63 protein-coding genes and 2 riboswitches (2 of these 65 cut by a window edge) are annotated in these 57,671 nt (G+C 38.7%); of the genes, 14 read left to right on the top strand and 49 right to left on the bottom strand.

Annotated features, from left to right (window positions below; genetic code table 11):
- Positions 1–225, bottom strand: partial view of a MarR family winged helix-turn-helix transcriptional regulator gene (locus SCI76_RS00900; RefSeq protein ID WP_033579142.1) — the 5' portion only. 183 nt of this gene lie to the left of the window's left edge; 225 of the gene's 408 nt are visible here — the first part of the coding sequence; its start codon is at positions 223–225; the stop codon falls past the left edge of the window.
- A gap of 170 nt (positions 226–395) precedes the next feature.
- Here SCI76_RS00900 and pssA point away from each other — a divergent pair, with 170 nt between their 5' ends.
- Positions 396–887 (top strand): CDP-diacylglycerol--serine O-phosphatidyltransferase, encoded by a 492-nt coding sequence (gene pssA, locus SCI76_RS00895; protein ID WP_196299084.1) that lies wholly within the window; start codon positions 396–398, stop codon positions 885–887.
- Positions 888–919: 32 nt separating this feature from the next.
- On the opposite strand, the gene SCI76_RS00890 is transcribed toward pssA, so the two are convergent.
- Complete coding sequence (locus SCI76_RS00890) at positions 920–1,147, bottom strand: hypothetical protein (protein WP_048019218.1); 228 nt, start codon at positions 1,145–1,147, stop codon at positions 920–922.
- Positions 1,148–1,365: 218 nt separating this feature from the next.
- On the opposite strand from SCI76_RS00890, the gene SCI76_RS00885 reads away from it, so the two are divergent.
- Together SCI76_RS00885 and SCI76_RS00880 are read left to right on the top strand one after the other, a co-directional pair.
- Entirely contained in the window at positions 1,366–2,124 is a 759-nt protein-coding gene (locus tag SCI76_RS00885; RefSeq protein ID WP_048019217.1) for a TrmB family transcriptional regulator, read from the top strand.
- A 104-nt stretch (positions 2,125–2,228) separates the two neighbouring features.
- Complete coding sequence (locus tag SCI76_RS00880; RefSeq protein WP_063247880.1) at positions 2,229–3,398, top strand: MFS transporter; 1,170 nt, start codon at positions 2,229–2,231, stop codon at positions 3,396–3,398.
- A 45-nt stretch (positions 3,399–3,443) separates the two neighbouring features.
- On the opposite strand, the gene SCI76_RS00875 is transcribed toward SCI76_RS00880, so the two are convergent.
- The 7 genes from SCI76_RS00875 to SCI76_RS00845 all read right to left on the bottom strand — a co-directional run bounded on the left by SCI76_RS00875 (position 3,444) and on the right by SCI76_RS00845 (position 7,392).
- Positions 3,444–3,914, bottom strand: coding sequence for a DUF523 domain-containing protein (locus SCI76_RS00875; protein ID WP_048019215.1), 471 nt, complete (start codon positions 3,912–3,914; stop codon positions 3,444–3,446).
- 83 nt (positions 3,915–3,997) lie between these two features.
- Entirely contained in the window at positions 3,998–4,438 is a 441-nt protein-coding gene (locus SCI76_RS00870) for an Asp23/Gls24 family envelope stress response protein (protein WP_048019214.1), read from the bottom strand.
- 27 nt (positions 4,439–4,465) lie between these two features.
- Positions 4,466–4,675 carry a DUF2273 domain-containing protein gene (locus tag SCI76_RS00865; protein WP_048019213.1) on the bottom strand — a complete coding sequence of 70 codons (210 nt, stop codon included), beginning with the start codon at positions 4,673–4,675 and terminating at the stop codon, positions 4,466–4,468.
- A gap of 15 nt (positions 4,676–4,690) precedes the next feature.
- Entirely contained in the window at positions 4,691–5,233 is a 543-nt protein-coding gene (gene amaP / locus SCI76_RS00860) for an alkaline shock response membrane anchor protein AmaP (RefSeq protein ID WP_048019212.1), read from the bottom strand.
- A 146-nt stretch (positions 5,234–5,379) separates the two neighbouring features.
- Complete coding sequence (locus tag SCI76_RS00855; protein ID WP_048019211.1) at positions 5,380–6,210, bottom strand: YihY/virulence factor BrkB family protein; 831 nt, start codon at positions 6,208–6,210, stop codon at positions 5,380–5,382.
- A 281-nt stretch (positions 6,211–6,491) separates the two neighbouring features.
- Positions 6,492–6,854, bottom strand: a complete 363-nt coding sequence (locus SCI76_RS00850) for a YidH family protein (RefSeq protein ID WP_048019210.1) — start codon at positions 6,852–6,854, stop codon at positions 6,492–6,494.
- A 136-nt stretch (positions 6,855–6,990) separates the two neighbouring features.
- Positions 6,991–7,392 carry an alanine:cation symporter family protein gene (locus SCI76_RS00845; protein WP_268990041.1) on the bottom strand — a complete coding sequence of 134 codons (402 nt, stop codon included), beginning with the start codon at positions 7,390–7,392 and terminating at the stop codon, positions 6,991–6,993.
- 323 nt (positions 7,393–7,715) lie between these two features.
- Between SCI76_RS00845 and SCI76_RS00840 the strand changes: the two genes are divergently transcribed.
- Positions 7,716–8,915 carry a multidrug efflux MFS transporter gene (locus SCI76_RS00840; RefSeq protein WP_048019624.1) on the top strand — a complete coding sequence of 400 codons (1,200 nt, stop codon included), beginning with the start codon at positions 7,716–7,718 and terminating at the stop codon, positions 8,913–8,915.
- A gap of 32 nt (positions 8,916–8,947) precedes the next feature.
- Here the strand turns inward: SCI76_RS00840 and SCI76_RS00835 are convergent, their stop codons facing one another.
- From SCI76_RS00835 to SCI76_RS00820, 4 genes are all read right to left on the bottom strand, one after another.
- Positions 8,948–9,247 carry a TIGR04104 family putative zinc finger protein gene (locus SCI76_RS00835; protein WP_016764349.1) on the bottom strand — a complete coding sequence of 100 codons (300 nt, stop codon included), beginning with the start codon at positions 9,245–9,247 and terminating at the stop codon, positions 8,948–8,950.
- Between the two features lie 153 nt (positions 9,248–9,400).
- Positions 9,401–10,573 carry an MFS transporter gene (locus tag SCI76_RS00830; protein WP_048019208.1) on the bottom strand — a complete coding sequence of 391 codons (1,173 nt, stop codon included), beginning with the start codon at positions 10,571–10,573 and terminating at the stop codon, positions 9,401–9,403.
- Positions 10,543–10,989, bottom strand: coding sequence for a MerR family transcriptional regulator (locus SCI76_RS00825; RefSeq protein WP_048019207.1), 447 nt, complete (start codon positions 10,987–10,989; stop codon positions 10,543–10,545). Before SCI76_RS00825 ends, SCI76_RS00830 begins: the two co-directional genes overlap by 31 nt.
- 155 nt (positions 10,990–11,144) lie before the next feature.
- Positions 11,145–11,807 (bottom strand): hypothetical protein, encoded by a 663-nt coding sequence (locus SCI76_RS00820; RefSeq protein ID WP_407544899.1) that lies wholly within the window; start codon positions 11,805–11,807, stop codon positions 11,145–11,147.
- A gap of 248 nt (positions 11,808–12,055) precedes the next feature.
- Here SCI76_RS00820 and SCI76_RS00815 point away from each other — a divergent pair, with 248 nt between their 5' ends.
- Together SCI76_RS00815 and SCI76_RS00810 are read left to right on the top strand one after the other, a co-directional pair.
- A complete protein-coding gene (locus tag SCI76_RS00815; RefSeq protein WP_275211067.1) occupies positions 12,056–12,643 on the top strand; it encodes a carbonic anhydrase in 588 nt (195 codons plus the stop codon).
- Between the two features lie 16 nt (positions 12,644–12,659).
- On the top strand, positions 12,660–14,279 hold the full coding sequence (locus tag SCI76_RS00810) for a SulP family inorganic anion transporter (protein ID WP_047750849.1): 1,620 nt from the start codon (positions 12,660–12,662) through the stop codon (positions 14,277–14,279).
- A gap of 42 nt (positions 14,280–14,321) precedes the next feature.
- Here the strand turns inward: SCI76_RS00810 and SCI76_RS00805 are convergent, their stop codons facing one another.
- Both SCI76_RS00805 and SCI76_RS00800 read right to left on the bottom strand, forming a co-directional pair.
- Positions 14,322–15,005 (bottom strand): response regulator transcription factor, encoded by a 684-nt coding sequence (locus tag SCI76_RS00805; protein ID WP_407544897.1) that lies wholly within the window; start codon positions 15,003–15,005, stop codon positions 14,322–14,324.
- A complete protein-coding gene (locus SCI76_RS00800) occupies positions 14,983–16,473 on the bottom strand; it encodes a cell wall metabolism sensor histidine kinase WalK (RefSeq protein WP_033579158.1) in 1,491 nt (496 codons plus the stop codon). The genes SCI76_RS00805 and SCI76_RS00800 overlap by 23 nt, the downstream gene beginning before the upstream one ends.
- 270 nt (positions 16,474–16,743) lie before the next feature.
- Here SCI76_RS00800 and SCI76_RS00795 point away from each other — a divergent pair, with 270 nt between their 5' ends.
- A complete protein-coding gene (locus SCI76_RS00795) occupies positions 16,744–17,244 on the top strand; it encodes a GNAT family N-acetyltransferase (protein ID WP_033579159.1) in 501 nt (166 codons plus the stop codon).
- 42 nt (positions 17,245–17,286) lie between these two features.
- On the opposite strand, the gene SCI76_RS00790 is transcribed toward SCI76_RS00795, so the two are convergent.
- Complete coding sequence (locus tag SCI76_RS00790; protein WP_048019205.1) at positions 17,287–17,826, bottom strand: SMI1/KNR4 family protein; 540 nt, start codon at positions 17,824–17,826, stop codon at positions 17,287–17,289.
- A 155-nt stretch (positions 17,827–17,981) separates the two neighbouring features.
- Positions 17,982–19,574: an APC family permease gene (locus SCI76_RS00785; protein WP_013057301.1), complete on the bottom strand. Its 1,593-nt coding sequence runs from the start codon at positions 19,572–19,574 to the stop codon at positions 17,982–17,984.
- Between the two features lie 249 nt (positions 19,575–19,823).
- Between SCI76_RS00785 and SCI76_RS00780 the strand changes: the two genes are divergently transcribed.
- The gene (locus tag SCI76_RS00780; RefSeq protein ID WP_407544894.1) at positions 19,824–21,392 is read left to right on the top strand and encodes an RQC-minor-2 family DNA-binding protein; all 1,569 of its coding nucleotides are present in this window, start codon (positions 19,824–19,826) and stop codon (positions 21,390–21,392) included.
- A 160-nt stretch (positions 21,393–21,552) separates the two neighbouring features.
- Positions 21,553–22,722, top strand: a complete 1,170-nt coding sequence (gene spoIIP, locus SCI76_RS00775) for a stage II sporulation protein P (protein ID WP_014459838.1) — start codon at positions 21,553–21,555, stop codon at positions 22,720–22,722.
- A 26-nt stretch (positions 22,723–22,748) separates the two neighbouring features.
- Here the strand turns inward: spoIIP and cobO are convergent, their stop codons facing one another.
- The 18 genes from cobO to SCI76_RS00685 form a co-directional block, all read right to left on the bottom strand.
- Complete coding sequence (cobO, locus tag SCI76_RS00770; protein WP_087944207.1) at positions 22,749–23,318, bottom strand: cob(I)yrinic acid a,c-diamide adenosyltransferase; 570 nt, start codon at positions 23,316–23,318, stop codon at positions 22,749–22,751.
- Position 23,319: 1 nt separating this feature from the next.
- Complete coding sequence (locus SCI76_RS00765) at positions 23,320–23,889, bottom strand: nitroreductase (RefSeq protein ID WP_033579163.1); 570 nt, start codon at positions 23,887–23,889, stop codon at positions 23,320–23,322.
- 20 nt (positions 23,890–23,909) lie between these two features.
- Positions 23,910–24,680 (bottom strand): uroporphyrinogen-III C-methyltransferase, encoded by a 771-nt coding sequence (cobA, locus tag SCI76_RS00760; RefSeq protein ID WP_013057306.1) that lies wholly within the window; start codon positions 24,678–24,680, stop codon positions 23,910–23,912.
- Positions 24,677–26,059 (bottom strand): cobyrinate a,c-diamide synthase, encoded by a 1,383-nt coding sequence (locus SCI76_RS00755; RefSeq protein ID WP_407544891.1) that lies wholly within the window; start codon positions 26,057–26,059, stop codon positions 24,677–24,679. Before SCI76_RS00755 ends, cobA begins: the two co-directional genes overlap by 4 nt.
- Before the next feature lie 13 nt (positions 26,060–26,072).
- Complete coding sequence (locus SCI76_RS00750; protein WP_407544889.1) at positions 26,073–27,197, bottom strand: cobalt-precorrin 5A hydrolase; 1,125 nt, start codon at positions 27,195–27,197, stop codon at positions 26,073–26,075.
- A complete protein-coding gene (gene cobM, locus SCI76_RS00745; protein WP_155010128.1) occupies positions 27,194–27,970 on the bottom strand; it encodes a precorrin-4 C(11)-methyltransferase in 777 nt (258 codons plus the stop codon). Before cobM ends, SCI76_RS00750 begins: the two co-directional genes overlap by 4 nt.
- Complete coding sequence (cobI, locus tag SCI76_RS00740; protein ID WP_048019199.1) at positions 27,967–28,668, bottom strand: precorrin-2 C(20)-methyltransferase; 702 nt, start codon at positions 28,666–28,668, stop codon at positions 27,967–27,969. Before cobI ends, cobM begins: the two co-directional genes overlap by 4 nt.
- Before the next feature lie 2 nt (positions 28,669–28,670).
- Positions 28,671–29,867 (bottom strand): bifunctional cobalt-precorrin-7 (C(5))-methyltransferase/cobalt-precorrin-6B (C(15))-methyltransferase, encoded by a 1,197-nt coding sequence (locus SCI76_RS00735; protein ID WP_033579169.1) that lies wholly within the window; start codon positions 29,865–29,867, stop codon positions 28,671–28,673.
- Entirely contained in the window at positions 29,857–30,960 is a 1,104-nt protein-coding gene (locus SCI76_RS00730) for a cobalt-precorrin-5B (C(1))-methyltransferase (RefSeq protein WP_028408304.1), read from the bottom strand. Before SCI76_RS00730 ends, SCI76_RS00735 begins: the two co-directional genes overlap by 11 nt.
- Positions 30,961–30,963: 3 nt before the next feature.
- Positions 30,964–31,611, bottom strand: coding sequence for a precorrin-8X methylmutase (locus SCI76_RS00725; RefSeq protein ID WP_013083415.1), 648 nt, complete (start codon positions 31,609–31,611; stop codon positions 30,964–30,966).
- A gap of 5 nt (positions 31,612–31,616) precedes the next feature.
- Positions 31,617–32,384 (bottom strand): precorrin-6A reductase, encoded by a 768-nt coding sequence (gene cobK / locus SCI76_RS00720; RefSeq protein WP_063247868.1) that lies wholly within the window; start codon positions 32,382–32,384, stop codon positions 31,617–31,619.
- Complete coding sequence (locus SCI76_RS00715) at positions 32,381–33,292, bottom strand: sirohydrochlorin chelatase (protein WP_033579551.1); 912 nt, start codon at positions 33,290–33,292, stop codon at positions 32,381–32,383. Before SCI76_RS00715 ends, cobK begins: the two co-directional genes overlap by 4 nt.
- 17 nt (positions 33,293–33,309) lie before the next feature.
- Positions 33,310–34,932, bottom strand: coding sequence for a precorrin-3B C(17)-methyltransferase (gene cobJ, locus SCI76_RS00710; RefSeq protein WP_034269175.1), 1,623 nt, complete (start codon positions 34,930–34,932; stop codon positions 33,310–33,312).
- Between the two features lie 13 nt (positions 34,933–34,945).
- On the bottom strand, positions 34,946–35,326 hold the full coding sequence (locus SCI76_RS00705) for a ferredoxin (protein WP_063247866.1): 381 nt from the start codon (positions 35,324–35,326) through the stop codon (positions 34,946–34,948).
- Between the two features lie 99 nt (positions 35,327–35,425).
- Positions 35,426–35,606, bottom strand: a riboswitch (cobalamin riboswitch).
- 117 nt (positions 35,607–35,723) lie between these two features.
- A riboswitch (cobalamin riboswitch) is annotated at positions 35,724–35,903 on the bottom strand.
- 146 nt (positions 35,904–36,049) lie between these two features.
- A complete protein-coding gene (locus SCI76_RS00700) occupies positions 36,050–36,208 on the bottom strand; it encodes a hypothetical protein (protein WP_014459832.1) in 159 nt (52 codons plus the stop codon).
- A 167-nt stretch (positions 36,209–36,375) separates the two neighbouring features.
- Entirely contained in the window at positions 36,376–36,531 is a 156-nt protein-coding gene (locus tag SCI76_RS00695) for a hypothetical protein (protein ID WP_168760861.1), read from the bottom strand.
- A gap of 28 nt (positions 36,532–36,559) precedes the next feature.
- A complete protein-coding gene (locus SCI76_RS00690) occupies positions 36,560–37,597 on the bottom strand; it encodes a M42 family metallopeptidase (RefSeq protein WP_063247865.1) in 1,038 nt (345 codons plus the stop codon).
- Between the two features lie 107 nt (positions 37,598–37,704).
- Positions 37,705–38,976, bottom strand: coding sequence for a cation:dicarboxylate symporter family transporter (locus SCI76_RS00685; protein WP_048019195.1), 1,272 nt, complete (start codon positions 38,974–38,976; stop codon positions 37,705–37,707).
- Positions 38,977–39,363: 387 nt separating this feature from the next.
- Between SCI76_RS00685 and brnQ the strand changes: the two genes are divergently transcribed.
- On the top strand, positions 39,364–40,719 hold the full coding sequence (gene brnQ / locus SCI76_RS00680) for a branched-chain amino acid transport system II carrier protein (RefSeq protein WP_013057321.1): 1,356 nt from the start codon (positions 39,364–39,366) through the stop codon (positions 40,717–40,719).
- Between the two features lie 39 nt (positions 40,720–40,758).
- Here the strand turns inward: brnQ and SCI76_RS00675 are convergent, their stop codons facing one another.
- The 5 genes from SCI76_RS00675 to SCI76_RS00655 all read right to left on the bottom strand — a co-directional run bounded on the left by SCI76_RS00675 (position 40,759) and on the right by SCI76_RS00655 (position 43,462).
- Positions 40,759–41,136, bottom strand: coding sequence for a hypothetical protein (locus SCI76_RS00675; RefSeq protein WP_063247863.1), 378 nt, complete (start codon positions 41,134–41,136; stop codon positions 40,759–40,761).
- Between the two features lie 13 nt (positions 41,137–41,149).
- Complete coding sequence (locus tag SCI76_RS00670; RefSeq protein ID WP_047750840.1) at positions 41,150–41,362, bottom strand: hypothetical protein; 213 nt, start codon at positions 41,360–41,362, stop codon at positions 41,150–41,152.
- A 70-nt stretch (positions 41,363–41,432) separates the two neighbouring features.
- Positions 41,433–41,630 (bottom strand): IDEAL domain-containing protein, encoded by a 198-nt coding sequence (locus tag SCI76_RS00665; protein ID WP_013057324.1) that lies wholly within the window; start codon positions 41,628–41,630, stop codon positions 41,433–41,435.
- A 135-nt stretch (positions 41,631–41,765) separates the two neighbouring features.
- Positions 41,766–43,049 (bottom strand): ammonium transporter, encoded by a 1,284-nt coding sequence (locus SCI76_RS00660; RefSeq protein WP_048019192.1) that lies wholly within the window; start codon positions 43,047–43,049, stop codon positions 41,766–41,768.
- Positions 43,046–43,462: a hypothetical protein gene (locus SCI76_RS00655; RefSeq protein WP_028413111.1), complete on the bottom strand. Its 417-nt coding sequence runs from the start codon at positions 43,460–43,462 to the stop codon at positions 43,046–43,048. Before SCI76_RS00655 ends, SCI76_RS00660 begins: the two co-directional genes overlap by 4 nt.
- A gap of 429 nt (positions 43,463–43,891) precedes the next feature.
- Here SCI76_RS00655 and SCI76_RS00650 point away from each other — a divergent pair, with 429 nt between their 5' ends.
- Together SCI76_RS00650 and SCI76_RS00645 are read left to right on the top strand one after the other, a co-directional pair.
- Positions 43,892–44,344, top strand: coding sequence for a DUF1641 domain-containing protein (locus SCI76_RS00650; protein ID WP_013057327.1), 453 nt, complete (start codon positions 43,892–43,894; stop codon positions 44,342–44,344).
- Between the two features lie 33 nt (positions 44,345–44,377).
- The gene (locus SCI76_RS00645; protein WP_013057328.1) at positions 44,378–45,556 is read left to right on the top strand and encodes an NAD(P)/FAD-dependent oxidoreductase; all 1,179 of its coding nucleotides are present in this window, start codon (positions 44,378–44,380) and stop codon (positions 45,554–45,556) included.
- Between the two features lie 45 nt (positions 45,557–45,601).
- Here the strand turns inward: SCI76_RS00645 and SCI76_RS00640 are convergent, their stop codons facing one another.
- The 4 genes from SCI76_RS00640 to SCI76_RS00625 form a co-directional block, all read right to left on the bottom strand.
- Positions 45,602–46,558, bottom strand: coding sequence for an AEC family transporter (locus SCI76_RS00640; protein WP_028408294.1), 957 nt, complete (start codon positions 46,556–46,558; stop codon positions 45,602–45,604).
- A 12-nt stretch (positions 46,559–46,570) separates the two neighbouring features.
- Complete coding sequence (locus SCI76_RS00635) at positions 46,571–48,274, bottom strand: NAD-dependent malic enzyme (RefSeq protein ID WP_255901208.1); 1,704 nt, start codon at positions 48,272–48,274, stop codon at positions 46,571–46,573.
- Between the two features lie 224 nt (positions 48,275–48,498).
- The gene (locus SCI76_RS00630) at positions 48,499–49,950 is read right to left on the bottom strand and encodes a M20 family metallopeptidase (RefSeq protein WP_407544880.1); all 1,452 of its coding nucleotides are present in this window, start codon (positions 49,948–49,950) and stop codon (positions 48,499–48,501) included.
- 23 nt (positions 49,951–49,973) lie between these two features.
- Entirely contained in the window at positions 49,974–51,197 is a 1,224-nt protein-coding gene (locus SCI76_RS00625; RefSeq protein WP_033579181.1) for an MFS transporter, read from the bottom strand.
- A 169-nt stretch (positions 51,198–51,366) separates the two neighbouring features.
- On the opposite strand from SCI76_RS00625, the gene SCI76_RS00620 reads away from it, so the two are divergent.
- A complete protein-coding gene (locus tag SCI76_RS00620; RefSeq protein ID WP_063247859.1) occupies positions 51,367–53,445 on the top strand; it encodes a helix-turn-helix domain-containing protein in 2,079 nt (692 codons plus the stop codon).
- 17 nt (positions 53,446–53,462) lie between these two features.
- Here the strand turns inward: SCI76_RS00620 and SCI76_RS00615 are convergent, their stop codons facing one another.
- Genes SCI76_RS00615 through SCI76_RS00600 form a run of 4 tightly spaced genes read right to left on the bottom strand, consistent with a single transcriptional unit; the run spans position 53,463 to position 56,201 of the window.
- Complete coding sequence (locus tag SCI76_RS00615) at positions 53,463–53,933, bottom strand: hypothetical protein (RefSeq protein ID WP_048019187.1); 471 nt, start codon at positions 53,931–53,933, stop codon at positions 53,463–53,465.
- Positions 53,934–53,954: 21 nt separating this feature from the next.
- Positions 53,955–54,179, bottom strand: a complete 225-nt coding sequence (locus SCI76_RS00610; RefSeq protein WP_028413104.1) for a non-oxidative hydroxyarylic acid decarboxylases subunit D — start codon at positions 54,177–54,179, stop codon at positions 53,955–53,957.
- A gap of 16 nt (positions 54,180–54,195) precedes the next feature.
- Positions 54,196–55,617: a non-oxidative hydroxyarylic acid decarboxylases subunit C gene (locus SCI76_RS00605; RefSeq protein ID WP_028413103.1), complete on the bottom strand. Its 1,422-nt coding sequence runs from the start codon at positions 55,615–55,617 to the stop codon at positions 54,196–54,198.
- 2 nt (positions 55,618–55,619) lie between these two features.
- Positions 55,620–56,201 (bottom strand): non-oxidative hydroxyarylic acid decarboxylases subunit B, encoded by a 582-nt coding sequence (locus SCI76_RS00600; protein ID WP_028413102.1) that lies wholly within the window; start codon positions 56,199–56,201, stop codon positions 55,620–55,622.
- 113 nt (positions 56,202–56,314) lie between these two features.
- Here SCI76_RS00600 and SCI76_RS00595 point away from each other — a divergent pair, with 113 nt between their 5' ends.
- Positions 56,315–57,184: a LysR family transcriptional regulator gene (locus tag SCI76_RS00595; protein ID WP_047750832.1), complete on the top strand. Its 870-nt coding sequence runs from the start codon at positions 56,315–56,317 to the stop codon at positions 57,182–57,184.
- A gap of 68 nt (positions 57,185–57,252) precedes the next feature.
- Here the strand turns inward: SCI76_RS00595 and SCI76_RS00590 are convergent, their stop codons facing one another.
- Positions 57,253–57,671: the 3' portion of an AEC family transporter gene (locus SCI76_RS00590; protein WP_028408284.1), read on the bottom strand. 538 nt of this gene lie beyond the right edge of the window; 419 of the gene's 957 nt are visible here — the last part of the coding sequence; its start codon lies beyond the right edge, outside the window; the stop codon is at positions 57,253–57,255.

The following is a 57,671-nucleotide window of genomic DNA, read 5'->3' as shown; positions in this document are numbered from 1 at the left end:
TCTATTTTTATACACATATCCTTTCTTGATGCTTCTCTTTACATGTTCAGATGCCGTATTATGTGAAATAGTTAAATAATCTGCGATTTCTCTTATTCCAACCGAAGATGATTTGTCGATATGCTGCAAAAGACGTATGGTTTGGTGCGTAATTTTCTCTTGATGCGTATAGTGCAAATGATAATAAATAGACGTCCAATAGCTGTTTAACTCCTCTACTTTCATGATCCTGCTCCTTTATATCGTATTTTTAGTTATTATCGTATTATACGATATATATTACAGAAACGACAGCCAGTTTTCAATACTCCTTTCTTTTTATCTTGCATCTCACATAATAATACGATTTAACAGTTACACTAATTGTACACACTGTGAAAGGCGGTTGTATGACATTGATTCTTCGACTGTTAAAATGGGTTCCGAATCTCTTTACGATTGGAAATTTGCTAAGCGGCGTATTTTCCATAGCCTTTAATATGAACAGCTACGAACGCTTAGCTGCTCTTTTTATTTTTCTAGCCGCTTTTTTCGATTTATTTGACGGCAAAATTGCGAGAAAGCTAAAAGTTAACAGTGAGTTTGGTGTAGAGCTAGATTCTTTGGCTGATATTATAAGCTTTGGCGTAGCGCCTGCAATGCTATTTCATACTCTTTCTCCCCACTCTTGGCTAACCGTACTCGCTTTTATGATTTATCCAAGCATGGGTGCATTAAGGTTAGCTAAATTTAGCGCAAATCCAACCGTAGGTTATTTTATAGGACTGCCTATTCCTTTTCCAGCTCTAATTATCGCACTGCTCGGCATGTTTTATTATGTGAATCCTTATCTTATGATTATTTTAGCCATTTTGATGGTGAGTCCTATCCGGATCATGAAAATTTAGATGCCATAAAAGACAGACAAAATGCCTGTCTTTTATAGCGCTGTCCATTCCTCACACAGCATTTTATGCTTAAATCTCAGCTCATGTTCTCTTTTTTCAAGCTGAGCTTGTAAAGAAAGCCACTCCTTATTATCAGGTGCTGAGCATAATTTTTCTTCAAGAGACAGTAAGGAATCCAGTACGTCTTCAAGCTGAGCAGCAACTTCTCTTTGCTGTTTCATGTTCATTTTTTTCAACAGCAGTTTTTCATTTTTCTTCATTTTTTTCACCTCTTTCTTTTCTTTACCCGATGATGAGTGTTTTAGTATGAAAAGCACGTGATTAAAAATAGTTTTATCGTAGTAAAGACCCTTTAATAGCCTATTTTTTATCTTTGTTGATTATTTAGAACATAGTTTAATAAGATATAGTTACAATTAGTAATACTTTTACAAACCGTGATATACTAAAAAAAAGAAAGGATGATGAATAGAGAATTATGCTGCAAAAATTTGGTTTTTCTCAGTATGAAAGTCAAGTATATGAAGCGCTGCTTGCGAATGAAGGTCCGCTGGATGCTAGTTCGATTGTTACGTATTCGCATGTTCCAAAAGCAAAGATTTATGAAGTACTTAATCGTTTAATTGATAAAGGCATTGTAGTAAATACATTGTCCGGGAAAAAGAAACTTTATTCAGCGGTAGCCCTTCAAACCGTCATTCAAAAACTTACTGCTGATTTTGAAAATGACATTAATGAATTAAAAACATATAAAATTAAAAGAACGTTTACAGATGATCATGTTTGGAGTTTAAAAGATAAATCCTCTATTTCTGCTCACATTGAACAATTGATTCACGAAGCGGAATCTTCTATTATTTTATCGGCTTGGAATGATGAGTTGGAACATTACCGCTCATTGCTAGAAGAAAAAGAGAAACAAGGCGTAAACGTCGAGGTCTTAACCATAGGAAACTTGCAGACTGCCCTCAAACATTTACATACATTAAATCCAATAGATGATCATAAAAACCTTGAGCCGTCGCAGTTGATTATTGTTGACGATGCCTACCTTTTATTTGCCGGCATTGAACATGAGACATGGAAAGCAATAAAAACCATGTCGCAGCCGCTTGTAAAAGTTTTTGCTGATTTCTTTTATCATGATGTCGCACTTACCCATATTACAAAGAAATATCAAGAGCAGCTTCTTCAGGATTCTGAGATCATGGAGCTGCTTACTCGACTGCGATATTAAAAAGGTTACTAATTCATTAGTAACCTTTTTAATATTACCTATTGAAATCCACTCTAAAAAAGGTTACTATTCTAGTTGTAACTTTTTAAAGAGGGGGTTTTTTGATGAATAAAAAAGTTTACATACTTGCGATTGCTTCTTTTGTTGTTGGAACGGTCGAATTAATTCTAGGAGGCATCTTGGACTTAATTGCCGATGCATTTCATGTATCACTAGCAAAAGCAGGTTATTTAATCTCTATTTATTCGTTTGTTTATGCTTTGTCTGCGCCGATTTTACTAAATGTGACGGCTAAGATAGAGCGGAAAAAAGTTTATATGTGGACATTATTTATTTTCTTATTGAGCAATGTATTTTCAGCCTACAGTTCAGGTTATTATATGCTATTAATCGGGCGTATCCTCGCTGCTGCGAGCGGCTCTTTTATTATTGTCCTATCTACCACAATGGCCTCTAGAATGGTAAAGCCTGAATATCAAGGCAGAGCAATTGGCGTTGTGTTTATGGGAATCAGCGGCTCACTTGTTTTGGGTATTCCTCTTGGTATTTTGATTGGAAATGCGCTTGGCTGGCGTCAAGTATTTGTTATGATTGCAATCTTAACTGCTATTATTATGATTACCGTTTGGTTTACAATGGAACGTCTAGCTCCCGCTCCAATTGTACCTTTAAAGACCCAGATAAAAGCTTTACGCAATAAAAAAATGCTTGCTATTCACCTAGCAACATTGTTTGTACTGGCGGGCCATTTAACGCTTTATGCGTACTTCACGCCATTTTTACAAGAAACGCTAGGATTAAATACAACGATGGTGACCATTATTTATGGTATTTTCGGTCTTGCTGCAGTGGCAGGAGGAGGACTTGGAGGAGCTGTTTCTGATAGATGGAACCCTTCTTCGTCTGTTATCACCATGATTGCTCTCTTTTTTGTTAGCATGATTGCTATGCCGTTTGGCGTTCATTTGCCATTCGTTGTGTTCTTGCTTCTTATGATTATTTGGAGTGCGCTCAGCTGGGCGGTCTCACCGGCTCAAAGCAATTTAATTATTCATAGTGCACGCGACACGTCGGACATTTTAATCAGCACCAATGCAGCGATTTCACACGTAGGAATTGCGATCGGCTCCTATGTCGGAGGAATTGTCGTTAATCAATACTCTGTTATTTATAACGGCTGGGTCGGGTCTATTTTTGTATTGCTTGGTCTTTGCTTCTCTCTTTATGCGGTAACACGAACAGAAAGCAAAGCAGATACGCTTCACAGTAAATAAGCTTTTAGAAAAAAAGCGTACACACATAGTGTACGCTTTTTTTGATTATGATTGGTCTCCATGCATTTCAGCTGCAAATTGAGATTCGGATATAACGATAAAACCATGCTTTCTTAACAACGCAGTCGTTACCCCTTCACCGGCTATTTTAACACCTAGAAATGCTCCGTTATATATATGTTCACTTCCGCATGAAGGGCTGTTTTCTTTTAGTACAATAACAGTAGCTTTTATTTCTTTTGCGATGCTCAGTGCCTTATAGGCCCCGTCTATGTATATATCTGTCACGTCTTTTCCCGATTGTTCAATAACTCGCGCATGTCCGTTTATTACGTCTATTCCCGTTCCTTTTATAATTTCTGCCGGTTCTCTGGGCGTGTGAAATCCACCTAATAGCTCTGGACACATCATCACCGCTTCTTTATTTTCAACGAGCGCTTCCATTTCCTTAACTAAGGCACTGCTTCCATTATATCTGCAAGCTTGACCTGCTAAGCAGGAACTAACTAAAATCACAGAATTCTCCCTCCCATAAAAAAACACTTCTCATTCATCATACAGAGAATATATGACGAATGGAAGTGTTTACCTTTTATATTCTATTCGAGATCGCGCTTTGCCTCCTGCTCTTTGTCTCGATCCGTTTTCGCTTCAAATTCAGAGCGAGTCATTACGTCCTCTACGTGCATATTTACTTCTACTACTTCTAAGCCCGTCATATCGTGAACTGATTTTTTCACGTTATGAACAGTTTCAGAGAAAATGGCTGGAACGTTTTTTCCGTATTCAACAATTACTTTTAGATCAAGGGCAACTTGCTTTTCTCCAACTTCAGCGTTAATCCCTTTTGTGATATCTTCCGTGCTGCGGAAGCGATCTGTTAACCCGCTCATAAATCCGCCGCTCATAGATAAAATCCCTTTAATTTCATTAGCTGCCATTCCAGCAATCTTTTTAATAACTTGATCTTCAAATGTTAATGTATTTTGATTTGTATTTTCCTGAGATTTTACTGCTGTATTTGTTTCATTAACTGCCATAACTAACATCTCCCTTAAAGTGATTTTCTATCTTCCTTTAGTAAAAAATCCTACCCAATTATTTAGGTCTAAATGACCATCTCGCCACTTCCCAATTACATAACCAATTCCCATAAAAGCTACAATTAGCAGCGTGGGGCCAAAACCAATTGTTAATAGTAAAATTGCCAACACTAAACCTGCCAAAATACCAAGTACTCGGCCACGGTATGGAATCAATTTATCTGGAGTACCCATTATGTCCCTCCTTCATCACACAACACGCTCTTTCTTTCGCGTTTGTGTGTCTGTTAAATCGATGCGGACGGAGTGAACGGGAAGCTCAAGTAAAGCCTCTACGGCACGTTTTGTTTCAAGCTGCATCTCTTTTCCTAGTGTTGGTAGTCCATCTCGTCCAAACAGCGAACAGTTAATATATAGACTAACTCTTTCTTTACGAGAATGAATAGATGCTTGGACTTCAGGAGAGCGTATTCCCTGAAAGCTTCTAATTGCTCGCAAAGCTGTAGATTCAATCGTGGCTTTAGAAATGGTTATTTTGCCTTCGCCTGTCACAATTGCTAAATTCTTTTTAGGCGGCCTGCTAAATATGCCTGTTAAAAGAAAAATAATAAAAATAACAGCTAAAAATGCGCTTATTGACAATATTGTGTAGTAAAACCACTCCTGATGCTGCCACTTTTCTACCCAGTTTGAAAGGTGAGGAACCCTATAAACCATCAGTGCTAACATACCGGAACAAATCAGTCCTGCAATTCCAATAACTGCGATTAAAAACCGATTAAAATTATTCAATTTTCCACCTCATCTCAACGTGAACTCCTGCTGTTTTTTAGTTATGTGTATAGAAAAAGCAACGAGATATTCAATAGTTACCCGCGATATTTTTTTAATAAACCTTTTAACTGTAAAACTGAATATAAAAAAACGACTAGGTTTCCCTAGTCGTTTTCCACGTCTCTATACGTTGTCTCGTGAGCTTTGATGAACTTATTACCGTTTATTAAACCGCCAATTAATAAAATAGCGGCCGTTAAATAAAACCAGACCATTAAAATAATAATACTTCCAAGCTGACCATAGATTTGCGAGTAGCTTCCAAACTGGACATAGTATCCAAATCCGGTAGATACGACTTGCCATCCTAGCGTGGAGAAAACAGCTCCTGGAAGTACATCTTTCCACGTTACTCTTGCGCTTGGCATCAGTTTGTAAAAAAGAATAAAAAAACCTAATAAAAATAATGTCCCAATTCCCCATCTAATTGTCGTCCAGCTTTGAAACCATATGTCAGGAACATGGACTTTTGTTAGGACCAAATGTCGAATGACCTCTTCAATAATTGGTACAAATAATGAAATAGCTACTACAACCATAAAACCAAAAGTTAAAATTAAATCATTGATTAAACCGCGCAAAAACGTTTGTTTTCTTTGAATATGATACGCGTCATTTAACGAACGAACCAAAGATTGTATAGCCATAGATGCGAGCCAAAAAGTCGCCAATAAACTAAAAGATAAAACTTTTTTCCCGCTATTGTTAACTGTTTCAATTGACCGTTCAATTACGTCGTAGGCGCTTTTAGGTGTAAATGGTTCAATAAATATCAGCAGATTGTTTGTATCAATTGGAAAAAAACTCAGCAGAGAAAAAAGAAAGATAATAAACGGTACAAAAGATAACAAAAAATAGTAGGCTGTTTGAGCAGCCTGATCAAAGAAACGCTCCGTAAAAAAACGAGCGGCAACGGTCTTAGATGTTTGAATCATACAGCGTTCTCCTTTACTTTCGCTTCAATCTACAGTGAAATTCATATTCAATTTTTTATGTTCAACATGGATTGGATAAGTTTCGGCTTATAAAGCTTTCCTTTTCCATTATCCGCGGTTAACAAAGAATTTAACCTGTAAAATTATACAGCCGGTTCATAAAGAAGATATTATTATAATTACATCTGCCATTACCACCATATCAATAGATCTTCTTTTTCTTTCATAAAACCGTAAATTCTTTGGGGGTGTATTCCCTTTTTTCTTACACCTTAAACTTTTTACGCTATGTTAAAAAAGTAAAACATAAGAGCCCCGATCAGCATCAGCATAATCATTGAAACGAAAATAACTAAAACGTGAGAAGATTGATACGTTTGGCTGTTAATTTTTTTACGTGTTGAAAAATAATGATAGGTTGAGAAAAGAAGCAAACCTGCACTTGCAGCTAAAGAAAAGATGATAACAGCAATAATAAGAGTATCGGCTGCTTCATTTAATTTTTTTCCGGAATTAAAATGCAGGCCGCCTGCAACAAAACCAATGCCAAGTGTAGCAATAGACGTTCGAATCCACGCTAAATACGTTCGTTCATTTGCTAAATGCTGCTGAATATAAATAGATTCATTTTCTTTTTTAGTCATGCACATACCACCGTCCTTTTATATGTCTTCTATTATAAATAAATGCTCAAACGAAAATAAATTGAGGACGCTTCATGCCACATTATACCCGAAAAAAACGAATCATTACCATTTTCAAGCGGTCGAAAGAGCTTCTTCACAAACTAAAAAAAGCCAACCCCAGTTGGCTTTTTTTAGTTTGTGAAACATTTTCTTTATCTTGATCATGCTGATATTCCTCGTCCCAATAATCAGCGTTTTGAATTCCTAATTTCCCAGGAGAAAAGACAGGATCTATGCCTTGTTTTCTCTGCTCGCGATAATCTTTTAAGGTTATTGAAGCAGGCTTAGCTAAAATCAAAATTGCAATTAAATTGAACCAACCCATTATTCCAACTCCGATGTCTGCTAATGCCCATGCAGTTTCAACTGTTCGGATAGACCCGTACAAAGTAGTAGCTAAAAGAGCTGCCTTAAGGATCATGGATACTATTTTATTTTGTTTGCCTTTCATTACGTAAGCTAAGTTCGTTTCCGCAATATAATACTGTGTGGATATAACGTATATTTTAGACAGATTATCTGACGCTTTTTTCAGTGAAGCATAAGTTCTTTACATATCCGCTACTGTTACAGCATAAGGTAATGAGTGAACTAAGGGTCACTTTATGTTCTAAGCGGAGTGTAACCGCAGCACATCTTTCTGTTTTTATTTCATGTTAATAGTTCACTAAGTGAATCATTTTATTTTTAAATATTTCTGATATGTGGTATAATTTAAGCTGATAAAAAGATGCTGCATGTATGCTAAAAGAGCAGGCCATATGGTTTCGCTCTTTTGTTGTTTTTACGCTATGCGGCACAATGAAAGAAGGAAATAGAATGGAATTATGGAAACGAAACTTGTACATTTGCTGGTTCGGTTCTTTTTGCACCACAGCCGGGATGAGTTTAGTTATTCCGTTTTTACCGCTTTATATTGAAAAGCTGGGGGTTCACGATACAAGCTCCATCAGCAGATGGGCTGGTATTGCATTTGGAGCTACCTTTTTAATGGCTGCTATTGTTTCTCCTTTATGGGGAAGTTTGGCCGACAAATACGGCCGAAAGCTGATGCTCCTTCGCGCAAGCTTGGGTATGGCAATTGTTATGACTTCTATTGGTTTTGTACAAAATGTCTATCAGCTTGTCGGACTGCGCTTTTTAATGGGGGCCGTTTCCGGCTTCATCTCTGCAGCCATTACGTTAGTAGCGACTCAAACGCCTAAAGAGCACAGCGGTAAAGCATTAGGGACGTTGTCTACAGGGGCTGTATCAGGATCTTTATTAGGACCGCTAGTAGGCGGCTACTTAGGAGATACAATTGGATTGCGTCACGTCTTTTTCGTGACAGGTGCATTTATGTTTTTGTCTTTTTTAATTGTAAATTTAATTCAAGAAGACAAAAAAGAGACGACGAAAACCACGAAAGAATCTAACATTGGGTTACTTTCTCTTAAGAATTCAAAGGCCGTGATTGGTGTATTTGTTACAACTTTTTTACTGCAGCTTGCGGTTATGGCTATTCAGCCAATCGTTACACTGTATGTAAAACAACTGTCTACTCATACCGATCACCTTGCCCTTATTTCAGGTTTTGTCGTGGCGGCAACAGGAATATCAAATATTTTAGCTGCATCCAGACTTGGCAAAGTCAGCGATCGGGTGGGTCCTCAAAATGTGCTTCAAATATGCCTGCTCATCGTAGCGGTTATTTGCGGCTTGCAGGCCTTTGTGCATAGTACTTGGCAGCTATTTTTACTACGTTTTTTACTCGGTTTTGCAATGGGAGGATTGTTACCTTCTATTAATTCTTATTTGAAGAAAATTGTGCCGGACTCGATTACAGGTAAAATGTTTGGTTATAATCAAACAGCACAATACTTCGGGAATTTAGCTGGCCCAGTTATTGGCGGACAAATTGCCGGAGCTAAAGGAATTCCTTACGTATTTTTAACAACGAGTGTTCTTCTACTGTTGAATGCTGGGTGGGTGTATTATCAGCGCCATCACAGACAACAGCTAGACGGTAAAGCCGCATAAAAAACCTTCCGTGTTAACGGAAGGTTTTTTTATTACCACAAGGGTTCTTCTTCGCTGCTTACTTCATAAGAAAGTGGCATCATAACAACCGCTGCTATGAAGAAAATAAGCTCCGCGACAACAATGGATGGAAAGGAAAAGTCAAATAGTGAGAGAATAAGCCAAATAATAAGGGGTGCAAATGAGTAGATTGATAATCGCTTTTGGGATTTTGCAGAGATATACTGTTGTTTGTCACAGTGTGGGCATTCTAAAACGTTTCTAAATGTTAACAGTTGTTTAAAGGTTGTCCTCCAGTTCCATTTATGATTACAATTTTGACAGGTGGCCATGGGCATCACGCTCCTAAAAAGAATTTATGTACATATAAAGTATACGTACAAGTTGGTAAAGAGTTTCATTTTTATGATTAAAAACGTTTTTACTATTATAACATAAAACAAAATAAAAGGCTTTTTACAGGAAAAAGCCTTTTATGTCAACGTTTATTTAGAAACAGCTTCATTCGTTTGAGAAGTTGTTTTTACTTTTATAACCATAGTAACAAAAGCGAGCAATCCAAGAATCGCTGCTACAAGAAAAGGAGCTTGAGGCGCTACGGCATTGCCGATAACTCCTGATAATAAAGGAGCAAACGCTGCGCCTAACCATCTTAAGAAATTATATCCTCCAGATGTAATTCCTCGTTCATAAGGAGATACTTCCATTACATGACTCGTAAATAAGGCATTATTAAGTCCTGATACAAGACCTGCTGCCATAATTAAAACAATGCGCAACCATGTTGCATCAAAGGCAAATAAACAAATTAAAATAAGTGAAAAAACAATTAAGCTAACATGTAACACTTGTTTTGGCTGATATCTTTTTTCTAACTGATGTGCTAAAACCGCTGAGCCATAAGCTAAACATAATCCCCACCCAAAGAAAACAAAGCCAATTTGAAGAGCTCCGATCGATAGAATAAGCGGCGTATAAGCTAACACTGTAAAAAATCCGTAGTAATAAAGCATGCCTGATACAGCGCCTTGAGTAAATGGTTTTAATTTATAAAGTTTAACCATGTCTTTAAAACCTGCTGCTTTACGAGGTTTAGTGCTTGTAGGCTGTTTAACAATCGTTAATACTAAAATAAAGGCGATAAAAATTAAAGCACTTGTACCGAAAAACGGCAATCTCCAAGAAGCATTTCCTAACACGCCTCCTACAAGCGGCCCTCCGGCCATTCCCAAACCAATTGCAGCTTCATATAATCCTACTGCTTTTTTCACTTCACCTGATAATGCAATAAGCAGCGTCATAGCTGTTGCAAAGAAAAACGAATTACCAAGTCCCCAACCTGCTCGGAAAATGGAAAGCTGAGGAATGTTGTTAGAAAACCCGCATAGGGCTGCAAAAATCGTCACAATGATAAGTCCTGTTACCATTAAGCGCTTGTCTCCTACACGTGACGCTAGGATGCCTGCTGGAATCATCATAATAGCCATCATTAACAAATAGGAAGTAAATAACATTTCTACTTGCCAATGAGAAGCTCCAATTTGCTTAGCAATTTCCGGTAAAATCGGATCTACTACTCCAATTCCCATAAATGCTAAAAAAGTAGCTACTACCGTAATAATTTGACCTAATCGGTTAGTTGAATGCTGTCCTTCCACTCTTTCATCTCTCCTTTTGTTTTTGTTTTTTCATGTATTTCCATAGCAGATTCTCGCATTTCTTTTAATTCTGTTTTAAATGCCTGCATTTTTACGACTTTAAAATCAATCATCTTGATTTGATTTTCTAGCAAATCTTCTATTTGCGTGATCTCTTTCACTGACAACCCTTGCCGCTCACTTCTTTCTTCAATCATTCTTTTAAGCGACATAAACTGCTGCAGCTCCTGTAGAGAAAAACCGAGAACTTCTTTTGCTTCCGCTACTTTTCTTAGTTCTTTTACCTCTTCTTCGGAATAAATTCGTGCATTTCCTTTTGTGCGCTGCGGGGGTAAAATGAGTCCAATCTCTTCATAATACCGAAGAGCTCGCTTGGTCAAACCGGTCATTTTCGTCACGTCATCGATTAAATACATATGTTTCACCTCACCTCTCATTAACATTAACGTTAACGTTAATCATTCATATACTCATTATAGATTAACGTTAACGTTAATGTCAACAATATTAAGGTATTTTATGTAAATCTTAAAAATATGTGCACGAAAAAACCTATTGAAAAATCAATAGGTTACATCAATATGTCATATAGCTGCTGTGCTGTTTCTCCTGTTACTTTACCGTACACTCCTCTTTTTTTAGAAGTAAGTTCCGCACTATCGGAGGTGAATCGTACATTGTATACAGCGCCCTCATAAGTAAGCTGTACATCTGGGTCAAGAGCGACGCTGTAATCAGCTTTTTTCCATTGAATTTGTTTCATAATTGATTCTACAGTTAAAGCATCTTCTGAACTTAACGTTTTATCTCCTGCTTTTATAGGCTTGCCCTCCCTGTTTTTATTAAATTTTAGTTCCGAATGAGAAGATGAAAATTCAAGTTGGTTTTTATCATGCGCTATGAAATCTTGGGGTAGTTCTACATAGCGGACAACTTCTCCTTCGTATACAAACACAAGCATTTGATCAGCAGCAGATATTTTTTTCATCACTTCCTCACTAACCGGTGCGTTTACAAGTTTTTCTACGTCGGCTTTCTTGCTTTTGTTTGTGAATAAATATCCTTTTTCCCATTTAAAATCACTTAACTTCGATACATCCACTGAGCTTACACCTTTTTTTTCAAATGATTGCTGAATATTCTCTCCCATTTCTTTGTCGTTGGTGACTTGGGCATTAGAACTGCACCCTACTAAACAACAGAAAATAATGCCTATTACTATAAGAACCTTCACTTTTGCCTTCCTCCTCTCTACCATTCTTTTATAAAATCCCAACTTTGTACCATTTTAACATATAATTCCTATTTTTCGCGAAAACAAACAAAGAATACGCTTACATAATTTCACGCATATAATTTCTGTTTATTTATAAGTTTTTTCTGAATATTTTAAGAAAATTTTAATATTTTATTTAGTTCGTTTTTAAACTTTATCTTTAGACTAAAAAATAAGTTAAAAATAAATAACGCAGGAGGAAAACAATGACTTGTCTATCTGAAGTTTTAAAGTTTAATGAAAAATTTGTAACCAATAATCAATTTGAGGCTTTTCAAACATCCAAATTTCCTAACAAAAAAATAGTCATTTTAACTTGTATGGATACACGTTTGTTAGAATTACTTCCTAAAGCTATGGGGCTAAAAAATGGAGATGCAAAAATAGTAAAAAATGCCGGAGCTGTTATCTCCCATCCCTTTGGTAGCGTCATGAGAAGTATCTTAGTTGCCGTCTACGCTTTGCAAGCTGATGAAGTATGTGTCATCGGTCATCATGAATGTGGAATGACGGCCATGAAAGCTGAAGCTATTTTAGCCTCTGCTGAACAAAGAGGGATTAGCACGGAACAGATTCGTAATCTAAAATATGCTGGTATTGATTTAGAATCATGGCTGACTGGGTTTGAATGTGTAGAGGATAGTGTCGAAAACAGTGTGGATATGATTCGAAATCACCCTTTATTACCAAAAGACGTGCTTGTTTCTGGAATGGTTATTCATCCTTCAACAGGAAAACTTGACGTCGTTGTAAACGGCTATTCCCAAGACCGAGCTGAAACCGTAAGCTCATGAAGGAGGGTTTTATCGAATGCTAAAAGATAACCGATTTCAAGGCTATTCAGCAGGGCATTTACAAAAAGACATTATCGCCGGTTTGGTTGTTGGGGTCGTTGCTATTCCTTTAGCAATGGCCTTTGCCATCGCTTCTGGTGTAAGACCTGAATACGGAATTTATACAACCATTATCGCAGGGATTATGGTTTCAATATTAGGCGGATCGAAATTTCAAATTGCAGGCCCAACAGGTGCATTTGTTCCGGTGCTGCTTGGAGTTGTCATGCAATATGGTTATGAGAACCTCATTATTGCCGGCTTTATGGCTGGAATTATGATTACGCTTCTCGGAATATTTAAACTAGGGAAACTTATAAAGTTTATTCCGCGCCCTGTGACGATTGGATTTACAGCAGGAATTGCGATTATTATTTTCTCAGGTCAGATCGCTAACTTTTTAGGCCTAAAGGGAATTGCAAAACATGAGGAATTTCATTTAAATATGATTGAAATCCTACGAAAAATTGCAACGATTAACATTTACAGCGTCATCATAGCCGCTATTTGTTTAGCTATCGTGATTATAACGCCAAAGTTTTTACCTAAAATTCCCGGTGCCCTTCTAGGTCTTCTTGTCTCCACACTTGTAGCCATTACACTGTTCCCAGGAAAAGTTGCAACGATTGGCTCTACTTACGGTGCCATTCCGAGTAAACTACCATCTTTTAGCTTCCCAGATTTAACATGGGATAACATCGTGATGCTATTTCCTGCTGCCTGCGTAATTGCGATGCTTGGAGGTATTGAATCTTTACTATCAGCTGTTGTTGCTGATAATATGGCCAAAACCAAGCATAATAGCAATAAAGAGCTTGTGGGTCAAGGAATTGCTAATATCGCTACCTCGCTATTTGGCGGAATTCCTGCAACTGGTGCCATTGCCAGAACAGCTACTAATATCAAAAACGGCGCAGCTTCTCCGTTATCAGGAGTTATACACGGCTTAGTTGTTTTATTGGTCCTTGTGATGCTGGCTCCTTATGCATCAAACATTCCGCTGGCAAGTATGGCACCTATTTTAATGTTTGTGGCCTGGAATATGAGTGAACGTAAAGAATTTGCACATATTTTAAAAACCAAGTCAGCTGATTCATTTGTACTTGTAGCTACGTTTTTATTAACAGTTTCAATCGATTTAACAACAGGTGTAGGCGTAGGTCTACTTTTAGCTATTGTTATGTTCGTGAAACGAATGAGCGGATCACTGAAGATTTCAAAGGTTTTAGCGGAAACATCTGAAAACGCTCACAAATCTGAGCTGATGGAATATACCATGCAAGGATCTCTTTTCTTTGGATCAGCTGAAGTATTAGAAGATTCCTTTGATAACATCGCTGAAGCGAAACCGAAAGTTTTATTGCTTCGAATGAGCCAAGTCTCCTTTATTGATACATCTGGAGAAGCTTTACTATCGAAGGTGGTCGAACGTTTGAAAGATTCGCATAGCCAAGTCGTTATTTCTGGCTTACAGCACCAGCCGAAAGAAATGTTAAAGTCAACCGGTCTATATGATAAAATCGGTGAAAAAAATATATTTTCTTCCGAACCTCCCGTGAGTAAGATTAAAGCTCGTCATAGAATCGTTACTACGTAATAAAAAAGAGATCCGAACGATTAATCGTTCGGATCTCTTTTTTTAAATATTAAACCGGTACCCTGCTCCCCAAACCGTTTCTAGGTACTGAGGATCTGCTGGGTTTTCTTCTAGCTTTTCTCTTAGTTTTCGAATGTGAACTGTTACGGTTGAAATGTCTCCTAAAGAATCAAATCCCCAAATTTTTTCAAATAGATGTTCTTTACTTAATACTTGATTTGGATGAGAAACGATAAATTTCAGCAAATCGAATTCCTTCGCTGTAAAAAACACTTCTTTGTCATTCACAAATACTCTTCTAGCGAGCGTGTCAATCGCTAAACCATGAATGCGAATCATACGCTTTTCCTGCTTATCAGAGAGTCTTTCGTATCTCGCTAAATGCGCTTTGACTCTTGCGACCAGCTCCCCAGGGCTGAATGGCTTGGTAATATAGTCATCTGCACCTAGCCCGAGCCCTCTAATTTTATCAATTTCTTCTTTTTTAGCTGAAACTAAAATGATTGGAATATCTTTTGCAGCTCGAATTTGCTTGCACACTTCAAATCCGCTCACTTTAGGGAGCATAATATCCAAAATAATCAAATCAAAATGTTCATTTAACGCTTTTTCTAATCCCTTATCCCCGCTATATTGAACGTCTATTTCAAAATCGTTAATTTCTAAATAATCTCTTTGCAATTCAGCAATACTTACTTCATCTTCAATTAACAATATCTTCTTCATGTGTATCACCATTTTCATTCATTTTTTGCAAAGAAAAGAAAATACTTGTTCCTTCGCCAAGCTTACTTAGTGCCCAGATGTCTCCCCCGTGGCGTTCAACAATTTGTTTTGCAATGGCCAGTCCAAGTCCACTTCCTCCAGTATTGCTATTGCGGGACTGTTCTGCTCGATAAAACCGGTCAAAAATATGCGCTAATGCTTCCGGTGAAATCCCAGAGCCGTTGTCTTTTACTTCAATAATGAGTTCACTTTCGGTAGCAGAAAGAACGATATCGATTCTTCTTTTTTCTTTATCCATAAATTTAATGCTGTTGGTTGTTAAATTTATTAAAACTCTTCGCAGCTGCTCAGCATCTGCCTTTGCATACAGTGTCGTTAGAGAATCATTAGAAAATAAAACATCAATATCATGTTCGCTCATTTCAAACTGAAGCTCTTGCACATAACTTTCCATAAAGGCAGAAATATTAAGTTTTTTAAACACAAATGGAATTTCGTGCAAATCCAATTTAGAAAATAAAAACAGCTCATCGATTAACGCATTCATGTCTTTTGCTTTCGTTGAAATCGTTAACAAATATTTAGAAAGCTTATCTGGCGTATTAGCTACGCCATCTTGAATTCCTTCTACATATCCTACAATGGAAGTAATGGGAGTTCGTAAATCGTGTGAAATACTTGAAAGCAGCTGCTTTCGATTATCTTCATATTGAATTTGCAGTTCAACAGAAGATTTTAGTTTTTGCCTCATTTCTTCAAAAGCTTGCGTTAATTCGCCTATTTCATCCTTTGAATTAGCAGAGATCTCAAAGTGAAGATCACCTTGTTTTATTTTTTCGGCCGCTTCTTTTAATTCACGAATGGGTTTAATAATGCTTCTTGAAACAAGATAGTTTAAAAATCCAATAATCACAATGACTAAAATTAATAGTAGAAAGATTAAAAAAGGGAAAATCCGATTAATAATGCCTACATAAGGGCTGATTTTTCGCAAAACGTAAATGCTTCCTTTTTCTTGATTTGAGAAAGGGAAATCAAGGTTGATATATGTAAAATACTGCTTGCCTATGCGCAGCATGTCCTGCTGATACGAATGATTCCCTTTACTTTTTTGATGCTTTGGCAAGTATTTACGAAGGTTTTCTCCTTTAATGGATTCTGAAGCATATACAACCTCTGTGTTTTTTTGAATCACAATATCAATATTTTCAAATTCATATTTTTTAACTGTCTCCGGCCGCAGCAGCTGTTCTGGTTTTTTTTCACTCAATAACTTTAAATCTAAGAATGCATTTTCTTCTTCTGGCGTTAACAATTTATACTCATAGGAGTGGCTGTACAATTTTCTTACAAAATCGGCGTCTCCAGTAATGGAGAAAAAAATAAGAAAGCCCGATAAAAAAAGCAAAATAATAAAAACAAACACAATACTGATATACGTTAAAACAAAACGCAGCTGAATTGACATGACTTACCCTATGCCCCTTTGGCTTTAACAGAACTATTTGATAGACTAGTAAAGGTGAATAACAAATAGATCGTTAGACATTATACATATAGTAAAAATTAAAACAACAAAACAAATGTATATTCTCACTTTACCGTGATAGAGTGAGAATGAACACCACCTTTTTTACCATTTTATGAATTACTGGAAAATTATGATCTATTTTTCATAATATTCTTAGGCTGAAAGGTATACTATATGCCTTAATATTTTAAAAAAGGAGAATTTCTAATGAAAATTATTAAAGCTACTTCCTCTCACATCCCTTCTGTTGCCCGTCTGTACGTAGACAGCTGGCGCATTACATACAAAGGGTTAGTACCTGATGCTTATTTAAACAACTTGTCTTATAAACAAAGTGCAGAAAAGTGGTCCCTTTTTCTTACCGAGCCTTCTCATTTTATTTTGCTCGCTATCGATGAACGAGAAGAGATTGTCGGCTTTTCAGCAGGTAAACCTCATTTGTCTGCTGCTGAAATATACGCGCTATACGTTTGCAAGGAAGTGCAAAACCAAGGAGTTGGTCGTCTTCTGTTTTCTCATTCAGTAAAAGAATTTACTGATCAGCACTATACGTCTATGATTATTTGGGCCATGAAGAAAAATAAGAAAGCCGTTCAGTTTTATAAAAAATTAGGCGGCAAAAAAAGCTTGAATCGTACAAGTCAATTTGGAGAAACTAAAGTTGAAGACGAAGCATACGGTTGGGAACGTCTTCCTTCTAATAAATAAACGAGCACACTAGTGTGCTCGTTTATTTATTAGACGATAATATTATTGAGCCGTTGTCTTTTTATCCGTTGAATGAGCTTTATTACAAAGCCTATTCCAGTGCCAAAAACAATTCCCTTGACTCACTATAAAACAATCCAGCCATTTCTGAAAATTCATATGTAATACATGTGCATCTTGAAACGATGCGTTCCGCTTTTTTACTATTATATATGCAGAGTGCGCTGATTTTTTAGAGTCAATGATAATCTCTTCTTCTCCGACAGACCCAATTGTCATATAAAGACTCTGACTTTTATAAGCTGTTTCTCTTACGTCTTCTAAGCTATAAAAATTCCCTGTTATTTTTTTGTCAGCATCAATGAACAAATTACACCCATTTGTTAGCTGCAAAAACTGCTTGTAGTCTTCAGGAAGTGATACATGCATTTCTTCTTCAAAAACTTGCAGTTGGTTCTTGCTTACTCCATCAAAAAAAGTACAAGTGGTTCTGTATACTTCTCCTTCATTTTTACACACTTCTATAACATTATTGTTTTCCCACAGCCGCTTTCGAAGTGAATTTATTATTTTTTCAATCATACTCTTCCTCCAAGCGTTGGATTTAAAACGGTTACATTACATTAATTAAACAATAATGTGCTAATTCCTTCTTTCCTACTCAATTATACGATAAACTTTAGAAATTCATGTTTGCATAACATAGAAAAAAGCAGCGAATGTCGCTGCTTTACAGGTTATACAGGCGCTTTTTCTTCCTGTTCAGGATGGTGATCGTAATCAATAAGCGCTTTTGGAAGGCCCGTATATTTAGCCCAATAATAAATCCCAAGAGATACGACCGCTATGATAATTAAGTCTACAGGCGTATCAATTAAACCTTTCCCTCCGCCGAACGAACCGATATAAGAAATAAAGAGCATGATGATATAATAAGCAACTAGCCACCATGTTGATTTAATCTGCTGACGAAGACTTACTTCATTTTTAGGCACATATTTAGCAAAAATCAAATATATAACAAACATGACCAGTTGAGAAGTTAGCAGCCACGAAATAGTCTTCCATCCTGACCAGTACACAATAAAGGAAGCAAAAATAAAGGATAATGGACCAATTATACTCATTCCTCTTAATTTAAAAGGCTTTTCCAAATCTTTTGCGTTCACCATAAAGGCCGCTGATGAAATTGGTGCAATCGCGTAAGATAGAATAAGCGCAACAGAGCATACGTTTACGAGTGCATTCCACGAAGGAAATGGCAGTGTCCAAAAAATCGAAAGTCCTAATGAAAGCCATAAAGATGATCGTGGAATCCCTGTTTTTTTATCCACATGGGCAAACGTTTTAAATAACGTACCGTTACGAGACCAAGCATAGATAAGTCTAGATGTTGTATTCATAAAAATATTACCGTTACCACCCGGTGATAAAATAGCGTCTAAAATAACAAGTGTTGCTAGCCAGCCAAGGCCAAGAACAACAGCAATATCTTTAAACGGCAGTGAGAATTTATCTTGAATGCCGGACCAACCGCCTTTAATCATGTCAGATGGAATAGCTCCGATAAACAATACTTGTAGAGCAGTATAAATGAGAGCTGCTAGAATGATACAAATCACAAGAGCAATTGGAATATTGCGCTGAGGATTTTTTACCTCTCCAGCTACCGATACAATTGGATGAAGGCCTAAGTAAGCAAACATAACCCCGCCTGTAGCAATGGCGGCCTGGATACCATCAAATCCCCCGGGAGCAAACTCTCCCATCGTAAAGTTTCCTGACTTAAAATAAAATGCCAACGTTACAATTACCGTAAGCGGTACAAAATATTTGAAAATAGAAATGATAATATTCGATTTCGCAAATGCTTTTACACTCCAGTAATTGAGTAAAAAGAATAAGCAAAGCAACACAAATTGTAGAATCCATCCAGATATCGTTGGTGAGTCAGATCCGGATTTTGTTAAACCTGGAAACCAGTAAGCCACATACTGTCTCACTGCTGTTACTTCGATAGCGATTAAACTAGTGTAAGCTACGATCGTAATAAACGAAATCATATAGCCTACAAGATGACCGTGTGAATAAACAGGATATCGAATAATTCCTCCTGTACGAGGCAAGGCAGCCCCTAGCTCGGCGTATACAAGGCCTATTAATAAAATAATAACTCCACCAATAACCCAAGAAAAACTTCCTGCAGGACCTGCTTGCGTAGCGACATTACTAACGGCAAACAGCCAAGCGGAGCCAAAAATAGCCCCTAATCCAATCAATGTTAAATCTAATAGGGATATCGTCTTTTTAAACGGACCTTTATTCTCCATAAGCTTCCTCCTTTGGATGAATCATCACTTTTGTTGGTTTTTTTGACAACATTCATATATATTCGATAATATGTGTCAAAATTTTTATTACTATACCCATTCAAAATTACTTTGAATCCCTTTTCTTTATTTCTGAAGGTTAATTAACAGAAAATTCTTAAAAATAATTCTTGCGTTCAAGACACATTAAAACTTTTTCTTCTTTTCTTTAATGGGTAAAATACTCAATAAATGAAAGGAGTTAGATAAATGACTTTACCAGAGAATTTGCCAGTTGATTTTACAGCTTACAACCACTTAACATTCCTTCCGCTCGGACGTAAGAATAAATCGATTCGGTCCGTAGGAAGTAAACATACTAAAGGGTTGCTTGGACGTTTAGACGACTACTTTGAGCGAGCAATGAATGAGTTACCTCAAGAAGATATCATCCTTTTTCAAACATTCTTATATGGAAATCATAGGGGCGGTTTTCCCGTCGCAATTGATAAAAATGAAGACGTTTATCCTTACTTTTGGAAACCAACTTCATTTCTATGGAAAGAATATAATAAGAATCGCGGCATTCCTATTCATCATGATGAGTTTTATTCTCAAGATTTTACGGTTTTAACTAAAAATGAGTTGGAAAATTATCTCGGAAGCATTATGAAAGATTACATGTTTTGCGCTAGAATACATGATTCTTCAAAAGAAGAATGGATTCAACATATTAATAAGTGTTTTTTCAAACATCCCCTTATTTCTCTTTATCACCGAAATGCAGATGTGATTGAAGCAATTGAACAATCAAAAAAATCACCTTTGCTTTTTATTATGAAAAACCCTGAGCAAATTGCTTTTTGGCGCAATCGGATCGAAATCATTATGAGACCTTTTCGATCTCTTTCTTCCACCGCTTTTGAGAGAGGATTTTCAGATACGGAAGATACGGTATTAACTGTTCACGGGGAAAACGAGATCATTCGCTTAACTTCAGAAAACAGAGGTCTCGCCGTAACATATGATGTCACAGGTGATGCCATTTCACTCGATGATGAGTATAATGTAGTACTAGCAGCCAAGCGCTTAGCGACAACTCAGCGGCAGTTCGAAGAGATTATGGATGAAAACGAAGAAGTGATTCAAAAGCTTCTTGTCTTTTTTAAGTGGAAAAGTCTTTTAAAGCATCATGAAGTGCACATTAAAGAGATCCAAGATAAATTGTGCAGCCTAACCACTTATCAACTTAATCAAAGACAAGTTTTACAGGAAAACGATCCCTTTCTTTTCTTCATTCAAAACGTATTACAAGTAAAAACACCGAATGCCAATCTCAAAATTGGTTCCATACAATGGTTTTCACAGTGGGATTTTTCAGATGTCACCCTGCTGCAGGAAACAAACAAATTTACATGTTATATGGATCCAAACGAAATAGAAAAGAAACTGACAGAAATAAGCGCTAAGATAGAAAATGAACTTCATAAGCAGCGTCAGGATCTGCTTTCGACTCCGCTAAAAATCGGTCAAATAACGTTTGATTCAAACCAAATGCTACGGTTATTAACGCTTATAGATACCTTAAAGAACACGGAAACTCAGCAGAGTTACATACAAATTTTAGAAGGCGTTTCTACTAACAGCATTCGTCAAAAAGAGCTCGATAAAATACCCGCATTTGGATTATTAAATTCCGTAAAGCGCAAGCGCATTATTACGTATTTACAAGAATTACAAAACTATCAGCTGCTTAAAAAAGAGAAAAAAGGATTCAGCCTCACTCCAAAAGGCGAAGCCATCCGACGTCTATTTGAAGAAGAATCACGGAGAATATGAGATTATATCTCGCGTGATTCTTCTTTTTTGATTTTGAAGACTACTTTCTCTATTAAATGCCTATCATAATTAGAAATCTCCATTCATATAATGATTACTAGATTAGCAAAGTCCTTCATACCTATTAGCCTGACGCTGACATAGAGAGGAGATTTCGCCATTGAAATCTAGTAATCGCGCCAATTTTGTAGTGTTAACATATAAGATGGTTCTTGTTATTTTATCCATTGTTTTAATGACATCATCTATCATTGTTCTAGTAAGTTACTCGGCATTTAAAGAACAGTTCAATTCTTCTATTGTCTATCAAACGTTATCGAAGCATAAAGCGGAGAGCCTTTATTATCTGATGAGCCAAGAAAACCACCACTTTTCAACGGCTTTTGATAAAAACTACTCGCCTCCAGGTCTTTCTTCTACACTGCTAGAGTTATCAACAAGTATTCGAGCAGAAGACGCGAGAAGCTTGTTTGGTTCAGAACTTCCTGGATTCAGTATTTACGACTCCAATATTATCATCGCCGGTGAAGGTACAAATTTCACAAACTTCCCTAGAGAATCTGCACCGCCGCTAGATGAAACACTAAAAGAGAGAAATTCTACTGCAAAAGTTCAGCAGCCTAAAGAAAACAATGGTACGAACGCTCCGAATAATAATACAACTGGCGGAAAAAAGGTATTTTATATTTATCATACGCACAGCTGGGAATCTTACTTGCCACTGTTAGGACTTGAAGGTGATCCAGATGCTAATAAAGCGGTGGATAGCAAAACAAATATCAATATGGTTGCAAATATGCTAGGAAAAGATTTAGAGGCTCAGGGAATTGGAGCAGAAGTAGATCAAACCAATATTGGACAGAAATTAAAAGAAAAAGGTTGGAACACCAATCAATCGTACGCCATGTCTCGTACAGTAATTGAAACGGCGATGACTGAAAATAGAGATTTAACTTACTTTATCGATTTGCACCGAGATTCACTTCGAAAAGATAATACAACTATTAAGATTAACAATAAATCGTATGCAAAAGTTGTGTTTGTTTTAGGGAAAGCGAATCAAAACTTTGAACAAAACTTAAAGATGGCAAAAGCGCTTCATGAAGGACTTGAAAAGAAATATCCCGGCTTAAGCCGCGGAGTTATTGGCAAAAACAAATCCAGCGGTAACGGTGTATATAACCAAGATGTTTCCAAAAATGCGATTTTAATTGAAGTGGGCGGAGTTGACAATAACTTTGATGAACTAACCAACACAACAAAAGCACTGTCTGATGTCATTAGCCAATTTTACTGGCAAGCTGAAAAAGTAGATGCCCCTGCTCAATAAAAAAAGCCCTCTTCACTGAGGGCTTTTTAAAATTCAATTCCTTTTACAGCCGGAATTCCTTCGTCGTAATAATGTTTATGAGGCTTCATTTCCGTCACAAGATCTGCTGCTTCCATCACTTCTTTTTTGGCAGAACGCCCGGTAATGACCAAATGCATATGCTCCGGGCGCTTTTGAATAAGGTCAATTACTTCGTGTAGCGGTAGCACATCATCAATAGGAAATTTCTCGATAGCCAGTGCGTTATTTAACTCGTCTAAAATAACCACATCATATTCGTTTGAGAAGACTTTTTCCTTCGTTAGCGCCCAGGCTTTTTGCAAAGCTTCACGATGTTCAGGCGGTGTTTTTGTCCACGTAAAGCCGACTCCTGTTTGAATCATTTCAATTCCTATTCTGTCAAACATCAGCTTTTCGCCATATGTACGCTGAGGAGATTTAATAAATTGAATCATTAATACTTTTTGTCCGCGTCCCGTAGCGCGCAGAGCGAGACCTAAAGCAGCGGTTGTTTTTCCTTTACCGTCTCCGGTATAAATTAACGTAAGACCCCGTTTGTCTTTCAATCTAAAAACCTCTTTTTCTTCGAATTTCAGTTTACAGCCAGGTTGTTTTTTCTGTAAACGATGTTCTAGCAGGCTCTTTCATTTTTGTAAGAGACTCTTCATTTGGGTAGCCTAAAAATACGTTTCCTACCACGACTTTACCTGCAGGCTTTCCGATAAACTCATACAGTCGCTCGTCTCGAACAAGACCAACTCCTCTTGTTCTCCAAACGAATCCAAGCCCTAATTCTTTAGCTGCTAGCCACATGGAATGAATCGCGCACGAAACCGCATATTTGTTATCTTCCGTGGCTTCTTCGTCTCCTTCAACTGTATCAGCTGTTACAACAATATGTACAGGTGTATTTTTCACTGCTTTTAACGAACTTTCTACTAAATGAGGCTTTGTCGGAAAGCGCTCCTTTAGATACGCTTCAGCCAGTTCTTCATACTTCTTTTTTGCTTCTCCTTGAATCACATAAAAGCTCCAAGGCTCTCTCATTCTGTCATTTGGAGCCCACGTCGCTGCTTCAAGCAGCTGTTCAATTTTCTCTTGTTCGACTTCACGCGGTTCATGATCTCGTACCGCTCTTCGTTCTTTTAGCTGTGAAATAATCGTCATATTGTCTCCTCCTTTTAACGTTAAAGCAGAATATTTTCCGCTCTTTCTTCGAACCATTTTATTTTTTCTCTAATTGTCACTACTTCACCTACAAGCACGATGGCAGGATGAGCAATTTCTGCTTTTTTTGCTATTTCTTCGATTGTGGCAAGCGTTCCCGTTACGGTGCGCTGATACTTCGTCGTTCCCCATTGAACAAGCGCTACTGGCGTATGTTTATCTCGTCCATGGTCCATCAACTGCTTGCATATATGAGGTAAATTTCCAACGCCCATATAAAACGCAATTGTATCTATTCCTTGAGCAAGCGCTGACCAGTTTAAATAATCTTTTCCTTTTTCTTCTCTTCCATGCCCCGTTACAATCGCAAAAGAAGTGGCATGATCTCTGTGGGTAACCGGAATTCCTGCATAAGCTGGAGCTGCAATTCCTGACGTGATACCAGGCACGACTTCGTAAGGAATTCCTTGAGTAGCAAGTACTTCAGCTTCCTCTGCTCCGCGGCCAAACACAAAAGGATCGCCTCCTTTTAAGCGCGTCACTACTTTTCCTTGAAGTGCTTTTTCAACAAGCAATTCGTGAATACGATCTTGGATGACTCCGTGCTTGCCCGGTAATTTCCCGCAAAAAATAAGCTCCGCGTCTTTTTTAGCATAGTTTAATAACTGTTCATTAGCTAAGCGATCATATAAAATGACATCCGCCTCTTGAATACACTCCATTCCATATACGGTTATTAGCTTCGGATCTCCTGGTCCGGCTCCTACTAAATATACTTTTCCAACTGTCACACGGCATCTCTTCTTTCTTTTTTTACCGCTTTACACTGTTCCACCCAGTTTTCTACCATCTCCGTAGAAGAGCCGAAATGAAAGTGCGTATAGCCGGCAATTAAATTATTGTTGATATAGCCTTCTTCTTTCATTCCTCGCATCCCTTTTGTATCATAGGCAGGCGAAAACTCTTTCTCTGAATGAAAGGTTGAATAATGAAATTCATGGCCTTTAGCTTGTATATCGCCTTTAAATAAAAAATTCCCTGGCTTTCCCGTCACTTCTCGGTACCCTAAAGCAGCCAATTTTGTCTGCATTCTTACTTGTCCGGGAATAAGTCCCACCATTTCATGACATGTATCATCTGTTGTGACAATAGCATCTGTTAAAAACATAAAGCCTCCGCACTCAGCAAGTGTAGGAATCCCTTTTTCGATGGCCGCTCGAACAGAGTTTTTAACGTCGATTTGCTGAGCCAGCGTTTCAGCAAATTCTTCTGGAAATCCGCCTCCTATGTAAAGGCCATCAGCATCTTGCGGAACCGTCTCTCCTTTTAAAGGCGAAAATTCTACAAGCTCTGCTCCGTAAGCTTTTAACAATTCGAAATTTTCTTCATAATAAAAGTTAAAAGCAGCATCTCTTGCCACAGCAATTTTCACTTGAGGTACGGACGGCTTTGTAAAGATAGGATCATTAATTTCTATTTTAGGAGCTAAAGCCAGTTCATATACTTTTTCAATATCAATTGTATCATGAACAAGTTGCCCTAACTGTTCAAAAAACGGTGTTAATTCTCCTCGTTCAATCGAAGGGATCAGCCCGAGGTGACGTTCAGGAATCGTAAGATCATCGTTTCTTTTCAAGTAGCCTACTACAGGGATATGACATTCCTGCTCAATCGCTGCCTTAACAAGTTTATAATGCCCTTCACTTCCAACTCGGTTAGCAATTACACCGACAATGTTCGCTTCCGGTAAAAATTGCTGAAACCCTTTTACAATTGCCGCTGCACTTCTAGCCATACTAGCACAATTGACAACTAAAAGGACAGGACTATTGGTGATTAAGCTGATTTCTGCTGTTGTCCCTTCGTTCGTTAACGGATTTTTCCCATCAAAAAATCCCATAACTCCTTCCATGATGGAAATATCAGCGTCTTCACTAGCTCGAGCTACAATTTCCCTAACCATATCGTGTTCAAGCATCCAGCTGTCTATATTACGAGACGCTCGTTCTGTAACAGCCGTATGATACGTTGGATCAATATAATCGGGTCCGCATTTAAACCCTTGAACTCTATAACCAGCTTGTTTTAATGCCGCCATCAGCCCAATTGTAAGTGTTGTTTTCCCTACGCCACTTCCGGTACCGGCAATGACGAGTCTTCTGTTTGACATGTTGTTCTCTCCTTTAGTCATATGGAATAAGCGCCACTGAAATGGTGACATTCCCTGACTTTTTCTTCACAAGTTCAAGCGTATCAGCACCGCTGTATAACATAGCAGCAGGTTCACTGACGCCATATGCACCTGTATATTTAAAGACAGTATCTGAAGGCTGTTGGATACTTATGCTGTTTAGCTCTTGGGGCGAATAATAGACAAACTCCCAGCCGTACTTAGACGCCACTTCTAGCAGCCCTTCTTCATCTTTCTTTAACTCTATTGTACATAATGCTTTTACACTTTTCATTGAAAACTGAAGTTCAGCAAGCGTTTTTTCAATAACGGTTTCAATTTCCGCTGCGCTTGTTCCTCTGTTGCACCCCATCCCAATCGCCAGTACTTTTGGACGGTAAAGAACACCGTTTTCTAAGATCGCTTCTTCTTCTTTTTTTAAATTGCGATGCGTTACGACCAAGGCTGCATGTGGCGATGCTTCGAGAGCTGTCTGAATCGATGAGTACGTTTTAATGTTAGCTGGAACAGGGTGCTCATAGTGCCACCAGCCCTTTTCACCTGATTCTTGAACCACCGCTATTGCTTCTTCGTTTACTACAGAAGCGCTGACAGGGGTTAGCTTTTCTGCTGATTCCCACACCCATCCAAAGCGCTTACCAAATAAATCAACGGGAATCGTTTTTTGAACATCGGATGCTGTTGTAATAACAGGATGAGCTTCAAGTGCTGCCGCAACTTCACGCGTAAGCTCATTTGCTCCTCCGATATGACCTGAAAGCACGCTGATGACATTTTCGCCTTTATCATCAATGACAACAACCGCGGGATCCGTTTTCTTATCTTTTAAAATAGGGGCAATCATACGCACAACTGCTCCCAGTGAAATAATAATAATAAGTCCTTTATACGATTCAAAAAGAGAAGGCAAAAGCATCCGAACGCTTCCTGAAAACAGCTGAATGTTCTGCTCTTGTTCGTCTCCTTTTTCAAACTTGCTCATGTAATACACGTCAGACTGCTGAAAGATGCGGCCGAGATTTCTTGCAATTTCTACGCCGTGCTTCGTGATGGCCACGACAGCATAATCCCCGCGCTGTGTAATGGGAGCTTTTTTTCCTTCTTGGAGTTGAATCATTCCGACTTCACTCCTCTTCGAAAGCCATGGGTAAATGTTTTATCGTAAAGTTTTGAACGATAATCCTTGTCATGAATGTGAGGATCAAGTGCCCAGCCCGCCAAAATCATCGCCTGCTTGCGAATGCCGTTTGTTCGCATAGCATCATCCAGGTCTTTTACCGTCGTGCGAACAATTTTTTCATCTGGCCACGTTGCTTTATAGACTACTACAACCGGCGTGTCTTCACTCCAACCGGCGTTTATAAATTCTTTCATTACTTTTTTTGTGAGCGTCGCGCTTAAAAATAACGCAATCGTGCATTTATGTTTTGCTAAATCAGTTAATTTTTCAAACTCAGGTACAGGCGTTCTTCCTTCAGCACGAGTTAAAATAACTGTTTGAGTCAAATCTGGAATGGTTAATTCTGCTTCAGCCGCTGCAGCTGCAGCAAATACGGAGCTGACGCCCGGAACGATTTCAATCTCAACGCCTTCTCTTTTTAAAAGCACCATTTGTTCCATAATGGCTCCGTACATAGCAGGATCTCCGGTATGAACTCTTACAACCATTTTTCCTTCACGCATGCGATCAAGCATCGTGCTGACCATTTCTTCTAAATGCATCCCCGCTGTTTTTAACACTTCAGCTCCTGGTTTAGACTTAGCAACTAGCTCTTCACTTACTAGTGAGTCAGCGTATAAAACAACATCTGCCTGCTGAAGTAATTTTAATCCTTTTACGGTAATTAAATCTGGATCTCCGGGTCCAGCTCCGATTATGTATAACTTCATTTTCGCACCACCATTAGTGTTAAGTATTGTAAATCGGCTCCTTCTAGTTCTGAAGCTTTCCAAATAATTTCTTCATCTGACGTTACTTTTGTTACCACCGATGCTTTTTCAAGCAGATCAAGCTCTTTTAAAAGACCGACCATAAAATCGATGACTTTAGCTACTTTAATAAAAATAACGCAGTCGTTTTCCATTAATACTTTTTTCATTGTTTCATAATCTTCACGAGCAGGAACAATGGCCACGTGTTCATCACCGTCTGCTAATGGAATGCCTAAGCGAGACGCAGCCCCGTTAATAGATGAAATACCAGGAATTACTTGAATAGGAGCTTGAGGGTGACGTTCTTGCATCAGGCGCATCATGTGAATAAACGTGCTATAAAGCATAGGATCTCCCTCTGTCACAAATGCTACATCTTTTCCCTCCTGGAGCTTTTCCCATACTCGTTCCACTGTTTCGGTCCATTTTTTCTCTAAAATAGCAGGATCTTTTGTCATTGGAAACACAAGGCCTAGCATGTCTTTTTCATTTGCACTGAAATAGACATCAATAATTTTTTGGGCGTAGCTTTTGCTTCCTTTTTGCTTTTTTGGGTACGCAATAACGGGTGATTCTTTTAATTTACGAAATGCTTTTACTGTAATCAATTCTGGATCTCCTGGTCCAACTCCAAGTCCGTACAATGTTCCAATCATGTTCATTCTCCTCTTTTGGCTGTAATAATATAAATGGGGTTTAAAGCGTCAAATCGTGTTAAGTGTAAAATTGGCTTGCTTCTTGAAACTTGTGCAAGGGTAACAGCAGTCTCAAATCCTCGCTCTTTAAAAGCTTTCATCGCTTCTGCCAAATTTTCAATCGTTACGGCATTTAATACGATGCGCCCTCCTGAATTTAATCGGCTGCAGCACACGTCTAAAATGGTTTCCATGCCTCCTGCTGTCCCTCCAATAAACACCGCATCAGGATCAGCAAACTCACCTAACCCTTCCGGTGCTTTTCCGTGCACAGTATGGGCATCTACTCGAAATTTCGCTAGATTTCCCCTGCAGTTTTCCAAGTCTGCTTCGTTTTTTTCCACAGCAAAAATTTGTCCTTCACGCGCAATTTTAGCTGCTTCAATCGCGACTGAACCTGTACATGTTCCGATATCCCATACGACGCTGTCTCTCTTTAGCTGCAGGGCACTAATACTAAGTGTACGAACTTCTTTTTTAGTAATAAGTCCCTTGTCCGGCTTGCGTTGAATAAATTCATCGTCCTCTATTCCGAGAGGCCAGACTGGACTTTTTTCTACCTGTTTTAATATCACGACATTAAGCGGAGAAAAGAGTTGATTCGCCGCCTCTTCCAGCGAAAGCAGCTGACAGCGCTCCGCCTCTCCACCTAGATTCTCTGCCACAAACATCTTGTATTCTGTCATGCCGAATGATAACAAGTAGTTTGCCAGAGCACTAGGAGAATTTTGCTCATCGGTTAAAATCGCCACTTTTTTATAACCGTCAATGCGCTGAGCCAGCCCTTTTATACTTCTGCCGTGCACGCTTGTAAAATAAGCGTCTTGCCATCGCTCTTTTAGACGTGAGAATGCAAGCTGAATAGAACTTAAATAAGGATATATTTCAACGTCTAGCTTCGCAGAAAGATAGCTTCCAATTCCGTAAAATAACGGATCGCCTGAGGCTAACACAACCGCATTTCCTTCTTCGTTTTTTAAACGTTCAACAAGGGAAGAAAGACCTCCTTCAATGGCTACTTTTTCTCCTTCGAAATCTTGAAAAAAGTCAAGGTGACGCTTTCCTCCAATTAGCACATCGCTTTCATACACCCACTGTTCATACATAGGAAGTAGACTTAACTTCCCGTCGTCACCAATTCCAATAATTTTAATTGCCATGTTGCACCGCCTGTCCTAAAAAATCTCCTTTTAATGTGTAAAGAGACGTATCGACATCGATTCCGTCCCCTACTTCCTTTAATGCTGATAAACAGCAGTACTCGCACAGTTTTTCGAAAAACTGATGATGACCGCTTTGCGTCATTAAATCTCCCACTTGAGAAGCTGTGTTTGCGCCTTTTATTTCCTCTACCAGTTCAGCAGAAGCGCCTGACTCAGAAGCTGCTTTTGCTAAAAAATTAAAATCAATAGGTGCACTTTTTGAATGAACCATCATAACGCCTTGCGCGACTTTTGAAAACTTTCCCATCATGCCTACGAGCGACACTTTTTTCATTCCTTGCTTTTTACATTGTTTTAACGTAAATCCAACAAAATCTCCCATTTCGATAAATGCTTCTTCCGGAAGTTCTGGAAACTGTTTCATTCCATATTTTTCGCTTCGTCCCCCTGTCGTAATGACAACGTGCTCACAATTACTCGCTTTAGCAACGCTAATGGCCTGCACGATACTTGCTTTATAAGCAGCTGTTGAGAACGGAACAACAATTCCCCGCGTCCCCAGTATCGAAATGCCTCCTAAAATACCTAGACGCGCATTTAATGTCTTTTTCGCCATTTCTTCTCCTTCAGGAACCGAGATGACAATCTTAACGCCTTTTTGTATGTTGTATTGGGCTAGAAGCTGTTCAGCCGTTTCTTTCAGCATCTTTCTTGGCACAGGGTTAATGGCTGCTTCACCGACAGGAACTGGGAGACCGGGCTTTGTCACACGCCCTACTCCCACTCCTCCATCAATGATAATGTCTGCACCATTACACCACGAAACTTCAGAAATAATCAGCGCTCCGTGCGTGGCATCGGGATCATCTCCAGCATCTTTAATGATGCTGGCTACAGCGCTGCTTGTGCGATACTCGCATTCTTCAAGATGAAACGTAGCAAAGCGGCCGACAGGTAAGTAAATCGTTGACTCATCTTGCACTTCTCCTGAAATTAGCGTAAGCAGAGCTGCTCTCGTAGCTGCCGTTGCACAAGCGCCCGTCGTATAGCCTTCTCTGAGTTTCTTAGGTTCTTTTGGTACTTCCTTCATGTGTTACACCTGATCTGCAAGAATTGAAATTGCATTTAATGCAGCAACCGTTACCGTACTGCCGCCTTTTCGCCCAATGTTTGTAATAAACGGCACGTCAAGTTTTGCAAGTTCTTCTTTCGATTCAGCTGCTGAAACAAATCCTACCGGCAGACCAATAACAAGCCCAGGCTTCGCTTCTCCTTCTTTAATCAAACGAATTAATTCAAGTAAAGCTGTCGGTGCGTTCCCAATTGCAAAAATCCCGCCGTCTGCTTCTTTAATTGCTTTTCGCATAGAAATAATTGCACGCGTTGTATTTAAGCGCTTTGCTTCTTCCATTACGTCCGGATCTGAAATATAAACTTTGATTTCACCGCCGTGTTTTTCAATTCGCTGCTTGTTTGTTCCTACTTGCACCATTTGTACATCTGCAACCACTTGCTTGCCGCTGCGAATGGCTTTAATTCCTGCTTGAATCGCATCTGGATGAAACAGCATACTGCGTCCAAGCTCAAAGTCTGCAGACGCGTGAATTACCCGCTGAACAATTGGGTACTGTTCATCTGTAAACGGATGAGGTCCAAGCTCTTCTGTAATCATTTCAAAACTTTTCCCTTCAATTTGCTGAGGCTGAACAGTTAACGGTTTAAATTCTGTACGAAAATCCATCTCAATCAACTCCTAGTTTGGTTTACTAAAGCATGAACCACTTCTTCAAACGTGGAATACACGGTCCCATACTCAATTTTCGGTCGCCCAATCATAATGATATCTAAGCCTAACTCTTTAGCTGCTTCCACTTTTTCATCCACAGATCCAACTTTTCCGCTTTCTTTTGTGACCATGACCGTCACTCCGTATTGCGTATAAAGCGCTTGATCAAACTCTTTTGTAAACGGACCTTGAATAGCAATAATATTTTTTTGCGGCAATCCTAACTGCTGACACTTTTCCATATTATCCAGCCTTGGAAGCATACGAGCAACAAGCCGTACATCTGAAAGAGGAAGGAGCTTTTCTGTAAAAACCTGCAGCGTCTTGCTGCCTGTTGTCAGCATAATAACTCCTTTTTTCTCAGCTGCTACTTCAGCTGCTTCTTCATACGTAGAAACCATCGTCATATTGTCGTAGGTAAAAGCCTGCGAAGCCCGCTCATAGCGTATGTAAGGAATCGATGTTTCAGCAGCCGCACCGATGGCGTTTTTAGATGCTTCTTCGGCAAAGGGGTGACTTGCATCCACAATAGCTTTTACACCATGTTCGTTTATAAAAGTCATCATATCTTCTTGTGTGAGACGTCCAATTTTCACTTTCACTTCTGCTCGCTGTAATTCGATTGCTGCATTGTCGGTTACAACCGTCGCCGTAACGTCGTAACCTTCTTTTTTCACTTGAACAGCTAATGCACGTGCATCGCTAGTTCCCGCTAACAATAAAATCATTTTAACTCGCCGACCTTATCTTCATGGTGGTGATGGTCATGATGGTGATCGTGGTGATGGTGCCCGTGATCATGATCATGATCGTGATGATGATGGTGATCAATATGCTCCATAATGCCGAGGCGATATTGACATGTATCGCAGTTCATTTTCACTTCGCCTTCTAATCCTTCTTCAGCACGTTCTTTTAAAATTGTCTGCAGTTTTGGATGAAAACCGAAATAGCCGGCTAGCTTAAACTCAATGTTTTCATGCTGCATTTTATACTGCTTCACCATTTCTTCCAAACGCTTAATTAGTACTCCTGTAAATAAGAAATACGGGAGAATAACCACTTTTTTAGCGCCCAGTTTTAAACATCGTTCCACTCCTTCATCAATCAATGGAGCGGTCACGCCCATAAAAGAAGTTTCGACGATTTTGTAGTTTGTTTTTTCCCAAAGAAGGCGCGTAATTTTATATAAATCACTGTTTGCATCAGGATCGCTTCCTCCTCGCCCTAAGACAATAACAGCCGTGTCTTCAGCTGGAGTTTCTAAATTTTCTCCTGATTCTTGTAATCTCGTTTTTAAAATTTCAAGGGCTTCTTCATGAACGCCAATGGGACGTCCGTACACGAAGTTTACGTGTGGATATTTTTCCTTAGCTTCATCTATAGCCGCCGGAATATGTATTTTTGAGTGGCCAGCTGGCAAGAGCATAATTGGAACTACAACTACATCTGTCGCTCCTTTTGCCACACATGTATCAATGCCTTGACTTACATTCGGACGTTCAAACTCTAGAAAACACGTTTCTACTAAAATAGATGGGTCCCAATCATGCTTCATAGTCGAGATAAACTCGCGAATTTGATCGTTCCCTTCAGGATCTCTACTTCCATGACCGACAAATAAAACTGATTTCATATAATGCCCTCCCATTTTTAATCTCCACACGGAGCTGGTTCTACTTTTATTTTTGGTGTTATATCTTGATAGTCGAATCCATAAACATTCTTCACACGCTTAAAGAATTTATGAAACCGCTCATTTGGATGACCTTTTTCTTTATATTCATGGACAATGTTCTCCACTATTTCAACAATGTCATCGGGCGCTATGCCTTCCGCCACAATTTGACCTGAATGGGCGTTTCGTCCAACCGTTTTAGCCCCTAAAAATAAGTCAAACGCACCTTTTCTGTAGACAATGCCGATATCTTCTTGAACAGCACCGTAACAGGCCATACCGCATCCATTAATACCAAGCTTCAGCTCTTTTGGCATGTCCATTCCACCGAGACGCTTTTGTAATTGTTCCGTATGCGGGATGGCGTCACTTTTTTCTCCATCACAAAAATCACACGCTTTAATTGTAAACACGTCTCCGACTGGAGATAGTAAAAAGGAAGCTGATTGGAGCTTTTTAATAATCACATCTGGCTGAGCCGTTGGAATTTGCAGTTTGATTTGATGGTCAGGCGTATACTCCATCGTACCTTTTTCACCAACAACTTCTGCTAGTGTTGTCATTTGAACGGGCGTAAACTTCTTATTCGCAAGCCCTGGACTAACTGCCACTTCAAAAATAGACTCAATTGGCTGGTGTACGACCGGTGAAGTAGTTTCACCTAAAATTGCTTGAAGCGCTTCTTCTGCCAGAGCTCGTGAAGCTGCTTTTTCTTCTTTTGTATTCTGAACATCTTCAATAGCTGAAGCCGTTTGCTTTACAGTCTCCTCTTGATCAAGAGCCCATGGTTCTGCTTCTTTTCGAAGTCGCTGATGCGGTCTTAGCGGCTGCTCTGTTTGGTTGAGGGTATATTTCCGCTGATACCCGCGCGGTGTAATCATTAAGTCATCGTAAAAGAACGTAGATGAATTTCCGACAACAACGGTAGTCAGCATGCCTATTTCATGATTTAACATGTCTTTTAAATTGGTCATTACCACTTCTTCACGGTCACGATAAGCGCTTTTCACAAGACCAACAGGCGTATCGGGGGAACGGTATTTTAATAAAATCCTTTGCGCTTCCACAATTTGTCTTGTGCGTCTTCCGCTTTTCGGATTATAAAAAGCTACTACAAAATCTGCTTGTGCAGCTGCTTCGATTCGTTTTTCGATTAACTCCCAAGGCGTAAGGTGGTCACTTAAACTAATCGTACAGGCATCATGCATCACGGGCGCCCCAAGGAGGGATGCGCATGAATTAATAGCCGAAATGCCAGGAATCACTTCCAGCTCTACGCCCGTTTCTTTTTTCCATCCTTTTTCAATCAACACTTCATACACAAGGCCGGCCATTCCGTATACTCCTGCATCTCCGCTTGAAATGACCGCCACGGTTTTTCCCGCTTCAGCTTGCTTTACGGCTTCTTGTGCACGGCTTACTTCTTCGGTCATTCCTGTACTAATAATTTGCTGATTCGTTAATAGTCCTTGAATTAATTCCACATAGGTTTTATAACCAATGATCATATCACTTTCTTGAATGGCTTCTCTTGCTCGCTGTGTAATATGTTCAAAGCTTCCTGGACCGAATCCAATAACTAACAGTTTACCTTTCATGCTAGCTCCTCCTTTATGCGTTACTTTTTACTTTGTCAATTCCTTCTATGGAGTCACTCTTTTCCGGAGAAACAAAACCGTTTTGATCATATTCATAAATAAGTGATTCCTTTATACTGCAGCCTCCTGCTAAATGTTCTTCAACAATTCGATGAGCTACGTTTTCAGTGACCTGCTTGTACCAATCTCCTGAAGGGTACACGATAGCTACAGGAGCATCTTTGCATCTTCCGTTACAGCGCGTACGGGTTGTGTGAACCGCTTCATCTAGATTCAGTTCAGTCACTTTATTTCGAATAGCTTGCGTGGCTTCTTCTCCACCTTTTCTCATACAGCTGCTTCCATTACAAATCAATACGTGATGCTTTGTTGCATTCAAGTTCCAAGTCGTCACACTCATTCGCTCCTTTACTAAAAAAACGCCTCTATCAATGATAGAGGCGCAGAAAATTCAAACTAAGTTTTTGCACTTCCACCTATATCCCGTAGGGTAAGCTTCGCATTAGAAAAAGGCTGGTTTCCTGACTTCGATTCATTACTTGATTGCGCCTTCCCGAATACAGTGGCATATGCAATCAGCTCCTCTTCACAGTGGCGGGTACCGCGCTGGCTTCACACCAGACTTCCCATTTAACGCAATGTGAACATTGCGCACCTTTTTTGCACGATATGTAGTTTTGTGCTACGAGAAAAACCCGCTTCGCTAATATGCGAGCGGGTAAAACGTCAGAATAAAAGTGTACACGAATGCCACTTTAAGCCAACGTTTCCCTTCCCGCTCCCCGGAGAAATAGAAACTTCACAATAAAGACAGGTCTCCTGACTTGTGTATCATTCTACTTGAGAACCTTCCCGTGATTTTTCCACAGTGGTTATACTCGTTCGTCCACACTTACAGTTGCGGGGGCAGTACTGGTCTTTCACCAGTTTCCCTATTAAGCCTTCTTGGCATCTTTACTGTTGCTGTTTGATATATATGAACCTTTTAAACTATCAGAATAATAGAAGTAACTACCATATCATAGCGTACATTTTTTTTTATTTCAACTCTATTCTTTTCGTAAGATACAAGAAGCTATAAAAAAACAAGAGCATAAAGTCAGCTCTTGTTTTTTCATTATATAGCTACTAATGTTAAATGAGGATCATTATAATACACGACTTCTGAAAGAACTTTACAGCCATTTGTTTTGGCAAAAGCTTCTCTCGCCTGCGTTTCAGTTTCAAATTCAAACATTTTCATTTCTTTTCCAGCATATACCGTCAGTACCCACATGAAAAGATTCGCCTCCGATTATTGTAGTGATCGCTATATCCACATTATGACGAAACCATATCCTTTTGAAAACCCATTCTACAAAACTTGTCACAAGAAACTTTTAAAAATTTAAAAACATTTTAACTTCTGTAAATGAACAAAATGTACAAAAGGTTTAAGCCGTATTATACCTCTTTAAAAAAGGTGCTTTTTTTACCAACTGTTGCTTCACCAGTAAAAAATATATAGTATTTATTAAAAAAAGAATCCGGACAGCCGGCTTCTTTTTTAGGAAAGGAAAGTACAGACATCATAGTCCCTTCCTGCTCTTTGTTTTGCATAAAAATACACTAATTAAATATTCCTTTCTTAAAGCAGAACCATGTTCGATTGGATATAGTGGTAAAGAAGCTTGTACGTATGGTTTAATGAATCTTGATGCGTTCTCTCAAACGCATGAGAAGAATCAATTCCTGGACCAATTAAGCCGTGTACGATGTCATGCCCGGCACGAATAGCAGCAGAAGCATCTGATCCGTAAAACGGATAAATATCTAATTTGTACTGAATATCGTGCTCCTTGGCTAGCTCCACCAAATGCTTTCTCAAACCGTAATGATATGGGCCGCTTGAATCTTTTACACAAATAGACACGGTGTATTCATCAGTAGATTGTCCATCTCCCATGGCACCCATATCAACCGCTAAGTATTCTACCGTTTGAGGCGTAATATTCGAATTTCCTCCGTATCCAATTTCTTCATTATTTGAAATAAGAAAGTGCGTAGTGTATGGCAGTTCGATCTGCTCTTCTTGAATTGTTTTCATGAGCTGAAGCAATAAAGCTACGCTTGCTTTATCATCGAGATGACGAGATTTAATAAAACCGCTTTTTGTTATTTCTACACGAGGATCAAACGAAACAAAGTCGCCGACTTCAATTCCAAGACTGCGAACATCTTCTGCGCTATGTACTTTTTCATCCAATCGAATTTCTATATTATCTTGATTTCGCTCAGCTTTACCTGCATCTTTATACACATGAACAGATGTTTGATGCATAAGGATGGTCCCTGTAAATACTTCTCCTGCTGACGTTTCGATTTCACAATATTCTCCTTCAATGGAATTGTAGCGGAACCCTCCAATCAAGTCGATTTTCAGACGTCCACTCGGTTTGATTTCTTTTACCATAGCACCTAATGTATCGACATGAGCCGTCAGCATGCGGTGATGATCCGTATCTTTACCGGGAATAGTAGCGACTAAGCCTCCTTTTCGATTGCGATACGTTTGAATATTTAGCTCTTTTACATAGTCTTCGACAAATGAAATCACCTTTTCTGTATTTCCAGAAGGACTGGGAATCGAAACAAGCTTTTTAATTAACTGAACAGTTTCCGTCATTATGACACTTCCTTTGTCTCTCATTTCTTTTATTTTACCATATGTTTCAAAAAAGATAACAGGCAGCTCCAAACAAAAAAGCCAGGCAGCTGCCCGGCTTTTTTATTTTAAGCTATGTTTGATTTCTTTAATTCATTTGTGTAATTTAATGATTTTTGCTTATCAAACTCGCCTTCTGACTTGGACATTACAATTGCAGCTAAAGCATTTCCTACTACGTTAACTGTGGTACGCATCATATCAAGAATGCGGTCAATTCCTGCAATAAATGCCATGCCTTCAAGAGGGAAGCCCATAGATTCAAGCGTAGCAAGTACAACTACAAACGATGCCCCTGGTACACCAGCCATCCCTTTTGAGGTTAACATTAGCACAAGAAGGAGCTGAATTTGATCCATAATGGAAAGGTCAATGCCGTACATTTGAGCAATAAACAGCGATGCCAGCGCCTGATAAATGGTTGAACCATCTAAATTAAACGTGTAGCCTGTTGGAATAACAAACGATGTAACCGATTTAGAACAACCGAAGTCTTCCATCTTTTTGATAAGAGATGGTAAAACGGCTTCTGAACTTGCTGTTGTAAAAGCAAGAAGCAGCTCGTCTTTTAACACTTTTATGAGCGTAAACATGCTTGTTCCAGCCATTTTAGCAATAATTCCAAGAACCACAAGCACAAAGAAAATCATGGTGAAGTAAACGGCGAACACTAATTTCCCTAATGGAATAAGTGATCCGACACCAAACTTTATAATATTAACACCAATAAGTGCAAATACACCTACTGGAGCAAATTTCATCACCAAATTAGTTACCCAAAACATTGCATCCAAGACGCCTTCAAAAAAGGCTAAAACAGGTTTTCCTCTCTGTCCAATCGAAGCTACGCCTACACCAAACAGTACGGAAAATAAAATGATTGGTAAAAGATCGCCTTCTGCTACCGACTGAAAGACGTTTGTCGGAACAATATGAAGAAGCTCCTGAGCAATCCCTGTACTTTCAGACGTTTTTGCCGTTGCCTCATATTGAGAAATATCGCTTTTTGCAATATGTCCCATATCAACCCCTGCACCAGGGTGGAATAAGTTAGCGGCAATAATCCCCACTACAATCGCAATGGTTGTAACAATTTCAAAATAAAGAATTGTTTTTCCGCCAAGCTTACCTAATTTTTTGATATCGCCTACTCCTGCGACCGCTACGATTAATGCTGAAATCACGATCGGTACGACAATCATCTTAATTAAATGAATAAATATGTCTCCAATTGGCTGTAAAATAGAAATGGCCGTATCGCTTCCGTAAAAGATAGCACCTACAGCTACGCCTAAGATCAGTCCAATTAGAATCTGAGTTGCTAGACCTAACCTTTTCACTTTCTTGCTCCTTTCGCACAGTTGACTTTCACCCATCGAGCATATGCGGTTCAACGAACCGTGTATAAATATACATCCTTACAGCACCTTATGTAAACAGTTCTTTACTAATAAGGATGTAAGGCCGCACATGCAAATTTTTAAAAGCCACGGTTCTGTTTTATCATATCAAATAATTGTTGTACACTGAGATTTTTTTGCTAAGTATTTTTCTATTTTTGCTATTTCAGCGAATAAATAAAAAAAATAAAATTTTATATTGAAATATGCATTTTAGGTTAGTATAATACGATACATGTTTATTTTTATTATTCGAATATAAAATTCTGAAAATTTTAATTATTCAACACGATAATAAAAAGCATTTATAATTTTGGAGGTTTTAATGTGTCAAACAAAGTTCCTTTTTCATTTATAGTGGTTATTGGCTTTATGCTTTTTGCCCTATTCTTCGGCGCAGGTAATTTAATTTTCCCTGCAATGTTAGGTCAGTCTGCTGGAAGCAATATTTGGTCAGCAAATGCTGGATTTTTAGTAACGGGTGTAGGTCTGCCTCTGCTAGGCGTTCTCGCATTTGGTTTTTCCGGAAAAGAGGATCTGCAGTCTTTAGCTAGTCGCGTACACCCAGCTTTCGGTATTATCTTTACTACGATTTTATACTTGGCAATCGGACCGCTTTTTGCAATGCCAAGAACGGGAAGTGTTTCGTTTGAAATTGGCGTTAAGCCTTTTTTATCAGAAAATTCAGGTCACCTTCCCCTTATCATTTTCACGGTAATTTTCTTTACGATTACGTGCTTTTTTTCGCTAAATCCTGCGAAAATTGTCGATTTAGTAGGAAAAGTTTTAACACCTATTAAATTAACGTTTATTGGAATATTGGTAGTTGTAGCCGTTGTGAACCCAATTGGAAAGTTCGAAGCACCAAGCGAAGCTTATACAACACACGCCTTCTTTAAAGGCTTCCAAGAAGGCTACTTAACAATGGATACACTAGCATCATTTGTTTTTGGAATTATTATTATTAATGCAATTAAAGAAAAAGGAGCAAAAACCAACCGACAAATCATCACAATTTGTGCAAAAGCTACGGCTATCGCTGCCGTTATTTTGGCTCTTATTTATAGTGCATTGTCTTATATGGGTGCTTCAAGCGTATCAGAGCTTGGACGTCTTGATAACGGAGGTACGGTTTTGGCTGAAGTATCAAATTACTACTTTGGCTCTTACGGAGGAATTCTTTTAGGTCTGATGATTACCGTTGCTTGTTTAACAACAAGTGTAGGCCTTGTAACATCTTGTTCATCTTTCTTCCATAAGTTGTTTCCAAGGGTTTCTTATAAGTTGATTGCTGTCATTTTATCAGCATTCAGCGCCGTTGTAGCAAACTTTGGCTTAACGGAATTAATCGCTATTTCGGTTCCAGTCTTAACAGCTATTTATCCGTTAGCTATTGTGTTAATTGCTTTAACATTCTTACATCCTTTATTTAAAGGACGTTCTGAAGTTTACCAAGTAAGCCTTCTGTTCACGTTTATCGTTAGTTTATTTGATGGCTTAAATGCTGCTGGATTCAAAATTGCCGCAGTAAACGATCTGTTTACATCGATTCTACCTATGTATGGAGTGGGTCTCGGCTGGGTAGTTCCTGCTATTGTAGGAGGATTAATCGGTCTTGGCATTACCTTCCTTCGTACAAATGATAATACGAACAGAAACACTTCAAGAAAATTAATTAAATAAAAAGAGGATGCATTTGCATCCTCTTTTTATTGTGGCGTTTTATGAATAAGGAGTTTTTTTCTCCGTTAACTTCACTTCTTCCTTTAACACACGTTTTTCATATAGATATTTATCCGTTTGTTGAAAATGATATTTATCAGCTTTTTCTTTTTCAGATGTGGTCAAAAGCACTTGACCATCAGAAGCAGCTGACACACCAAACGTTTCATTTCGATAAGTAGCATACGGAGCTACAAAAAACACTTCTTCAACAGCATCACGAGGAACTTCTTTTGTAAAAGTCGTGTCATTGTATGGAATGAATCCATTTGCTACATCGCCTTTATCATAGCTAATCAGCTTTACACACCCATTTTCCGTTTCATAACATTCGTAGTCTCGTTCATTATATGCTGCATACAAACCTTTTCGAATCATAAAAAACATTCCTTTACATTGGTTTAGCAACCGCTGGCACAAATCGTTTTTCTTCTGCCACGTAGGTAGCTAAAAGTACTTCTTCCCCATTTACCACTTGATATAGTTCCGCTCCGTTTGCTGGTGGATAATAGTTATCAAATTTGAACTCTGGAACGGTTTCTCCGTTTCGAGATCCTGTAAACCCATTAAGCGTACATGGAGGTCCATAATTATTACCAATCAATCCCTTTTAGTAGGTCTCAAAAATAAAACACACCATCTAAAATAGATGGTGTGTGAAGTATAGTAAGTAATTAAGAAATTTGTTTAAGTTCTGATGAGAGTTTTAAAAACTCTTCTTTATTTTTCATCAATAGCGTGCGGTCGATTTCTTCTTTTAGCTGTGCTTTACGAAATTCTGCAATCGCCTTGTCTAAAATCATCTCAGCGAATAATGCATCAAGCACCTTTCCGTTGGATTTTTGCGGTGAATTAAGTAAATTCTTTTTCATAAGAAATCAACTCCTTGGCTTTTTTATAATATAACACAAATATTCTGACTTTTCAATCATTTAAACCAAGTATTTTACATCTATTTTTTTCCACATAAAAAGGCCGCCCTTTTTGTTATAAGGCGCGGCCTTTTATTATGAATCTGCGGCTTTTTCTTTTACTTCCGCATAGTAGTTTTCATATTCAATAAATTCAGGAGCTTGATGAGCTGCCATGATACCGTGGTAACTGATGTCTAAGCCCACTTCTTCTTCTTCTTCCGTAGATCGAAGCGGAACCACCAAGGAAATAACCTTTAACCCTATCCACGTCGTAACAAACCCCCAAGCGCATAGAGCAATTAATCCGAGAAGTTGAACACCTAATAACGTCCAGCTCCCTCCTGTAAACACACCGCCGTCTGTAGAAAATAAACCCACAGCCAACGTGCCCCATATTCCCGAAGCAGCGTGTACAGGAAAAGCTCCTACAGGATCGTCGATTTGACGTGCTTCGAGCCAGTTTGTAGCTGCCATCATTAATAAGCCGGATACAGCTCCAATAAAAATAGCAGATGGCGTATTTACAAAAGCGCACCCGGCCGTAATGCCAACCAGTCCGGCAAGCGATCCATTTATCACAGAAGGTGCATCTGAACGGTTGTAGCGAAATAAAGTATAAAATAAAGTAGCTGCTCCGCCTGCTGCTGCTGATAACATTGTGACAATAGCAATGTGACCAATTCTAACGTCAGTGGCACTTAGCGTACTTCCTGCATTAAACCCGAACCATCCAAACCATAATAAAAAAGCACCCACTGATGCAAGCGGCAAATTGCTTGGAAGAGAAACAGAACTAATTCCATTTTTCGTGAACTTCCCTTTTCTAGGTCCAATCATTATTGCAGCTGCTAAAGCTGAAAAACCGCCAAGAGCATGAATAACTGCCGAACCGGCAAAATCAAGCATCCCTAACTTACTAATCCATCCGCCTCCCCAAATCCAGTGGCCGGCTATAGGATAAATAAATGTAGTCATTAAAATCGCATATAAAAGATATGCACGGAAATTAATTCGTTCTGCCACCGCTCCAGAAACGATAGAAATGACCGCAATAACAAACGCACATTGAAACAGCCAAAATGTTTCAAGCCCAATTGGAATGTCAAGGTGCGATAAATTACCTGAGAGCGCAAAACCGCTTTTACCGAAGATTCCGCCTAAATCATCTCCGTACATTAATCCAAACCCAATTAAATAGAAACAAAGCGTTCCTATTGTAATATCAGCGAATACTTTCATAATAATATTGACGCTATTTTTATAGCGGACAAAACCTGCCTCTAGCAAGGCAAAGCCGCCTTCCATTAGCAAAATCATCGCCGCTGTTAACACAACCCACGTCGTATTTATACCTAAACTTAGTTCATTAACACTCATATCCCAACGCCTCCACTGCTTTTTAATCGTTTTATTTCTTGTACAATAGCAGGCGAAAGCGTAATTTCACTTGTTTCTTCATTTTCCGCTTTTATTAATTCAAGAACTTCATGAAGTTCTCGCATTTGTGCTTTAAGGTGATCAATTTTTTTAAAGCGTTCCTTTACGTATACCATATACTCGACCGCTTGATGCTGACTTAAAGGACGCCCGGTAAAAAATTTACGAAACGGTGATAGTGATTGGTACCAAGCTTCTTCAGCACGTTTCTTCTCTTCGTATTTACTAATTTTCGCTTTTATATCCTCTATTTCTTGTGCTTTAGCTTCTTTTAACTTCATTATAAATTCAATTAATTTTAATTGAGGCAATGTAATGACCACATTATGATAAAGTTCATCCACTATAACCATGTTATATCTCCTTACATAAGATGTTATATTTAGATTATATGTAGAACACTATAGTAAGTCAATGTAATTTTTTGAAAACTCTTTAAATAGTAAATGCGCCCTATCTTTTTACTACTTATAGAATATTAAGTTCGTATGTGTTGAAATATGACGTTATTTGTTTTATCGTAGGAAGAGGAATTATGTTAGTTCCCTATTTTAATTTTATTTACCTAGGCAATTATTCGCTTTATTTTTTATAAACTTTTATTAAACAAAGGGTTACGAGGTTCTTCACTTATTTTTTCAACGAAATGAGTTGATTTTATCTCGTATTAAAATTAAAATAGAATTATGTGCAAGATTTCACAACTTCACAATGTAGTTTGAAAGTCTAGCAGATAACTAGGAACTACATATGCAACAGTATCCAGCAAAGGAGGACTTTTCATGTCTCAATCAACTATTCAAAAATCAGCTGCAGAGGAAAATGCTGCTGTACAAACAGAAGCGGCAGTTAACAAAGGTCAAGCGGATGTGTTAGATCAATTGTTAAAGCCTGAAGTACAAGAAGCTCTTACTGTTCTTGTAGATAATTTACCAAAATTATCTGAAATGGTAACGGTGCTTACAAAAACTTACGACGTTGCGCAATCATTATTAACTGACGACGTATTAAAAGAAGATCTACTTGGTGGAGTAAAAGAATTTATCGAGCCGGTAGAAGGAACAGTAAAAGGTCTTGCAGCTACTGCAATCGAAGCAAACGATCGTGCAGAAGCAAATGCTTCTAATTCAATCGGTTTATTCGGTTTATTACGCATGCTTAAAGATCCACAAGCTCAAAAACTATTCCGCTTTGCACAAGCGTATTTAGACATTACAAACGAAAAACAAAAATAATTTTCATTAAAAAGTGTGGACGGAGGATCGACTATGTCAAAACATATTTTAATTTTAGGCGGCGGTTACGGTGGTTTATTAACTGCAATGACAGCTCGCCAACACCTAAGTGCGGATGAAGCAAAAATTACAGTAGTGAACCGTTTTGCTACTCACCAAATCATTACAGAATTACACCGTCTAGCTGTAGGCGGCGTTTCTGAACAAGCGGTAGCTTTACCACTTGATAAATTACTTAAAAACTACAACGTTGATTTAAAAATTGCAACGGTAAAAGAAATCTCACCAGATCAACGTGAAGTATCTCTTGAAGATGGTACAAAATTAAGCTACGACTACCTTGTTACAGCTTTAGGTAGTGAAACTGCTTACTTCGGTATCCCTGGTTTAGAAGAGCACAGCTTCGTTCTTAAATCAGTAAATGATGCAAACCGTTTACGTGCACACGTAGAAGCTTGTATCGCTGAATACAGCAAAACAAAAAATAAAGCTGACGGTACAATCGTAGTTGGCGGTGGCGGATTAACAGGTATCGAACTTGTTGGTGAATACGCTGACTTAATGCCAAGCCTATGTCTAAAACACGGTGTTGATCCGAAAGAAATTTCTCTATACTGTGTAGAAGCAGCTCCTACAGTTCTTCCAGGCTTCCCTGCTGAATTAGTAGAGCGCGCTCAATCAAGCTTAACAAAACGTGGCGTTACATTTGTTACTGGTACACCTGTAACAAAAATGGATGCTACAACTGTTGAACTTAAAGACGGCAGCAAAATTGAAACAAAAACAATGGTATGGACTGGCGGAGTTCAAGGTAACTCTGTAGTTGCTAACTCAGGTATCGAAGTAAACCGCGGTCGTGCACTTGTAAATGAATTCTTACAATCTACATCTCATAAAGATGTATTCCTTGCTGGTGACTCAGCGGTTGTAATGGGTCCAGAAGGTCGCCCTTACCCACCTACTGCTCAATTAGCTTGGCAAATGGGTGAAGTTGTAGGCGTGAACTTAGCAGTAGCTATTCGCGGCGGAGCAATGGAATCATTCGTTCCTGTCTTCTCTGGTACACTAGGAAGTCTTGGACGCAAAGATGCAATTGGTACAATCGGCGGAAACAAAACGCAATTAAAAGGTTTACCAGCATCACTTATGAAAGAAGCAAGTAACGTTCGTTACTTATCTCATATCAAAGGATTATTTGCATTAGCTTATTAATCCGTCTTAAAACGAAAGAGGAATTCTCCTCTTTCGTTTTTTTATTTACATAAGCCAAGAAATAAGAAGCGGCAGCGTAATCAACGATAAAATAGCACTAATAACAAAAGCAGATGCCGTTTCGTTTTCTAAGCTTTCAAACCGCAAAGCAATCATCGCTGCTACAGCAGACCCAGGAAAAGCTACCAGTAAAATAGCTTTTGTCACTTCATCTGAAGACAACCCTATCCATACTGCAATTCCGAGCATAACGATGGGTTGAACCGCTACTTTTAAGACGGCTATCCCAAGCGCCCCTTTACTAAAGTTAATTTTTCCAATTCCAATCGTTACTCCTACCGCAAACAAAGCTGCTCCCGATGTAATACTTCCGATTTGATCAAGCATATCCTGTAACAGTTTAGGTGACTGAAAACCGCAAAGGGTTAAAATCACTCCAATTAACGGTACACATGCCAAAGGCTCAGATAAACCATGCAAAATGGAATGAACCGTTACTTTAAATAAACTTGTTTTCTCTTCCCCTTCTTTTCGCCCCCGTTGTCCAACGGTTCCTAAAATCGTTGCCAGCGGATCTAAAATCGCATTCACCACGATTCCTGTGATGGCAATTGGAATCGCTACTGCGCCTGCACCAAACAATCCTCCGAGTACTGGAATGCCCATAAAAGCAAACGTTGGCTGAGCTGAGTTTAAGGCAAACATAGAAGAGGCAGTTAACGTATTCTTCCCTGCATACTTCACGACAAGCAAGATAATGAGGTAAAACCCGACGATTCCTAAAATCAGCGCTACTAAAAACGGCCATTCGTCTATGAGTGTTTTTCTTGGCGTTGTCGTTACACCTACAAATAAGTGTGCAGGAAGCGCAAACTTCGTTACTAATGTGTTGAGCCCCTTAGACGTTTGCTTATCAAATTTTTTAAAGTGCCCTGCTAAATAACCAAGCAAAATGACAAAAAAGATAGGCGCGAGAATGAGGAAAATTTGACCTATGCTCATTTATCATTCACCTCATTCATTTCTTGCCTTAACAGGTTTATAAACAGGCTGCCATACCGCTTCTTCTACAAGTTCAGCTACATTTTTTTCGGTAACAGTTGCTACGTTATCTTTTACAGCAGCATCGGCAACTGCTACAGCAACCGCCTTTGATACTTTTTGAAGATCTTTAATATTTGGAAGAAGCGTATCTCCTTTTGTATCTGTTTCTGCTATACGCGCTACTGCATTGGCTGCTTCTGCAAACATAGATTCAGTAAACTTTTGAGCGCGAACCACAATTGCACCTAAACCAAGACCTGGAAACACAAATGCATTATTAGCCTGTCCGATTTCGTAAGTGTGCCCGTTATATTCAACGGGTTCAAATGGACTTCCCGTTGCAATAAGGGCTTTTCCTTCCGTCCATTTTATAATATTTTCCGGAACAGCTTCAGCAAGTTTAGTTGGGTTTGAAAGCGGCATAATCACCGGGCGCTCTACATGCTTTGCCATTTCTTTAATAATTTCTTCGGTAAAAGCATCCGTGACGCCTGATGTTCCAATTAAAATCGTTGGCTTCACTTGCTTGACAAGCTCCAACAGTGAAATTTTATTTTCATCGTCTTTTTCCCATTCTTTAATCTCTTCATTTTGGCGAACATATGGCTGTTGAAAAGGAGCTAAATCTTCCATATCTTCCGTTAACAGACCTCTGTAATCATATGCCCAAAAACGATCATATGCTTCTTCTTCAGATAACCCTTCAAGCATCATCGCACTATGAATACGATCGGCATTCCCAATTCCAGCGGATCCTGGTCCAAATACAACAACTCGCTGATCTTTTAAAGGCGTTCCTGTAATACGAACCGCTGTTAAAACGGCTGCAAGAGTAATTACTCCCGTTCCTTGAATATCATCATTAAATGTTAAAATTTTATCGCCATATTCTTTCATAATGTGACGCGCGTTAATATTACCAAGATCCTCCCAATGAAGAAGCGCTTTAGGAAACTTGGCCGTTATTTCTTTTACAAATTGAGCGATAAAACGATTATAGTCTTCTCCTTTTACTCGTTCATGACGATTTCCTAAATACAAAGGATCTTCAAGAAGCTTTTTGTTATTGGTCCCCATGTCAAGAACAACAGGCAGTACGCGGCTTGGGTCAATTCCTGCTGCAGCTGTGTAGACCGCTAACTTTCCCACTGCAATATTTATCCCTCCTACACCCCAGTCCCCAATGCCTAGAATACTTTCTGAATCCGTGACTACAAGCAAATCAATATCTTCGCTGTCGAGCCCTAAATTTTCAATCGCCTCACTTAATCGATCCGCTTCATTTACGGATAAATATAAGCCGTCAGGACGGTGGTATTCATGGCTGTATTCTTGAATGGATTGACCTACAGTAGGCGTGTAAATAATGGGAAGCATTTCACTTAAATGATCGGTTAATAAACGATAAAACAACACGACGTTCCGATTATGTAGATCATTCAACGAATTATTTTTTTGAAGATCATTCGGTGCTTTTTTGAACTGCTCATATGCTCTTTTTGCCTGCTCTTTTAACGTTAAGACCGTTGGAGGAAGAAGCCCCTGCAGATGAAGGTCTTGTCTTTCTTCTTCAGTAAAAGCAGAACCTTTGTTTAAATAAGAAGTGGATAAAACTGATTTTCCTTTTAGTGAAGTTGAAATTGAACCATCTTTTTCTATTTTATATGCTCTCATGTTTTTACCTCTTTTCGTGAACAATTAGATAGGGTTAGGTTCAGCAAAGAGATATATTTTTAACCATTTATTTTTAATGAAAACAAAAAAAGAGATTGAAGCATAACTACATCAATACAATCTAAAGACGAAAAAACGGGATAAATGAACCCTGTGTTCAACCTAACAATAAAAAAATCCGAACGATTCATCGTTCGGATCTTCCTTACACAAAAATACGTTTTTTACACCATGCTATAGTCTTCGTGCTCACTTTCTGAGTAATTAGGTGGCTGTATATGTGAAGGCACAAGACATTCATAGCTTTCCCCTTCTAGCCTATCCTCTAGCTCTTGTTTCGCTTGACTAATCAGCTCTTGATTTTCTATCATTTCAATCGCCGTAGCCGCAATGGCTTTTCCAGCTAACAACATCGCATCGTGAGCATACTCTGTTTTCCCTTGAGCAACAGCTTGCCATGTATGAAACGGCGTAGCATAAGCCCACGTTGCAGTCACGCACTGTGCAGTTGGAACATTCCAGCTAACGTCTGCAACATCGGTTGATCCCGTCATGAAGGAAACATTTTTAGACATAGGAGCAATTTGGTTGAAGACTGGATGATTTGCTAAAGCTCTGTCTAGCAGTGAACCGACTTGTTTTTTTGCTGCTTCTTTGTCTTCAGCGGATGTAGACTCGTAAATAGCTTTGGCAAAGACTATTTCTTCATGTTTCACCTCAGCCAAATTTATCTGCATCATTTGCTTATGCATCAGCTGCTCCATTGTTTGATTTGGAATTAGATTAGCGCAGGCTCCTTGAATTTCCTGTTCCATTTGTGTTTCAGTCATTAAAGCCGCTCCCTTTGCAATTTTCACAACCCGTTCATAAAGTTCTTTTACTTGAGATGGCTTCGGAGCACGAATTAAGTACATGACTTCCGCTTCTGCTTGAACAACATTAGGAGAAATGCCTCCGCTGTTTGTAATGGCATAGTGTACGCGCGCTTCATCTATCATATGTTCACGCATATAATTCACACCAATATTCATCAACTCTACAGCGTCTAAAGCGCTTCTGCCAAGGTGAGGACTAGCAGCTGCATGACTGCTTCTTCCTTTAAATTTAAAAGTTGCTTGCATAACCGCATTCGATGACGTATGCATGACACCATTAACGGTAGCCGGATGCCACGAAAACGCGATGTCTACATCTTGGAAAAATCCTTCTCGTACCATATACGTCTTTCCGTAGCCACTTTCTTCAGCTGGACATCCATAGTATCGAACGGTTCCCGGAACATTTTTTTCTTTTAAGTATTCTTTGACTGCAAGCGCAGCTGCTAGTGAGCCTACGCCAAGTAGGTTATGTCCACACCCATGGCCATTTCCATTTTTTTTAACTGGATCTGCTACTGCACACTTATCTTTTTGACTCAGCCCGGTAAGCGCATCATATTCACCAAGAATAGCGATAACCGGATAACCGTGCCCGTAACTTCCAATAAAACCTGTTTCAAGGTTAGCAATATGTGTACGAAGCGTAAACTCTTCTTTTTCTAACATGTCGCAAATTAGCTGTGCCGACTTATACTCTTCAAACCTCGTTTCTGCATATTCCCATATTTGATCACTGATTTGAGTTAGCTCGTGTCGCTTTTGTTTAATAAGTTGTTCGACTTTTTTGACAATACCCATAAGACACTCTCCTTTTTCCCTCATTATTTAACAGCATTTTGTGCGTTCACTACCACTTTTGCAGGTCGAATCGAAAACAACGAAATAGCACAGACAAGAGCGCAGATAATTAATAAAGCAAACGCTGCATTATAAGACCCGCCAAACGATTGTACTAAAAAACCAATAAGCATTGGTGTTAATACGCCGGCTGCTTGAGCCCCTGTATTAATAAAACCATTTGCTGAACCGACCACTGATTCAGGCAGCATTTTTAAAGGAGCTGAAGCGATTAAAATCACATTAAATGAAAACAGTAAAGTTACTGCGCTTTGAAAAACGATAAACATGCCTACGCTAGGTGAAATAGCCATTAAGCAAAGAAAAACGCCCATCAGTAAACCAAAAACCGCTGCTATCGTCTTGTCTTTTCCTTCTGGAAGCTTGTCTAAAATAAAGCCGCTAACAAACATTCCTATAATGCCTACAAATGCTGGGATAGCGGAAAGAAAACCGATGTCCGTTAAATTCAAATGTCTTACTTCGGCTAAATATGTAGGCATCCACGACATGAGCCCCCAGTTAATAGCGTAAATACTGAAATAGGCAATAAATAAATTCCAAATCATCGGGGTTTTGATAATTTCTTTTAATGTCATCTGCTTAGCAGGAATAGCAGAAGCCTCTCTTTTTTCCCCCTGCTGCTTTTCTTTTAGTAAAAAAACAAACAGAACTGTAATAACAAGCCCGATGGCTCCTATGATATAAAAGATACTTCTCCAGCTTATTGTTTGCATCAGCTGCGTCGCCAGAATCGGTGTCACCACGCCCATAATCGTACCTGACGATAACAAAAAAGACATGGCTCTACTGCGTTCTTGCTGAGGAAACCACCCTGCGATTCCTTTTGACGCAGATGGAAAATAGCTCCCTTCCCCTAATCCAAATAAAAAGCGAATGATAATAATAGAAGCAAAAGACCAGGCCATTCCGGTAAAAACCGTAAACAAAGACCATAAAAGCACGGCGATTGTAATGACTTTTTTAAACCCAAAGCGGTCTGCTAGCCACCCACCAGGTATTTGCATCAGTGCGTATCCTGCAAAAAAACTGCTTAAGATGATGCCTGTAGAAGAAGCATTAAGGTGTAGATCTTTCGAGATATCTAAAATAGCGTAATTAATAATAAAACGATCTAAGTTTCCAAGCGACCAGCCTAAAAATAATAAAAATAAAATGATGTATTTCCAGTTCGACCTTGCTAGCATAAACTCGCTCATCTCCTTTTTATTCCATTTAATGTAATGTTTTGTAACAAATCGATTCGTTACATAAATATTAAAAAATTCTGACTATTTTTTCAATGTGTATTTCTATATAATAAGAACTATAACTATGTATTTTTTTACATTAAGTAGTCTATAAGGGGTTGTTAATATGAGTGATTTATTAGCTAATATGAAAGGTTATCTTACATCTATTATTAAAAACAGTTCTTATCAAATTTGGACAAGTATTGATTCTGCAAATTTTAACATGTTTTTTTCCAGTTCTTTATGCTCATCCCTGACTTACACTCCTCCCACTAGCCTACATAACGGCAGTGATTCCTTTCAAAAGCATATCGCATATGAAGAGTTCGAAGAAATTTACTTATCCTTTCCAAACCGGTATGCGTTTGTTGTTCGCATATTTGCTAAGCATGACTGGACACCACAACAAATAAAGAAGCTATCCGCTAACTTTTCTCCTTATGTGCTGCAAAAAAAGCTAGAGCGGCATGAGCACATTTTGAACGTACTTATGAAAAGCATTAAGGAAATCTCGCTTTTACAAGACTCTGACTATCTATTAACAAGAATTCTAGAAAATGCTCTTTCAGTTATTTCTGTTGCGGATATGGGCGTGCTGTGGATGTTTGATTCTTCCACTGAATTTCTTTTGCCTCGCGCCTGGTCCGGGGGGCCAAACAATGAAATTCAAAACATGAAAATGAAAGTTGGCGAAGGAATTATCGGAAAGACATTTCAGCATAATAAAAGCTATATGTATACGAACTTAGAGGATATAGTACGCGATTCTTCTACTATGACTGACGATAATATTCACTATCTTAATCAGTCCTATACATTTACAAACATTCAATCTATTATTTCTGTCCCAATTTGCATGGAAGAACAAACGGTATGCGTACTCATTATTTATCAAAACGGTACAACTCCTCTTTTAAATGAAGAGGATAAAGAATTGTTAGAAAGCTTTTCCGATCAAGTTTCGATTGCTCTCTTAAACTCAGCGCTTTTTGAAGATGTAAAAAAACAAAATGAACTTTTAATACGCCGCGATCAAATTCATCGCACATTCATGAACGTTTCACTTCAAAGTAAAGGAATTGAACCGATACTTACCGAATTACGCCGAATGGTTACATCTCCCGTCACCATTGTAGATTTTGTTGATAATAAGACCTATGGCTTTTTAAAATTTCTTGATGTAGACACAAAAACAGCTGAATTTCACACGCATTTTCTTTTACATACAAAAGCTTGCTTTTATACTATTGAGTCACACAACCAGAAGCACAGCGTCTACATTCAACCGATACACGGCATTGATACGCTCTTAGGGTTAGTTATTCTGCAGACAAATCAAGAAGATCTTTCCTCTCTAGATCAAGTGGCACTCGAACAAAGCAGCTCTGTTATTGCACTAGAAATGCTGAAAAAACAAACGTTAGTCGATTTATTTTACAAGCGAACGCATGAACTATTTAGTGAATACTTATCATGTTATGACACCACTTTACTGTATCAAAAAGCAAATGAGCTAAACATTGATACAAAAAAGCATATTCTAGTCGCTCTTATTACCATTCGTTCACAGGCGGACCTGCAGCTCTTAAACTTACATCTTCATCGCCTTGTATCTGACATCAAATCGGTTTTCAGCTTAAAAGCGCCGGTCGTATACGGATTCGACACGAAAGTAACCATTGTATTCACGCTTGATTCTTATGAAGACCATCATGCTATTATCAAACAATTAGAAGATTCACTCTCAAAATGGCGTTACTACAATGAATGTCATGTAAAAATAGGGATTGGAAGTCGTTATTCTCACTTTACCCAAATAGAAAAAAGTTATAGTGAAGCTGAAAAAGCTGTCTCTTACCTTCTGTCTCAGCAGCAAGATGGATGCATGTTGTATGAGGAAATAGGAATTAACCGGTTATTTATTAATCAATCGAAAGAAGAAGTCAAAACCTTTATTGACGAAGTATTTGTCCCTCTTAAAAACAATCATTTGAACGATGAACCTTTAGAACAAACGCTAGAAGCGTATTTTGATAACAACCGCTCGGCTTCACTTACAGCTAAGCAGCTTCATATTCACGTTAATACACTCTATCAGCGGTTGAAGAAAATCGAAGATAAAATGAACATATCATTTACAAATAGTGAACATCTATTAAAAGTGCAGCTAGCGTGCTATTTGAAAAAATTTCACTACAGCTGAAAAACCGATTCTTATTTTTAAGAATCGGTTTTTTCGGTAGAAAGAACAGCCTTAATTGATTGCTTCCAGCGGCTCAGTACCTCTTTGGAATCATGAAGCTGAAATTGAATGCCCGATGTTAAAACTGCATATTTTGCGTAATCTTCTTTAACAGCGGCTACTTCTCCCGTAAATAGCTCATAGCCTGATAACACAGGAGCTTCTTTTTTTAGCCGAAATTTAATGTAATAAGCTTTGCCTTCAACAACTAATGTAACGGTTGACTTATGATTCTGTATCATGTTTTTTGAAGACGTGGTATCTTTCCATACTAACAGCTTGACGCGCGAAGAGCTAATAGCTACCAGCTCTCCTGCGCTAATCATTGCTACATGAGGAAACCCCTCGGATGTCACTGTAGATAGCAGCATCGCATCATGCTGTTTCCTTTCTAGATCTTTTCCATTTAAAAATACGCGCACGGCTTTTGGCAGCTCTGCTTTATTCATTTTACTTACCACCTTTGCTCATTAAGATCGGGGTGGCACAGGAGGCACGTGCGTTGCCAGCGGTACGTCTTTTGGATTGATTTTAAATGGTCGAGGGTATTTTTCAGGATTGGTGATGGTTTCAGGTTCAGAAGAACGCCAAGTAAACAAACACACGTTGCATAAGTAAATCTCCCAGGCTCCTTCAACTGGTGATTTAGATACTAAGTTCGCTTGTTTGGCTTCACATCTTGGACAAGTATGCATGTCGATTCCTCCTTGTTTATTTTTGCATCATATTCGTTAAGATTTTTTCCCATTTTTCAGTTTCAAGTGGTGTATCTAAAGGCTGCGAGTAGTGGCCTCTTGTTTCTGGAGCAACCGGTGTTGTAGCATCCAAAATCATTTTATCTGTAATACCAGCCGGATCAGATCCTGGATCAAGTGGCAGAACTGAGAGATTAGGCACTGTTATAACATCATGTTTTGGGTGCATTTTTGTCGATAGCGCCCACATGACTTGCGGTAAATTAAACGGATCCACATCTTCGTCTACTAAAATAACTAGCTTGCAATATCCTAATCCATGCGGCGTAGTCAATGCCCTCATACCAACCGCCTTAGCAAATCCTCCGTATCGGCTTTTCGTTGAAATGATAGCAACAAGACCATGAGTATACATCGCGTTCACCGCTTCAATCTCTTCAGGATATGCTTCTTTTAGCTGCTGATATAAAGGAACGCTTGTATTGATTCCAATTAAATAATCTGTTTCTGTCCAAGGCATACCGATATATAAACTTTCAAAAATAGGATCTTTGCGATGGTATACGCGATTGATTTTGATAACAGGCATGCTTCTGCCACCGGAGTAATGACCTGTAAATTCACCAAAAGGACCCTCATACTCACGTTCACCAGCTAAGATTTCTCCCTCTAAAATCACTTCTGCTCCCCAAGGTACATCTAAATCAGAAAGCTGAGACTTCACAATTCTGTACGGCTCACCTTGAATAGCTCCTGCCATTTCATACTCTGATTGATCGTAATGAAGCGGCGTAGCAGCTGCTGTGACAATCGCGGGTTCACATCCTAAAGCAATTGATACAGGGAGGTTTTCACCTTTTTCTTCGGCTTGTTTCAAGTGAATGGCAATATCATGCTGTGGCACGGGCTGAATGCCTAGACGGTCTTTCCCTTTGACCTGCATACGATATATACCTACGTTTTGTTTGCCGAAATGCGCCTTATCATGCTGATCACGAGAAATAACGCACGCTTTATCTAGATAATAGCCTCCGTCTCCTTGATTCAAGCGGAACAATGGCAAAAGGTCGAATAAGTTAATATCATCTTTAATTTCACACTCATGAAATGGCGCTGTTTCTTCTCTTTTCACTTTAACAGGAAATTTTTCATATCTCCGAGCAAACTCAAAGAACTGTTCTTTTACAGGAGTTGATTTAGGCAGTCCCATCATTAACGCGTGATTTGACCAGGAACCCATTACGTTTAGAGCTACCTTTGCGTTGTTATATCCATAAATATTTGTAAATAATAATCCCGGCGTTTGATCTCCTAAATTACTGATGGCTTGACCTGCTGAACCTAAATCCGGATCTGGCTGCACTTCATCTGTAATCGTCAGCAGCTGCCCTTCTTTATGTAGCGTATCAAGGAAATCTCTAAAGTCTTTATAAGCCATGTTTATTTTCCTCCTTGTGATAAATGTTTAATTCCATTCCATCTTTTTGCCTCAGGAAGCTCAATTCCTAATTGATCTAACGTTCGAACAGCAATATGCGTGACAATATCATCAATTGTCTCAGGTTTGTTATAAAAAGCTGGCATAGGAGGCACAAGGATAGCTCCCATTTTTGAGAGATCCAGCATGTTTTCTAAATGAATCGTATTCAAAGGCGTTTCTCGAGGAAGTAGCACCAGTGGCTTTCTTTCTTTTAACATCACATCTGCCGTTCTTGCTATTAAGTTATCTGCTAGTCCCATTCGAATAGATGCTAATGTTTTCATGCTGCAAGGACTTACAATCATTCCGTCTATACGAAATGAACCGCTCGAAATTTTTGCTGCTTGGTCTTGATATGAATAACAATAATCTGCTAGCGCTTCTACTTGCCTAACGCTATACGGTGTTTCCAGCTTAATTGTGGCATGAGCCCAAGACGACATGACTAAATGCGTTTCAACAGAAGCCTTCTTCAAAAGCTCTAAAATTCGAATACCTAGAATAGCTCCTGTGGCTCCTGTTATTCCTACAGCTATTTTCATTTCTTTTCCTCCTCTCTGCTTTGGTTACACATTTAACTTTACACTTATTTTCCATACAATTAAAATATTGATAAAGTATATAATAATACCTTTAAAGTATGGAGTTGAATACAGTGGAACTAAGACAGCTGCATTATTTTATTGTCATAGCTGAAGAATTAAATGTAACTAAAGCAGCCAAGCGTCTGCACATGGCTCAGCCTCCTTTAAGCAGACAGCTAAAGCAGCTCGAAAATGAGCTGGGCCTTTTGCTTTTTGAACGAAACAATAACAAGCGCTTATTGTTAACGGCAGAAGGAGAGCTTTTTTTAAAACGAGCGAAAGAAATTGTGCAAAGGGTCGAAAAATCAGTATTGGAAGTACAGGAATGTAAAAACGTAACAAATGAAAAGCTTGAAGTCGGATGTACAATCTACTGTGCATCAACGGTTCTCGATAAGCTAGCTCTTATTCAAAAACAGTATCCAAACAGTACTTTTAATATCTATGAAAACGAACCAGCTCATTTAAATGAGTTGTTGACGGATGGAAAGATTGATGTAGCAGTCACCACTACAGACTTACCTTATCAACAGGTAAAAACAAAAACACTTGCACCAGATGTCTTTGTTGTAGCAGTTCCCAAAGAAAGTAGTTATGCAACAGAAAAGATTTCAGTCGCTGAAATCGCTTCTCTCCCTCTTATTCTTCTTCGTTCAAATCGGGAAATAAGCATATACAACCGCATTATAAAGGAATTTAAAAAGATGGATATAACACCTAACATTTTATGCGAATGCCATGACTCAGCGATGCTTCTTAATTTAGTATGTCGTGGCCTTGGTGCTGCTATTGTTCCTTATTCGATGCTATCTTCTTTTTCACTAGAACATATTAAAATTTTAAGCATAGAAGATAATCCATTTGTAATTGAGCCTTTAGTTACGTGGCGTACCGATAGTTATCTCCCCAAAATCGCTCAAGAATTTCTAAAGCTTTTTTAAGTATAGATGCACAAAAAAGGCTTTGCTAAAATAGCAAAGCCTTTTTTATTTTATATTGATATATGTGACTACATTAACCAAGAAATTAATAGCGGTAATGTAACAAGTGACATAATGGCACTAAGTACGAATGCTGAAGCTGTTTCACCAGCTAGGCTATCAAAGCGCACTGAAATCATCGCTGCTACAGCTGAACCTGGGAACGCTACTAATAACACTAATTTTACGATGTCAGCTGATGATAGACCCATTGCTGTTGCAATTCCTAACATTACAAGCGGCTGAATAGCCACTTTTAAAATCGCAATACCAAATGCCGCTGGGCTAAATTGAATTTTACGGATACCAATTGTTACCCCAACTGCGAATAGTGCCGCACCAGATGTAATTGAACCAATTTGATCTAAACTGCTTGATAGTAAATCTGGAGATTGGAATCCACATAGCACTAATACTACTGCGATTAACGGAACACAAGCTAACGGTT

The sequence above is a fragment of the Priestia sp. HNGD-A6 genome (genome assembly GCF_045784335.1).
GTDB lineage: Bacteria > Bacillota > Bacilli > Bacillales > Bacillaceae_H > Priestia > Priestia zanthoxyli.
This window is presented reverse-complemented; position numbering and strand designations above follow the sequence as displayed.

Bases quoted from the DNA above. Each gene is read 5' to 3' on its own strand.
- SCI76_RS00890 (WP_048019218.1), bottom strand. From the start codon at position 1,147: ATGAAGAAAAATGAAAAACTGCTGTTGAAAAAAATGAACATGAAACAG.
- SCI76_RS00885 (WP_048019217.1), top strand. From the start codon at position 1,366: ATGCTGCAAAAATTTGGTTTTTCTCAGTATGAAAGTCAAGTATATGAA.
- SCI76_RS00880 (WP_063247880.1), top strand. From the start codon at position 2,229: ATGAATAAAAAAGTTTACATACTTGCGATTGCTTCTTTTGTTGTTGGA.
- SCI76_RS00870 (WP_048019214.1), bottom strand. From the start codon at position 4,438: ATGGCAGTTAATGAAACAAATACAGCAGTAAAATCTCAGGAAAATACA.
- SCI76_RS00865 (WP_048019213.1), bottom strand. From the start codon at position 4,675: ATGGGTACTCCAGATAAATTGATTCCATACCGTGGCCGAGTACTTGGT.
- SCI76_RS00855 (WP_048019211.1), bottom strand. From the start codon at position 6,210: ATGATTCAAACATCTAAGACCGTTGCCGCTCGTTTTTTTACGGAGCGT.
- SCI76_RS00850 (WP_048019210.1), bottom strand. From the start codon at position 6,854: ATGACTAAAAAAGAAAATGAATCTATTTATATTCAGCAGCATTTAGCA.
- SCI76_RS00840 (WP_048019624.1), top strand. From the start codon at position 7,716: ATGGAATTATGGAAACGAAACTTGTACATTTGCTGGTTCGGTTCTTTT.
- SCI76_RS00835 (WP_016764349.1), bottom strand. From the start codon at position 9,247: ATGGCCACCTGTCAAAATTGTAATCATAAATGGAACTGGAGGACAACC.
- SCI76_RS00825 (WP_048019207.1), bottom strand. From the start codon at position 10,989: ATGTATTTAATCGATGACGTGACGAAAATGACCGGTTTGACCAAGCGA.
- SCI76_RS00815 (WP_275211067.1), top strand. From the start codon at position 12,056: ATGACTTGTCTATCTGAAGTTTTAAAGTTTAATGAAAAATTTGTAACC.
- SCI76_RS00810 (WP_047750849.1), top strand. From the start codon at position 12,660: ATGCTAAAAGATAACCGATTTCAAGGCTATTCAGCAGGGCATTTACAA.
- SCI76_RS00805 (WP_407544897.1), bottom strand. From the start codon at position 15,005: ATGAAGAAGATATTGTTAATTGAAGATGAAGTAAGTATTGCTGAATTG.
- SCI76_RS00800 (WP_033579158.1), bottom strand. From the start codon at position 16,473: ATGTCAATTCAGCTGCGTTTTGTTTTAACGTATATCAGTATTGTGTTT.
- SCI76_RS00795 (WP_033579159.1), top strand. From the start codon at position 16,744: ATGAAAATTATTAAAGCTACTTCCTCTCACATCCCTTCTGTTGCCCGT.
- SCI76_RS00790 (WP_048019205.1), bottom strand. From the start codon at position 17,826: ATGATTGAAAAAATAATAAATTCACTTCGAAAGCGGCTGTGGGAAAAC.
- SCI76_RS00785 (WP_013057301.1), bottom strand. From the start codon at position 19,574: ATGGAGAATAAAGGTCCGTTTAAAAAGACGATATCCCTATTAGATTTA.
- SCI76_RS00780 (WP_407544894.1), top strand. From the start codon at position 19,824: ATGACTTTACCAGAGAATTTGCCAGTTGATTTTACAGCTTACAACCAC.
- SCI76_RS00765 (WP_033579163.1), bottom strand. From the start codon at position 23,889: ATGACGATTATTTCACAGCTAAAAGAACGAAGAGCGGTACGAGATCAT.
- SCI76_RS00755 (WP_407544891.1), bottom strand. From the start codon at position 26,059: ATGTCAAACAGAAGACTCGTCATTGCCGGTACCGGAAGTGGCGTAGGG.
- SCI76_RS00750 (WP_407544889.1), bottom strand. From the start codon at position 27,197: ATGATTCAACTCCAAGAAGGAAAAAAAGCTCCCATTACACAGCGCGGG.
- cobM (WP_155010128.1), bottom strand. From the start codon at position 27,970: ATGAAGTTATACATAATCGGAGCTGGACCCGGAGATCCAGATTTAATT.
- cobI (WP_048019199.1), bottom strand. From the start codon at position 28,668: ATGATTGGAACATTGTACGGACTTGGAGTTGGACCAGGAGATCCAGAA.
- SCI76_RS00735 (WP_033579169.1), bottom strand. From the start codon at position 29,867: ATGGCAATTAAAATTATTGGAATTGGTGACGACGGGAAGTTAAGTCTA.
- SCI76_RS00730 (WP_028408304.1), bottom strand. From the start codon at position 30,960: ATGAAGGAAGTACCAAAAGAACCTAAGAAACTCAGAGAAGGCTATACG.
- SCI76_RS00725 (WP_013083415.1), bottom strand. From the start codon at position 31,611: ATGGATTTTCGTACAGAATTTAAACCGTTAACTGTTCAGCCTCAGCAA.
- cobK (WP_063247868.1), bottom strand. From the start codon at position 32,384: ATGATTTTATTGTTAGCGGGAACTAGCGATGCACGTGCATTAGCTGTT.
- SCI76_RS00715 (WP_033579551.1), bottom strand. From the start codon at position 33,292: ATGAAATCAGTTTTATTTGTCGGTCATGGAAGTAGAGATCCTGAAGGG.
- cobJ (WP_034269175.1), bottom strand. From the start codon at position 34,932: ATGAAAGGTAAACTGTTAGTTATTGGATTCGGTCCAGGAAGCTTTGAA.
- SCI76_RS00700 (WP_014459832.1), bottom strand. From the start codon at position 36,208: ATGTGGGTACTGACGGTATATGCTGGAAAAGAAATGAAAATGTTTGAA.
- SCI76_RS00695 (WP_168760861.1), bottom strand. From the start codon at position 36,531: ATGCAAAACAAAGAGCAGGAAGGGACTATGATGTCTGTACTTTCCTTT.
- SCI76_RS00690 (WP_063247865.1), bottom strand. From the start codon at position 37,597: ATGACGGAAACTGTTCAGTTAATTAAAAAGCTTGTTTCGATTCCCAGT.
- SCI76_RS00675 (WP_063247863.1), bottom strand. From the start codon at position 41,136: ATGATTCGAAAAGGTTTGTATGCAGCATATAATGAACGAGACTACGAA.
- SCI76_RS00665 (WP_013057324.1), bottom strand. From the start codon at position 41,630: ATGAAAAAGAATTTACTTAATTCACCGCAAAAATCCAACGGAAAGGTG.
- SCI76_RS00660 (WP_048019192.1), bottom strand. From the start codon at position 43,049: ATGAGTGTTAATGAACTAAGTTTAGGTATAAATACGACGTGGGTTGTG.
- SCI76_RS00655 (WP_028413111.1), bottom strand. From the start codon at position 43,462: ATGGTTATAGTGGATGAACTTTATCATAATGTGGTCATTACATTGCCT.
- SCI76_RS00650 (WP_013057327.1), top strand. From the start codon at position 43,892: ATGTCTCAATCAACTATTCAAAAATCAGCTGCAGAGGAAAATGCTGCT.
- SCI76_RS00645 (WP_013057328.1), top strand. From the start codon at position 44,378: ATGTCAAAACATATTTTAATTTTAGGCGGCGGTTACGGTGGTTTATTA.
- SCI76_RS00640 (WP_028408294.1), bottom strand. From the start codon at position 46,558: ATGAGCATAGGTCAAATTTTCCTCATTCTCGCGCCTATCTTTTTTGTC.
- SCI76_RS00635 (WP_255901208.1), bottom strand. From the start codon at position 48,274: ATGAGAGCATATAAAATAGAAAAAGATGGTTCAATTTCAACTTCACTA.
- SCI76_RS00630 (WP_407544880.1), bottom strand. From the start codon at position 49,950: ATGGGTATTGTCAAAAAAGTCGAACAACTTATTAAACAAAAGCGACAC.
- SCI76_RS00625 (WP_033579181.1), bottom strand. From the start codon at position 51,197: ATGCTAGCAAGGTCGAACTGGAAATACATCATTTTATTTTTATTATTT.
- SCI76_RS00620 (WP_063247859.1), top strand. From the start codon at position 51,367: ATGAGTGATTTATTAGCTAATATGAAAGGTTATCTTACATCTATTATT.
- SCI76_RS00615 (WP_048019187.1), bottom strand. From the start codon at position 53,933: ATGAATAAAGCAGAGCTGCCAAAAGCCGTGCGCGTATTTTTAAATGGA.
- SCI76_RS00610 (WP_028413104.1), bottom strand. From the start codon at position 54,179: ATGCATACTTGTCCAAGATGTGAAGCCAAACAAGCGAACTTAGTATCT.
- SCI76_RS00605 (WP_028413103.1), bottom strand. From the start codon at position 55,617: ATGGCTTATAAAGACTTTAGAGATTTCCTTGATACGCTACATAAAGAA.
- SCI76_RS00600 (WP_028413102.1), bottom strand. From the start codon at position 56,201: ATGAAAATAGCTGTAGGAATAACAGGAGCCACAGGAGCTATTCTAGGT.